Origin of the sequence: Qipengyuania nanhaisediminis (assembly GCF_900115585.1) — a bacterium.
GTDB classification, from domain to species: Bacteria; Pseudomonadota; Alphaproteobacteria; order Sphingomonadales; family Sphingomonadaceae; genus Qipengyuania; species Qipengyuania nanhaisediminis.
Window position 1 is genome coordinate 285687 of sequence record NZ_FOWZ01000003.1, and the last position, 54484, is coordinate 340170.

At 62.7% G+C, this 54484-nt stretch carries 61 protein-coding genes and 1 other RNA gene (2 of these 62 only partly in view); 27 read left to right on the forward strand and 35 right to left on the reverse strand.

Features of this window, described 5'->3' with window-relative positions:
* Positions 1 to 921: the 5' portion of a DNA replication/repair protein RecF gene (gene recF / locus BM173_RS10170; RefSeq protein WP_090481018.1), read on the reverse strand. Its footprint begins 156 nt before the window's first position; the window shows 921 of its 1077 coding nt (coding positions 1-921); its start codon is at positions 919 to 921; its stop codon lies beyond the left edge, outside the window.
* Between the two features lie 230 nt (positions 922 to 1151).
* Between recF and BM173_RS10175 the strand changes: the two genes are divergently transcribed.
* Genes BM173_RS10175 through BM173_RS10180 form a run of 3 tightly spaced genes read left to right on the forward strand, consistent with a single transcriptional unit; the run spans position 1152 to position 1639 of the window.
* Positions 1152 to 1271, forward strand: coding sequence for a recombination protein F (locus BM173_RS10175; RefSeq protein WP_090481021.1), 120 nt, complete (start codon positions 1152 to 1154; stop codon positions 1269 to 1271).
* A gap of 33 nt (positions 1272 to 1304) precedes the next feature.
* Positions 1305 to 1424: a recombination protein F gene (locus tag BM173_RS14685; protein ID WP_198507709.1), complete on the forward strand. Its 120-nt coding sequence runs from the start codon at positions 1305 to 1307 to the stop codon at positions 1422 to 1424.
* The gene (locus BM173_RS10180) at positions 1421 to 1639 is read left to right on the forward strand and encodes a PspC domain-containing protein (RefSeq protein WP_090481024.1); all 219 of its coding nucleotides are present in this window, start codon (positions 1421 to 1423) and stop codon (positions 1637 to 1639) included. The genes BM173_RS14685 and BM173_RS10180 overlap by 4 nt, the downstream gene beginning before the upstream one ends.
* Before the next feature lie 37 nt (positions 1640 to 1676).
* Here BM173_RS10180 and BM173_RS10185 read toward each other — a convergent pair whose 3' ends face one another.
* The 5 genes from BM173_RS10185 to BM173_RS10205 are packed head-to-tail and all read right to left on the reverse strand — an operon-like array spanning position 1677 to position 5156.
* Positions 1677 to 2459: an SDR family oxidoreductase gene (locus BM173_RS10185; protein WP_090481027.1), complete on the reverse strand. Its 783-nt coding sequence runs from the start codon at positions 2457 to 2459 to the stop codon at positions 1677 to 1679.
* A gap of 2 nt (positions 2460 to 2461) precedes the next feature.
* Positions 2462 to 3034, reverse strand: a complete 573-nt coding sequence (locus BM173_RS10190; protein ID WP_090481031.1) for an NUDIX hydrolase — start codon at positions 3032 to 3034, stop codon at positions 2462 to 2464.
* 9 nt (positions 3035 to 3043) lie between these two features.
* Entirely contained in the window at positions 3044 to 3721 is a 678-nt protein-coding gene (locus tag BM173_RS10195; RefSeq protein ID WP_177201868.1) for a TPM domain-containing protein, read from the reverse strand.
* Positions 3721 to 4545 carry a TPM domain-containing protein gene (locus BM173_RS10200; protein ID WP_090481037.1) on the reverse strand — a complete coding sequence of 275 codons (825 nt, stop codon included), beginning with the start codon at positions 4543 to 4545 and terminating at the stop codon, positions 3721 to 3723. The genes BM173_RS10195 and BM173_RS10200 overlap by 1 nt, the downstream gene beginning before the upstream one ends.
* Positions 4546 to 4553: 8 nt before the next feature.
* Positions 4554 to 5156, reverse strand: a complete 603-nt coding sequence (locus tag BM173_RS10205) for a LemA family protein (protein WP_090481040.1) — start codon at positions 5154 to 5156, stop codon at positions 4554 to 4556.
* A gap of 136 nt (positions 5157 to 5292) precedes the next feature.
* Between BM173_RS10205 and mscL the strand changes: the two genes are divergently transcribed.
* Together mscL and ssrA are read left to right on the forward strand one after the other, a co-directional pair.
* Complete coding sequence (gene mscL / locus BM173_RS10210) at positions 5293 to 5757, forward strand: large conductance mechanosensitive channel protein MscL (protein WP_090481042.1); 465 nt, start codon at positions 5293 to 5295, stop codon at positions 5755 to 5757.
* Between the two features lie 48 nt (positions 5758 to 5805).
* Positions 5806 to 6150, forward strand: a transfer-messenger RNA (tmRNA) gene (gene ssrA, locus BM173_RS10215).
* A 56-nt stretch (positions 6151 to 6206) separates the two neighbouring features.
* Here ssrA and BM173_RS10220 read toward each other — a convergent pair.
* The 4 genes from BM173_RS10220 to BM173_RS10235 all read right to left on the reverse strand — a co-directional run bounded on the left by BM173_RS10220 (position 6207) and on the right by BM173_RS10235 (position 10079).
* Positions 6207 to 6461 (reverse strand): hypothetical protein, encoded by a 255-nt coding sequence (locus BM173_RS10220; protein WP_090481045.1) that lies wholly within the window; start codon positions 6459 to 6461, stop codon positions 6207 to 6209.
* Between the two features lie 149 nt (positions 6462 to 6610).
* A complete protein-coding gene (locus BM173_RS10225) occupies positions 6611 to 7861 on the reverse strand; it encodes an N-succinylarginine dihydrolase (RefSeq protein WP_090481584.1) in 1251 nt (416 codons plus the stop codon).
* Positions 7858 to 8874, reverse strand: a complete 1017-nt coding sequence (locus BM173_RS10230) for an arginine N-succinyltransferase (RefSeq protein ID WP_090481048.1) — start codon at positions 8872 to 8874, stop codon at positions 7858 to 7860. The genes BM173_RS10225 and BM173_RS10230 overlap by 4 nt, the downstream gene beginning before the upstream one ends.
* A complete protein-coding gene (locus BM173_RS10235) occupies positions 8871 to 10079 on the reverse strand; it encodes a hydrolase (protein ID WP_090481051.1) in 1209 nt (402 codons plus the stop codon). The genes BM173_RS10230 and BM173_RS10235 overlap by 4 nt, the downstream gene beginning before the upstream one ends.
* Before the next feature lie 129 nt (positions 10080 to 10208).
* On the opposite strand from BM173_RS10235, the gene BM173_RS10240 reads away from it, so the two are divergent.
* Both BM173_RS10240 and BM173_RS10245 read left to right on the forward strand, forming a co-directional pair.
* A complete protein-coding gene (locus tag BM173_RS10240) occupies positions 10209 to 12314 on the forward strand; it encodes a malate synthase G (protein WP_090481054.1) in 2106 nt (701 codons plus the stop codon).
* Between the two features lie 60 nt (positions 12315 to 12374).
* Positions 12375 to 13154, forward strand: coding sequence for a DUF2189 domain-containing protein (locus BM173_RS10245; RefSeq protein ID WP_090481057.1), 780 nt, complete (start codon positions 12375 to 12377; stop codon positions 13152 to 13154).
* Here the strand turns inward: BM173_RS10245 and rsmA are convergent.
* The 4 genes from rsmA to BM173_RS10265 all read right to left on the reverse strand — a co-directional run bounded on the left by rsmA (position 13151) and on the right by BM173_RS10265 (position 18819).
* Positions 13151 to 13975 carry a 16S rRNA (adenine(1518)-N(6)/adenine(1519)-N(6))-dimethyltransferase RsmA gene (gene rsmA, locus BM173_RS10250; protein WP_090481587.1) on the reverse strand — a complete coding sequence of 275 codons (825 nt, stop codon included), beginning with the start codon at positions 13973 to 13975 and terminating at the stop codon, positions 13151 to 13153. The two genes, BM173_RS10245 and rsmA, sit on opposite strands and share 4 nt — an antisense overlap.
* Positions 13968 to 14981, reverse strand: a complete 1014-nt coding sequence (gene pdxA / locus BM173_RS10255) for a 4-hydroxythreonine-4-phosphate dehydrogenase PdxA (RefSeq protein WP_090481060.1) — start codon at positions 14979 to 14981, stop codon at positions 13968 to 13970. Before pdxA ends, rsmA begins: the two co-directional genes overlap by 8 nt.
* Positions 14978 to 16339 (reverse strand): peptidylprolyl isomerase, encoded by a 1362-nt coding sequence (locus tag BM173_RS10260; protein ID WP_425438810.1) that lies wholly within the window; start codon positions 16337 to 16339, stop codon positions 14978 to 14980. Before BM173_RS10260 ends, pdxA begins: the two co-directional genes overlap by 4 nt.
* A 134-nt stretch (positions 16340 to 16473) precedes the next feature.
* Positions 16474 to 18819 carry an LPS-assembly protein LptD gene (locus tag BM173_RS10265; protein ID WP_090481063.1) on the reverse strand — a complete coding sequence of 782 codons (2346 nt, stop codon included), beginning with the start codon at positions 18817 to 18819 and terminating at the stop codon, positions 16474 to 16476.
* 100 nt (positions 18820 to 18919) lie between these two features.
* On the opposite strand from BM173_RS10265, the gene BM173_RS10270 reads away from it, so the two are divergent.
* The 6 genes from BM173_RS10270 (at position 18920) to BM173_RS10295 (ending at position 22565) form a co-directional block, all read left to right on the forward strand.
* On the forward strand, positions 18920 to 20380 hold the full coding sequence (locus BM173_RS10270) for a leucyl aminopeptidase (protein WP_090481066.1): 1461 nt from the start codon (positions 18920 to 18922) through the stop codon (positions 20378 to 20380).
* 24 nt (positions 20381 to 20404) lie between these two features.
* A complete protein-coding gene (locus BM173_RS10275) occupies positions 20405 to 20551 on the forward strand; it encodes a DUF2256 domain-containing protein (RefSeq protein ID WP_090481069.1) in 147 nt (48 codons plus the stop codon).
* Positions 20548 to 20985 (forward strand): DNA polymerase III subunit chi, encoded by a 438-nt coding sequence (locus BM173_RS10280; RefSeq protein ID WP_090481072.1) that lies wholly within the window; start codon positions 20548 to 20550, stop codon positions 20983 to 20985. Before BM173_RS10275 ends, BM173_RS10280 begins: the two co-directional genes overlap by 4 nt.
* Before the next feature lie 61 nt (positions 20986 to 21046).
* Positions 21047 to 21541, forward strand: a complete 495-nt coding sequence (locus tag BM173_RS10285; protein ID WP_090481075.1) for a hypothetical protein — start codon at positions 21047 to 21049, stop codon at positions 21539 to 21541.
* 85 nt (positions 21542 to 21626) lie between these two features.
* The gene (ndk, locus tag BM173_RS10290) at positions 21627 to 22049 is read left to right on the forward strand and encodes a nucleoside-diphosphate kinase (protein WP_090481078.1); all 423 of its coding nucleotides are present in this window, start codon (positions 21627 to 21629) and stop codon (positions 22047 to 22049) included.
* 138 nt (positions 22050 to 22187) lie between these two features.
* Complete coding sequence (locus BM173_RS10295; protein WP_218152639.1) at positions 22188 to 22565, forward strand: nuclear transport factor 2 family protein; 378 nt, start codon at positions 22188 to 22190, stop codon at positions 22563 to 22565.
* On the opposite strand, the gene BM173_RS10300 is transcribed toward BM173_RS10295, so the two are convergent.
* The 3 genes from BM173_RS10300 to purM are packed head-to-tail and all read right to left on the reverse strand — an operon-like array spanning position 22562 to position 24817.
* On the reverse strand, positions 22562 to 22762 hold the full coding sequence (locus tag BM173_RS10300) for a hypothetical protein (RefSeq protein ID WP_090481084.1): 201 nt from the start codon (positions 22760 to 22762) through the stop codon (positions 22562 to 22564). The two genes, BM173_RS10295 and BM173_RS10300, sit on opposite strands and share 4 nt — an antisense overlap.
* Positions 22762 to 23727 (reverse strand): phosphoribosylglycinamide formyltransferase, encoded by a 966-nt coding sequence (gene purN / locus BM173_RS10305; protein ID WP_090481087.1) that lies wholly within the window; start codon positions 23725 to 23727, stop codon positions 22762 to 22764. Before purN ends, BM173_RS10300 begins: the two co-directional genes overlap by 1 nt.
* Positions 23720 to 24817: a phosphoribosylformylglycinamidine cyclo-ligase gene (gene purM, locus BM173_RS10310; RefSeq protein ID WP_090481594.1), complete on the reverse strand. Its 1098-nt coding sequence runs from the start codon at positions 24815 to 24817 to the stop codon at positions 23720 to 23722. Before purM ends, purN begins: the two co-directional genes overlap by 8 nt.
* Positions 24818 to 24949: 132 nt before the next feature.
* On the opposite strand from purM, the gene BM173_RS10315 reads away from it, so the two are divergent.
* From BM173_RS10315 to BM173_RS10330, 4 genes are read left to right on the forward strand one after another with little or no spacing between them, the layout of a single operon-like run.
* Entirely contained in the window at positions 24950 to 26158 is a 1209-nt protein-coding gene (locus tag BM173_RS10315; protein ID WP_245755852.1) for a heavy-metal-associated domain-containing protein, read from the forward strand.
* Positions 26159 to 26173: 15 nt separating this feature from the next.
* Entirely contained in the window at positions 26174 to 26791 is a 618-nt protein-coding gene (locus tag BM173_RS10320; RefSeq protein ID WP_090481090.1) for a P-loop NTPase family protein, read from the forward strand.
* 27 nt (positions 26792 to 26818) lie between these two features.
* Positions 26819 to 27508, forward strand: a complete 690-nt coding sequence (gene epsC / locus BM173_RS10325) for a serine O-acetyltransferase EpsC (protein WP_090481093.1) — start codon at positions 26819 to 26821, stop codon at positions 27506 to 27508.
* Positions 27508 to 27858 carry a DUF2794 domain-containing protein gene (locus tag BM173_RS10330; RefSeq protein ID WP_090481095.1) on the forward strand — a complete coding sequence of 117 codons (351 nt, stop codon included), beginning with the start codon at positions 27508 to 27510 and terminating at the stop codon, positions 27856 to 27858. The genes epsC and BM173_RS10330 overlap by 1 nt, the downstream gene beginning before the upstream one ends.
* Before the next feature lie 60 nt (positions 27859 to 27918).
* Here BM173_RS10330 and BM173_RS10335 read toward each other — a convergent pair whose 3' ends face one another.
* The 3 genes from BM173_RS10335 to BM173_RS10345 form a co-directional block, all read right to left on the reverse strand.
* Positions 27919 to 29061 (reverse strand): hypothetical protein, encoded by a 1143-nt coding sequence (locus BM173_RS10335; protein ID WP_090481097.1) that lies wholly within the window; start codon positions 29059 to 29061, stop codon positions 27919 to 27921.
* A 143-nt stretch (positions 29062 to 29204) separates the two neighbouring features.
* On the reverse strand, positions 29205 to 30134 hold the full coding sequence (locus BM173_RS10340; RefSeq protein WP_090481100.1) for an SDR family NAD(P)-dependent oxidoreductase: 930 nt from the start codon (positions 30132 to 30134) through the stop codon (positions 29205 to 29207).
* A 135-nt stretch (positions 30135 to 30269) separates the two neighbouring features.
* Positions 30270 to 30938 (reverse strand): HAD-IA family hydrolase, encoded by a 669-nt coding sequence (locus tag BM173_RS10345; protein ID WP_090481103.1) that lies wholly within the window; start codon positions 30936 to 30938, stop codon positions 30270 to 30272.
* A gap of 60 nt (positions 30939 to 30998) precedes the next feature.
* Between BM173_RS10345 and glmU the strand changes: the two genes are divergently transcribed.
* From glmU to BM173_RS10360, 3 genes are all read left to right on the forward strand, one after another.
* A complete protein-coding gene (glmU, locus tag BM173_RS10350; RefSeq protein WP_090481106.1) occupies positions 30999 to 32366 on the forward strand; it encodes a bifunctional UDP-N-acetylglucosamine diphosphorylase/glucosamine-1-phosphate N-acetyltransferase GlmU in 1368 nt (455 codons plus the stop codon).
* Positions 32363 to 32641 carry an HNH endonuclease gene (locus BM173_RS10355; RefSeq protein ID WP_090481109.1) on the forward strand — a complete coding sequence of 93 codons (279 nt, stop codon included), beginning with the start codon at positions 32363 to 32365 and terminating at the stop codon, positions 32639 to 32641. The genes glmU and BM173_RS10355 overlap by 4 nt, the downstream gene beginning before the upstream one ends.
* Positions 32642 to 32706: 65 nt before the next feature.
* Complete coding sequence (locus BM173_RS10360; RefSeq protein ID WP_090481600.1) at positions 32707 to 33339, forward strand: SOUL family heme-binding protein; 633 nt, start codon at positions 32707 to 32709, stop codon at positions 33337 to 33339.
* A 61-nt stretch (positions 33340 to 33400) separates the two neighbouring features.
* On the opposite strand, the gene BM173_RS10365 is transcribed toward BM173_RS10360, so the two are convergent.
* The 7 genes from BM173_RS10365 to BM173_RS10395 all read right to left on the reverse strand — a co-directional run bounded on the left by BM173_RS10365 (position 33401) and on the right by BM173_RS10395 (position 40808).
* Positions 33401 to 35536 carry a prolyl oligopeptidase family serine peptidase gene (locus tag BM173_RS10365; RefSeq protein WP_090481603.1) on the reverse strand — a complete coding sequence of 712 codons (2136 nt, stop codon included), beginning with the start codon at positions 35534 to 35536 and terminating at the stop codon, positions 33401 to 33403.
* A 150-nt stretch (positions 35537 to 35686) separates the two neighbouring features.
* Positions 35687 to 35944 (reverse strand): ATP synthase F1 subunit epsilon, encoded by a 258-nt coding sequence (locus BM173_RS10370; RefSeq protein WP_090481112.1) that lies wholly within the window; start codon positions 35942 to 35944, stop codon positions 35687 to 35689.
* A gap of 3 nt (positions 35945 to 35947) precedes the next feature.
* Complete coding sequence (gene atpD, locus BM173_RS10375; RefSeq protein ID WP_090481115.1) at positions 35948 to 37405, reverse strand: F0F1 ATP synthase subunit beta; 1458 nt, start codon at positions 37403 to 37405, stop codon at positions 35948 to 35950.
* Positions 37406 to 37424: 19 nt separating this feature from the next.
* Positions 37425 to 37787 carry a hypothetical protein gene (locus BM173_RS10380; protein WP_245755853.1) on the reverse strand — a complete coding sequence of 121 codons (363 nt, stop codon included), beginning with the start codon at positions 37785 to 37787 and terminating at the stop codon, positions 37425 to 37427.
* 14 nt (positions 37788 to 37801) lie between these two features.
* Positions 37802 to 38674 carry a F0F1 ATP synthase subunit gamma gene (locus BM173_RS10385; RefSeq protein ID WP_090481121.1) on the reverse strand — a complete coding sequence of 291 codons (873 nt, stop codon included), beginning with the start codon at positions 38672 to 38674 and terminating at the stop codon, positions 37802 to 37804.
* Between the two features lie 33 nt (positions 38675 to 38707).
* Positions 38708 to 40237: a F0F1 ATP synthase subunit alpha gene (gene atpA, locus BM173_RS10390; RefSeq protein WP_090481124.1), complete on the reverse strand. Its 1530-nt coding sequence runs from the start codon at positions 40235 to 40237 to the stop codon at positions 38708 to 38710.
* A gap of 16 nt (positions 40238 to 40253) precedes the next feature.
* Positions 40254 to 40808: a F0F1 ATP synthase subunit delta gene (locus BM173_RS10395; protein WP_090481127.1), complete on the reverse strand. Its 555-nt coding sequence runs from the start codon at positions 40806 to 40808 to the stop codon at positions 40254 to 40256.
* Positions 40809 to 41014: 206 nt separating this feature from the next.
* Here BM173_RS10395 and BM173_RS10400 point away from each other — a divergent pair, with 206 nt between their 5' ends.
* Positions 41015 to 41842, forward strand: a complete 828-nt coding sequence (locus BM173_RS10400) for a TauD/TfdA dioxygenase family protein (protein WP_090481130.1) — start codon at positions 41015 to 41017, stop codon at positions 41840 to 41842.
* Position 41843: 1 nt separating this feature from the next.
* Here the strand turns inward: BM173_RS10400 and BM173_RS10405 are convergent, their stop codons facing one another.
* Complete coding sequence (locus tag BM173_RS10405) at positions 41844 to 43412, reverse strand: S1 family peptidase (RefSeq protein WP_090481133.1); 1569 nt, start codon at positions 43410 to 43412, stop codon at positions 41844 to 41846.
* Positions 43413 to 43516: 104 nt separating this feature from the next.
* Here BM173_RS10405 and ada point away from each other — a divergent pair, with 104 nt between their 5' ends.
* Together ada and BM173_RS10415 are read left to right on the forward strand one after the other, a co-directional pair.
* Positions 43517 to 44545 (forward strand): bifunctional DNA-binding transcriptional regulator/O6-methylguanine-DNA methyltransferase Ada, encoded by a 1029-nt coding sequence (ada, locus tag BM173_RS10410; protein ID WP_090481136.1) that lies wholly within the window; start codon positions 43517 to 43519, stop codon positions 44543 to 44545.
* Between the two features lie 185 nt (positions 44546 to 44730).
* Positions 44731 to 45312 (forward strand): J domain-containing protein, encoded by a 582-nt coding sequence (locus tag BM173_RS10415; protein WP_090481141.1) that lies wholly within the window; start codon positions 44731 to 44733, stop codon positions 45310 to 45312.
* On the opposite strand, the gene BM173_RS10420 is transcribed toward BM173_RS10415, so the two are convergent.
* The 3 genes from BM173_RS10420 to BM173_RS10430 are packed head-to-tail and all read right to left on the reverse strand — an operon-like array spanning position 45309 to position 49707.
* Positions 45309 to 46877, reverse strand: a complete 1569-nt coding sequence (locus tag BM173_RS10420) for a cryptochrome/photolyase family protein (RefSeq protein ID WP_090481144.1) — start codon at positions 46875 to 46877, stop codon at positions 45309 to 45311. The two genes, BM173_RS10415 and BM173_RS10420, sit on opposite strands and share 4 nt — an antisense overlap.
* A 32-nt stretch (positions 46878 to 46909) precedes the next feature.
* Positions 46910 to 47530: an SOS response-associated peptidase gene (locus BM173_RS10425; RefSeq protein WP_090481147.1), complete on the reverse strand. Its 621-nt coding sequence runs from the start codon at positions 47528 to 47530 to the stop codon at positions 46910 to 46912.
* 11 nt (positions 47531 to 47541) lie between these two features.
* Complete coding sequence (locus BM173_RS10430) at positions 47542 to 49707, reverse strand: primosomal protein N' (RefSeq protein ID WP_090481150.1); 2166 nt, start codon at positions 49705 to 49707, stop codon at positions 47542 to 47544.
* 66 nt (positions 49708 to 49773) lie between these two features.
* Here BM173_RS10430 and BM173_RS10435 point away from each other — a divergent pair, with 66 nt between their 5' ends.
* Entirely contained in the window at positions 49774 to 50469 is a 696-nt protein-coding gene (locus tag BM173_RS10435) for a DUF4197 domain-containing protein (RefSeq protein WP_090481153.1), read from the forward strand.
* Between the two features lie 82 nt (positions 50470 to 50551).
* Complete coding sequence (locus BM173_RS10440) at positions 50552 to 50875, forward strand: ArsR/SmtB family transcription factor (RefSeq protein ID WP_090481156.1); 324 nt, start codon at positions 50552 to 50554, stop codon at positions 50873 to 50875.
* Here BM173_RS10440 and BM173_RS10445 read toward each other — a convergent pair.
* Positions 50850 to 52112, reverse strand: coding sequence for a Xaa-Pro dipeptidase (locus tag BM173_RS10445; protein ID WP_090481606.1), 1263 nt, complete (start codon positions 52110 to 52112; stop codon positions 50850 to 50852). The two genes, BM173_RS10440 and BM173_RS10445, sit on opposite strands and share 26 nt — an antisense overlap.
* Positions 52113 to 52264: 152 nt before the next feature.
* Positions 52265 to 52639 (reverse strand): VOC family protein, encoded by a 375-nt coding sequence (locus BM173_RS10450; RefSeq protein WP_090481159.1) that lies wholly within the window; start codon positions 52637 to 52639, stop codon positions 52265 to 52267.
* 115 nt (positions 52640 to 52754) lie between these two features.
* Between BM173_RS10450 and soxR the strand changes: the two genes are divergently transcribed.
* Both soxR and BM173_RS10460 read left to right on the forward strand, forming a co-directional pair.
* On the forward strand, positions 52755 to 53192 hold the full coding sequence (soxR, locus tag BM173_RS10455; RefSeq protein ID WP_090481161.1) for a redox-sensitive transcriptional activator SoxR: 438 nt from the start codon (positions 52755 to 52757) through the stop codon (positions 53190 to 53192).
* A gap of 70 nt (positions 53193 to 53262) precedes the next feature.
* Complete coding sequence (locus tag BM173_RS10460; RefSeq protein WP_218152640.1) at positions 53263 to 53673, forward strand: energy transducer TonB; 411 nt, start codon at positions 53263 to 53265, stop codon at positions 53671 to 53673.
* Between the two features lie 81 nt (positions 53674 to 53754).
* On the opposite strand, the gene BM173_RS10465 is transcribed toward BM173_RS10460, so the two are convergent.
* Both BM173_RS10465 and BM173_RS10470 read right to left on the reverse strand, forming a co-directional pair.
* On the reverse strand, positions 53755 to 54156 hold the full coding sequence (locus BM173_RS10465) for a hypothetical protein (RefSeq protein WP_090481166.1): 402 nt from the start codon (positions 54154 to 54156) through the stop codon (positions 53755 to 53757).
* A 19-nt stretch (positions 54157 to 54175) separates the two neighbouring features.
* A protein-coding gene (locus tag BM173_RS10470; RefSeq protein WP_090481169.1) for a SixA phosphatase family protein crosses the window boundary here: on the reverse strand, positions 54176 to 54484 show its 3' portion. Its footprint extends 219 nt past the window's final position; 309 of the gene's 528 nt are visible here — the last part of the coding sequence; the start codon falls outside the window, past its right edge — the gene reads right to left on this strand; its stop codon occupies positions 54176 to 54178.

Genomic DNA, 54484 nt, shown 5'->3' on the forward strand with positions numbered 1-54484 from the left:
GGCGGCGACTTCGTCCAGCAAAAGGATGCCGCTGCGCCCCTTGGCGGCCAGCCCTGCGTGGGCGAGCGTAATGGCGACCAGCATGGCCTTCTGTTCGCCGGTCGAACTTTGGGCGGCAGGTACGCGTTTGGCCGCGTGGATAACCTCCAGCTCGTCGCGATGCGGGCCGGTCAGCGTGCGCTGGGCTGCGCGGTCGCGCGCGCGGTTCTCGAACAGGGATTGCGACAAGGCGTCTGGATTATCGGCTCCGCCGGGTGAGTAGGTGAGGGCAGGGCGGGCGAACGGTTCGGCCGGCATATGCGCGATGCTGGCCATCAGCGTGTCGACCAGCGCTGCGCGGCCCGCGATAAGCCTGCCGCCATGTTCGACCATCTGCGCTTCAATCGCATCGAGCCACGAACTGTCCGGCGCGCGGTCGTCTGCCAGCAGCCGGTTGCGCTCTCGTAGCGCCGCTTCATAGCGCGAGGCATAGCTGGCGTGCGCAGGATCGAGGGCAAGGGCCATGCGGTCCATGAACCGCCTGCGGTCGGCGGCGGGGCCTGTAAACAGGCCGTCCATCGCAGGTGTCAGCCAGGTCAGGGCCAGCCACTCCCCCAAAGCCGACGCGGTGGCCTCGGCCCCGTTGATCCTGACCTTGCGGCGACCGGGATTGTCGCTTTCCGTATACGTGCCGAGCCGGACCCGCTCATCGTCCTGCGCGAGATCGGCACCGATAGCGAAGCCGGTCGGCGAGCCGTGGGCCACCATGTCGACCAGCGCCGCACGCCTCAGGCCGCGTCCGGGGGCAAGCAGGGAGAGCGCTTCCAGAACATTGGTTTTTCCCGCGCCATTCTCGCCCACGAGCAGGTTGAACCGCGCCGTTTCCTCAAGGTCGGTAGAGGCGTGATTGCGGAACTGGGTGAGGGAAATGCGCTCGAGCATGGGCCCGAAAGCGTTAGCGCGGGCACTCTCTCGCCGCCAGCAAATTACCCAAATCCAATAGTTGGTGAAATTTCCCAACCTTTCGGATTGATGAACGAAACCTGTCTGCCAGATTAAGCGGGCATCCGCAGAATTCTGCCGTTTTTCGAGTTTGGCACGCCTGTTGCAATCATTCTGGTGTCCCCCGGGTGGTCCGGCGGGAAGCAGAAATTACAAAGGGAGTATCACTCATGTCCGCTTTCGCACTCGACACCAACAAGGCTTTCGCAGCTGTCTTCGCACTTGGCCTTTCGGCACTCAGCATGGCTTTCGCAATCATCCCCGCTACGCCCGCCGGCCTCGTCGCCTGATCACCAGCCAACCCAATCAAAGGAAACCATCTTATGTTCGACAATGAAAACATCGGTAGCCGCGTCATGGCCGCTGCCGTATCGGTAATGATCTCGGCCGGCTTCTTCGCCACCGCCATTGCCTATGCCACCCCGACCGGAATGATCGCATGAGCGACCTGAAATTCCGCGACGACAATGCAGTGCGCCCCAGCCGCAGTTTCAAGCTGGACCGCACGAATGCAAAGATGATGGGTGTATGCGCCGGTATGGGCCGCTACTTCGGGATCGACACCACGCTGGTTCGCGTCGGCTTCGTCCTGGGAACGCTGCTCGGCTTCGGAAGCTTCATCCTGATCTACCTGGCGATCGGACTGATCGCAGACTGACAGAGGACGCGGGGGCAATACCGCGTCCTCTTATCCGTCACATGGCCGAGATACCGCCGTCGAGCTTGAGCTCCGCACCGGTCATGAAACGGCTCTCGTCACTGGCGAGATAAACCACCGCGTTGGCGATATCGTTCGGCTCGCCGACAAACCTGAGCGGAATCTGCCGGGCCAGCTTGTCCATCAGGACGTCCTTATCCAGCCCCGAATGCCGTGCCGTTCCGTCGAGGATCGGCGTATCGACGAAGGTCGGGTGGATGGAATTACAGCGGATCTGCATCTGCTTCTTCGCGCAATGCAGCGCGATCGACTTCGACAGCATCCACACCGCAGCCTTCGACGAGTTGTACGCAGGCATCGTGTCGCTGGCGATGAGCCCGGCGATCGAGGAAATGTTGATGATCGAGCCGGGCGCATGCTCGCGCATTAGCGGCAGGGCCTTCTGGCAGCCGTGGAAGATCGAATCGACATTGACGGAGAAGCACCGTTTCCAGTCGTCGAAATCGCAGGTCTCGATATTTCCGGCGACGCCGATACCCGCATTGTTCACCAGCACGTTCAGACCGCCGAGTTCGGCATCGGACGTCTCGACCACGCGTTCCCAGTCTTCGGGATTGGTCACGTCGTGCTGGACGCCATAGGCATGGCCTGCACCCATTTCCTCGACGATTTCTGCGGCGGTCGCTTCGGCGCCTTCACCGTTGATGTCGGTGCACAGTACCCGTGCGCCTTCTTCGGCAAGCCTTCTTGCATGGGCACGCCCAAGTCCTTGCGCCGCGCCGGTCACCAGCGCCAGCTTGCCTGCACACCGTTTCGCCATTCCTACTCTCCCGATATCATTGCATGCGATGCCATCAGCATCGCGATCCGTACATCCACACCGTGACCCATCGCGCGCCAGCGGGCAACGAATTCCGCCAATTGCGTGCGCGGGACGCGGTGGACGACAATGTCCTCGCTCTCCGTGCCGCCGCCGTCGCCGACCTTTTCGAGGCCATGGGCGCGCATGAGCGTGAAACTTTCACTGACCATTCCGGGCGAGGAATAGAATTCGCCGAGGTTTTCCATGCGAGCGGCGCGGTAGCCGGTTTCTTCCTCCAGCTCGCGCGCTGCGGCGTCTTCGGCGCTTTCGCCCGATTTGCCTTCATCGTCGCCGATGAGACCGGCTGGTATTTCCAGGCAAATCCGCCCCAACGGCACGCGGTATTGCGAGACGAGGATGACATGATCTTCCTCGTCTATGGCGATGATGGCAGCGGCCCTTATCCCGCGCGAACGGCTGGCATATTCCCAGCGGCCGCGGCGCTTGGCAGTGACGAAGCGTCCCTGCCACATGGTCTCTTCAGGCTTGTTGGCATCCGCATCGCGGCCCGGCACTTCGATAGGTTCGGCCATGCGGCCTCCCTAGACTTCGATGAGGCGGTCGGGCAACTCGTTAACATCGTCATCTGCGCGCGGGAAGTGCTGGGAAAGGACGGCGCCGACATCGCGCACGCCGGCTGCGAGGCCTTCGGCAATCCGGCCCTCTTTGATTTCTGCGAGCATGTCGGCCATCGCCTCGCCCCAGACTTCCGCGTCCACTTTCGCGGCAATCGGTTCGTCGGCGACGATCTCTGCGCGATGCTCGCGCATCGAGAGATACAGGAGCACGCCGGTGCGACCATGGGTGCGACGCTCGGCGCCGACCTTGAAGTGCTTGACCGCTTGCGCGTGGACCCTTGCAAATTTCACCGGTCCGGGGATCAAAGCAAAGCGGAGCGCATCCCATAGCTGGATGGCCCATGCGACGACGAAGGTGACGAGGCCCAGCGCGATAGTCAGGCTGGCAATCTCGCCGGTGGTCCATTCGTGCCGCCACCCACCGAACAGCGAATCCCACAAGTCCTGGAAGGGCACGGGGAAGAGGGCGAAAAGGCTCATCGCCGTAAAGGCCAGCGCAATTGCCCAGACCAGCGAGACGTCGGTATAGCCGTCGCTCCGGTCTGCGAGGACGGTCACGATCTCGCCCGCAGTGGTCTTTTCTGCCGAAGCGACCGCATCCGATACGATCTTGTGCTGCTCTGCGTTCAGATAGCTCGCCATTACCAACCCCCCGAAGCGCCGCCGCCGCCGAAGCTGCCGCCGCCGCCGGAAAATCCGCCGCCGCCGAAGCCTCCGCCGAACCCGCCGCCAGAGCCGCCGCCCCAGTCATCGCCGCCCGACAGCGCGCCGCGCGCGATGGCCGAGCCGACTTCCCACAGGATGATGTCGCGTGCGGTGTTACCCCACGGACCGCGCTTGTAGCGGCGCCTGCGCCCGCGACCGGTCAGCATGGGCAGGATGAAAAAGAAGAAGATGAAGCCGAACCAGATCAGGCCGCCGATGGGGAAGCCGCTATCGGCCTCGCGCGTCTGGCTCGCCTCTGCAGCGATCCGGCGCGCTTCGTCCTCGGGCAGGACCAGCTGGCTGATGATCGCATCGGCACCGGCATTGATACCGGCGGGATAATTGTCGTTCCGGAACTCGGGGAGAATGGCGTTCTGGATGATCACCGAGGACAGGGCATCCGTCAGTATTCCTTCAAGGCCATAGCCGACTTCGATGCGCACCTTGCGCTCGTTCGGAGCGACCAGAAGCAACGCGCCATCATTGCGTTCTGCATCGCCAATGCCCCATTCGCGGCCGAGCTGGTAGCCATAGTCGGCAATGTCGTAGCCTTGCAGATCGGGGATGGTCGCCACGACGAGCTGGCGCTGCGACTGGTCCTCCAGCGCGGCCAGCTTCTGCGCCAGTTCTTCCTCTTGTGCCGGAGTGAGAAGATCCGCCTGATCGACGACCTGTCCGGTCAACTCGGGAAACTGCTGCGCCAGGGCCGGGGACGCAAGCAGCGCCCCCGCCAAGGCGAGCAAGGCAAGCAGGTGGCGCATCAACGCGCTCAGTTCGACGTCATGTCGATGGTCGGAGCGACTTCAGCCCCTTCCGTCGCAGCCTCGTAAGGAACCAGCGGTTCTGCGCCGTGGATGATGTTTGCGCCGATCGTGTCGGGGAAGGTGCGGATCGTCGTATTATATTCGCGCACGGCTTCGTTGTAGTCGCGAATGGCGACGGCGATGCGGTTTTCCGTGCCTTCCAGCTGGCTCTGCAGCGCGAGGAAGTTCTGGTTCGACTGGATCTGCGGATAGGCTTCGAAGCTTGCGAGCAGGCGACCGAGGCCCTGACCCAGCTGGCTCTGAGCGGCCTGGAACTCGGCCATCTTTTCGGCATCGCCGAGATCGGCCGCGTCGATATTCACGCTGGTGGCGCGGGCGCGCGCATCGGTGACCTCGGTGAGGATCGTGCGCTCGTTCTCGGCAGCGCCCTGCGCCACTTCGACGAGGTTCGGGATCAGGTTTGCACGACGCTGGAACTGCGCCTCCACATCGGCCCACTTGGCCTTGGCGTTTTCCTCCGCTGCCGGAACCGAATTGATGCCGCAGGCCGAGAGAGCCATGGCGGCCGCGGCAGCGAAAGCGACGCGGAAGCTGGCGAAACGTGTCATCGAGAAACCCCTTTTTCGAATACTGTTTTATATAGATAGCACGCTTGTAGCTGCGTTCAAGGATTGCAGCGCTTGTGGACCTGCATCAATTTTGGCAGGAATCATCCATCCGGGTCGCAGTGGAGGGACAAAGTTCATGCTCAAGGATTTCAAGGAATTCATTGCCAAAGGCAATGTGATGGAACTCGCCGTCGCGGTGATCATAGGCGGGGCATTCGCCACCATCGTGAAGTCGCTGACCGACGAGATCATCATGCCGATCGTTGGCGCCATCTTCGGCGGCGCCGATTTCAGCCGGTATTTCTTTCTGCTCGACGTGCCCGAAGGCTATGACGGTCCGATGGACGATTACGCAGCCCTGCAGGAAGCGGGCGCCGCGATGATCGGATATGGCAGCTTCATCACGGCCATCATCAATTTCCTCATCTTGGCCTTCATCATCTTCCTGCTCGTTCGCTACGCCAAGAAGGTGATGGCCGAATTCGAGGAGAAGGAAGAAGAGGCGCCCGCAGGTCCGAGCGAGATCGACCTGCTCAAGGAAATCCGTGATGCGCTGAAAGGCGGCGCTCCCGGTGCCCCCAAAAACGGCCCGATGGGATAAGCGATTGCGGTGCATGAAGCTGGCGCTTTGTGCACCGCATTTGCCCGCTCACTTCACATTAAGGCTTTGATCGCTATATGAGGCCTGTCGGTTTCGGCCGGCTATGGCGATAAACTGCGCTGTGCAATAGGTACAACGGACCCGGGGGCAGTACCCGGCGGCTCCACCATAACCCGCGGTAAATGCGCGGTTTTTGACGGGGCCGAACTAGGATCGACGTGTGCTGAAAGACAGTGTTTTCGCCCGGGCTGAGTAACCCGTAAAACTGTTCACAACACACAAGTGCCAACGATAACGAAGCACTCGCTCTCGCAGCGTAACCTGACGGCCTAACGGCCTGATCTTACAAAGCTAAAGCGCGGTTGGACCCACCGGGCAACAGAAGCGGATTCCGGGGCTCCGGGGGTAGCTAGCAACAGAAACCCCCACCTTCATCGTAGAGTTGGAAACTAGTCCGAGGCTGGACCTTCAGCCTCTTCGGCCTTGCGCGCTTCGGTCTCGTAGCGGATCGCGTCGAGGATCTTCGCACCGCCCAAGAACACAGCGCCCGCGGTGGCTGCCATCAGCAGCCAGCCGCCGACGCCGGGGTATTCGACCGTGTAATGCGCGCCGCGCGTCATGGCGCCAAGTGCAAGGGCATAGATGATCAGGAACGCTTCGAAGCGTGTCTTGATCACGAAAAGCCGCTTGATCTTGGTCCACATAAGTGTGTGCGCTTCCTCGATTTGTTAACTTCCGGCTGCGTGATCAGGCGGGTTTCGTCGCCAGCCTGCGGCTTCCGGTGGTTAATGCAACGAAGAGTGTAGGCGCGGCGCGGAAGCCGAGTCCAGCGCGTTAACCGTGTTGGGCCGGTTTAAGCGAGAGTGTCCAAGGACAGGACAGATAGCAGCGCCTCGCGCGCTTCGATCACCGTCTTTGCCAGGGCATCGCTGCCGATATCGGCCGGATCGATCTGTTCCGGCCAGTTTTCCGCAACGACTGCCTCCACGCGTTCCAGCTTGGCTTCATCCAGCATGAAGCGCGGATCGACAGTTGCCGGATCGGCCACCACGCGCAGGCGCAGGCAGGCGGGGCCGCCGCCATTGGCCATCGATTGCTTCACATCCACCGGGATGACCTTGCGGATCGGTCCGTTGGTGGCGAGCATATGTTCGCACCATGACCAGACCGCGGCGCTTTCTTGGCATTCGGTCGGCACGACGAGAGCCATCTCGCCGGTCGGCAGGGTGAGAAGCTGCGCGTTGAACAGGTAGGTACGGATCGCCTCTTCGAGGCTGACGGCGCTTTCGGGCACTTCGACCACCTGCAGGGCGGGGAATGCCGCCGCGATCGCATCGTACGCGCCCTGCTTGTCGGCAAAGGCGCGTTCGTGGGTGAACAAGACGCGCTCGTTGGCAACGGAGACCACATCATTGTGGAACGCGCCTGCTGCAATCGCTTCCGGGTTCTGTTCGATGAGGACGCATTTGTCCGGGGCGAGGCCGTGGAGGCGTGCGACCGCGCGGCTGGCCTGTTCGTGCTGGCGAGCGGGGAACTTGCCGCCCTGCGTGCCATAGACGAAAACTTCCACACCACTGGCGCCGTGCCCTTCGCAAAAGCGCATGTGATTGGCCGCACCTTCATCGCCGAAGGTGGGCAGGATTGCGTCATGGACGGCGAAATGCTGGCTGTCGCCGAACGCTATGTCGAGCTGCGCCTTGGTATCGCGCCATTCTTGCGCGCGGTGGGCCATGGTCACGAGATTGGCTGGTGTCAGGTGGCACCGCCCGTCCGCAGTATCGGGAGCGGGGCTGACGGTCGCGGCATTGGCGGTCCACATCGAACTGGCGGACCATGCCGCCGCAATCAGCTGTCGCGGCGCATCGGCGCCAAGCGCAAGATCGCGGATCAGGACACGGTTGGGACGCGGCAAGGGCAGGAGGAATCCCTGCGCCAGGCCGAGTTCCATGTTGGAGCGCATCTTGCCAAGGCCCTGCAGCGCCGCCGCGCGCGGATAGCTGGTATCCCCGCCGTGGCTGGAACTTGCGATATTGCCGAGGCTGAGGCCGGCGTAATTGTGGCTCGGCCCGACGATACCGTCGAAATTGATCTCTACGAGGCTCATCGCGCGACGCTCCATACTTCGTCGCCCTTGCTCACGCCGAGCGTCTCTGCGGCAGTCGTATCGATTGCTATACAGCCATCGTCACCGAATGCCCGCACGCCGTAGCAGCTGCGGAAATCGTCGAACTTGCCGGTGGCGAGAAGGGCGCGTTCGCCTTCCTCCAGATCGGTCGCCGAAACGGCAGCTGGCTTCGCATTCGCAATGCTCTTCACCGTGTCGGTGCGGGCCGTCATCGTGGGGCCACCGTCGAAGATATCGACATAGCCTTCGGCCGCAAATCCTTCGTTCTCGAGCATGCGCATGGCCGCACGCCCGCTGGGGTGCGGCACGCCGATGACCTTCTTTGCCTCTTCGTCTAGCATGGCGATATAGACCGGGTGCTTGGGCATGAGATCGGCAATGAACTGGTTGCCATTGATGGCGTTGAAATAGTCCGCTTCCTGGAAGGTCATGCCGAAAAAGCGACCTGCGACACCGTCCCAGAAGGGCGATCCGCCGCGATCGTCGATCACGCCGCGCAGCTCGGCGAGGATACGGTCGGCAAAACGCGCGCGGTGCATAGCAACGAAGAGGTAGCGGCTGCGGGCCAGCAGGAGGCCGAGACCGCCAGCCCGTTCGCCCGGGTGCAGGAACAGGCCGCCGACTTCGCTAGAACCTTCGAGATCGGTCACGAGGCTGAGCATTTCTGCGCGCACCGTCCGGTCCAGTTCCTGGCTATGCTGCGTCAGCGTGGTCATCCGATAGCTGTAGAACGGCCATTGCTGGCCGACCTGTGTGAACAGCTGGCAGGTGCCGCGCACCTGGCCGGTTTCGGTGTTTTCCAGCACTAGGGTGAACTGGTCATCGCCTAGCTCGTCGTCGGTGCGCGAAAACGCGGCCTCGGCGCGCTCCAGCTTGCGGGTCAGCGCCGCCCTGTCTGCCGGCAAATTGGTAAAGCCGCCGCCCGTCAGCTTGGCCATCTCGTAAAGGTGTTCAAGGTCGCTGATATGGGCAGCGCGCAGGCGGAAAGTCACAAATGGTCTCCGGTGGAAAGCTTGGTCAGGACCAGCGCCGACAGCGCCGCGCGTTCCCGCAAGGATGGGACGATCATGAATTCGTCCGGTGAATGGATTGCCCCGCCGCGCACGCCCATGGTGTCGACCACGGGGACGCCGGTAGCGGCGATATTGTTGCCGTCGCAAACGCCCCCGGTGCTCTTCCAGCCGATCTCCTGGCCGAGTTCGGCGCCGCAGGATTTGACGAGGTCGAACAGGCGCTGGGCCTTTTCGTCGACCGGCTTGGGCGGGCGGGTCACGCCACCGTGCCGGTGGATGCCGACTTCGTGGTCGGTCTCGATCATGCGCAGGATCGCGTCGAGTTCGCCATTGAACCGGTTCATCGCATCGGTCGAGTTGGGACGGATGTTGAAGCGCAGGATGGCAAGGTCCGGCACGACATTATTGGCCGCACCGCCTTCGATCTTCGCCGGGTTGATGGTGATGTCGTCAGCCTCGAGCGCCTTGATGCGCAGTACCAGGTCGCTGGCAGCGACGATGGCATTGCGGCCATCGTGCGGATTGCGTCCGGCATGGGCGGACTTGCCGGTGATCGTGATCGAGTAATTGCCCGTCCCGCCGCGCGCATGGGCCAGCGTTCCATCGGGCAGGGCGCTCGGCTCGTAGGTCAGCGCGGCATACTTTCCGCGGGCCAGCTCCTCGATGAGGCCGCGGCTCGCGAGGCTGCCGGTTTCCTCGTCCGAATTGATCATCACGTCATAGCCGACGCGCTCGGAGCCTTCGATGGTCTCGAACAGCTTGAGCGTGTGGAGGATGATATTTAGCCCGCCTTTCATATCGGCGGTGCCGGGGCCGTTGATCGTGTTGTCGTCCAGCCAAACCGTCTCCTGGAAAGGATGGTCGACGGGGAAGACGGTGTCCATATGGCCCGTCATGACGAAACGCCGCCCGGCCTCGGGGCGAACCCGCAGGACCATGTGCCTGCCATGCGGTTTTTCGTATTCGCGCCCGTCCGCACTGATGGCGGTGACGGTTGCGGGTTCGACCAGCTCGACTTCACCGGGAAGGGCGCTGAAGGCATCGGCCAGCACGCCGGCCATTTTATCGAGACCGTCGATATTGGCCGTGCCCGTGTTGATGGCAGCCCAGTCCTGGACTTCACGCAGCATGGAATCTGCATCGATTGCGTCGAGAAGGGCTTGCGGGGCACTGTCCGGTTTCATTGGCAACTTCCTTAGTCGGGATGCGCCAAGTGTCCACCCCGCCGCTTGCAATCGTCAACCGCTGGCGGCATAGGTCGGATCGCTCCTCCCCGGGTACACATCGCCATTCGAATACCCCAAGGGAGTTCCATGACAGATTACGTGACGCGCGCAGGGATCGAAGTCGATCCGGCTCTGGCTGCCTTTATCGAAACCGAAGTCATCGCGCCGCTTGGCCGCGATACGGGTGAATTCTGGACAGGTTTCGCAGACCTGCTCGGCAAGTTTGCGCCCCGCAACCGCGCCCTCCTGCAAAAGCGCGAGGATCTTCAGGCGAAGATCGATGCGTGGCATACCGAGCGAGCAGGCCAGCCGCATGATGCGAGCGCCTATCGCGCCTTCCTCGAAGAGATCGGCTATCTCGTACCCGAGCCGGGCGGTTTCACCATCGGGACCGAGAATGTCGATCCCGAGATCGCGACGATGGCAGGGCCGCAGCTGGTGGTGCCGATCCTCAACGCGCGCTTCCTGCTCAATGCGGCCAATGCGCGCTGGGGCAGTCTCTACGATGCGTTCTACGGCACCGATGCGCTCGACGCCCCTGCGGCGCGGCCCGGTGGATATGACGAGGATCGCGGCGCGGCGGTGATCGCCGAGGCGAAAGCCTTCATGGACGAGGCCGTGCCACTGGCTGATGGCAAGAAGTGGTCCGAACTGTCCGACGTCAAAGATAACGGCATCCCGCTTGCCGACCCGTCGCAGTGCGTGGGCTGGAACGACAAGGCCTGCCTGTTCAAGCACAATGGCCTGCATATCGAGGTCGTGTTCGATGCCGACCATCCGATCGGTCGCACTGATCCTGCCAATATCGCCGACATCAATCTCGAAGCGGCACTCACCACGATCGCCGATTGCGAGGATTCGGTGGCGGCCGTCGATGCGGAAGACAAGCTGCTTGCCTATCGCAACTGGCTCGGCGTGATCCGCGGCGATCTGTCCGAAAGTTTCGAGAAGGGCGGAAAGACGGTCACGCGCGCACTGGAAGGCGACCGCACCTACACCGCGCAGGACGGCAGCGAGTTTGCCCTGCCTGGCCGCAGCCTGATGTTCGTGCGCAATGTCGGCCACCTGATGACCAATCCCGCCATGCGCTGGGACGGCGGAGAGATTCCCGAAGGCATAATGGATGCGGTCGTCACCTCGGCCGTCGGCGCGCACGACGTCGCCGGCCTCGGTAAAAACGGCAATTCGCGCAAGGGCAGCATCTACATCGTGAAGCCCAAGATGCACGGGCCCGAAGAGTGCGCCTTCACCAACGACCTGTTCGATGCGGTGGAAGACCTGCTCGGCCTGCCGCGCCACACGGTCAAAGTCGGGGTGATGGATGAGGAGCGCCGTACCTCGGCGAATCTTGCAGCCTGCATCCACGCGGTGCGGGACCGGATCGTCTTCATCAACACCGGCTTCCTCGACCGCACGGGCGACGAAATCCACACGTCGATGCGTGCAGGACCTATGATGCGCAAGGGCGAGATGAAGTCGTCCTCCTGGCTCAAGGCCTACGAGGCACGCAATGTCGGCATCGGTCTTGCGCATGGGCTTTCCGGCCGCGCGCAGATCGGCAAGGGCATGTGGGCGGCCCCCGACCTCATGGGCCAGATGATGATCGAAAAGATCGGTCACTTGCGCGCAGGTGCCAACACGGCCTGGGTCCCGAGCCCTACGGCGGCAACGCTCCACGCGATCCATTACCACCGCGAGGACGTGTTCGAAATCCAGAAGGGTCTCGGCGATGCGGCCAAGCTGGAAGAACTCCTGACCATCCCGCTTGCAGACGGCACGAACTGGTCCGAAGAGGAAATCCGCGAGGAACTGGACAACAATTGCCAGGGCCTCCTCGGCTATGTGGTGCGCTGGATCGATGCGGGCGTGGGCTGTTCCAAGGTGCCGGACATCAACGATGTCGGCCTGATGGAAGACCGTGCGACGCTGCGCATTTCCAGCCAGCATATCGCTAACTGGCTGCTTCACGGTGTCATTTCCGAAGACCAGGTGATGGACAGCCTGCACCGCATGGCCGCCAAGGTCGACGAGCAGAATGCTGGCGACCCGTTCTATGAACCGCTTCTAGAAAACCAGGACGGCGCGGCTTTCAGCGCCGCCAAGGACCTGATCTTCAAGGGCGTCGAACAGCCGAGCGGCTATACCGAACCGCTGCTCCATGCCTGGCGCTTGAGGAAAAAGGCGGGCGCTTGATGCCCGGCTGAAGCTGTAGCAAACTGCCTCCTACCGGACTGGTCGAGAGGAGGCGGTACGATGGACGCGGCAGGCGAAGTACAAATCGCGCCGGTGAGAGTGGCGAGCAATTTGTCACTGACCGATCTTGGCAAAGCCTTGAAAGCGGGCCTCGCCGATTTCCTCGCCTGCCCGATCTACGGCCTGTTCTTCGCCGCGATCTATGTCGCGGCAGGGCTGTTCCTCTATGTCGCGGCGGTCGAATGGGGCGAGGCGATGTGGTTCGTCCCCGCCGTGGCGGGTTTCCCGCTCGTCGCACCATTTACCGCCGTGGGCCTTTATGAAGTCAGCCGAAGGCGGGAGGCTGGGCTGCCGGTCAAATGGGGCGCAGTGCTCGGGGCGGTGAGGGGCAAGGGAGACGAACAGCTCATCATGATGGGCGGTATCGTCTTCGTCGCCTTCAGCTTCTGGATGATAATCGCCCACGGCATTTTTGCGATCTTCATGGCAGAATCCGGCGTCGGCGCTGAATCGGTCGAGGCGTTCCTGACCCCTGCGGGGCTGGCGATGCTGGCCGTGGGGACTGCGGTCGGCGCGATCATGGCGCTCGCCTTTTACGCGGTGACCGTCGTCAGCCTGCCGATGCTCGTCGATCGCGAGGTGGATTTCCTGACGGCGATCATCACCAGCCTGGCCGCATTCCGGTCCAACAAACTCATGCTGACCCTATGGGCGGCAATTATCGCCTTGTCGTTACTGGTCGCCCTGGTCCCGGCATTCCTGGGGCTGTTGGTAGCATTGCCGATCTTCGGGCACGCGACCTGGCACATCTATCGCAGGATCGTGCGCGACGCGGCTTAGGCCGAAAGTACCCGGGCAAGGGCCACGAAATCGCCGACAGATAGTGTCTCCGCGCGTCGCTGCGGGTCGATGCCGACCTGTTCCAGCGCCTCCACCGCACCAGGCACACCTTTCAGGCTCTGGCGCAGCATCTTGCGGCGTTGGCCGAAGGCGGCTTCGGTGAGGCGTTCCAGCACCCGGGCGCTGACGCCATCGGGCATGTCGCGCGGTTCGACGTGGACGATAGCGCTCATGACCTTGGGCGGCGGTGTGAATGCGCTGCGATGAACCTTCATCGCCATCTTCGCCTCGCTACGCCATTGGGCGAGTACGGCGAGGCGGCCATAAGCGGAATTGTCAGGAGTGGCTGCGATCCGCTGGGCGACCTCTTGCTGGAACATCAGCGTGAGGCTGGTCCACAGCGGCGGCCAGTTTTCCCCGCCCAGCCAACGCACGAACAGCGCGGTCCCGACATTATAGGGCAGGTTCGAAAGGACAGCGAAGGGCTCGCCGCCCATGATCTCGGCATGATCGAGTTTCAGCGCATCGCCCTGGATGACCTTGAGCTTGCCGGGAAAGGCCTCGCCAAGTTCGGCCAGTGCAGGCAGGCAGCGACTGTCCATTTCTATCGCGGTGACTTCGGCACCGGCGCGCAGCAAGGCGCGGGTGAGGCCGCCCGGGCCCGGTCCGACTTCGAGCACTTTCCTGCCCGCCAGATCTCCGGGGATGGCGGCGATCCGGTCGAGCAATTGTTCGTCGAACAGGAAGTTCTGGCCCAGCGCCTTGCTCGCGCTGAGGCCGTGACGGGCAATCACCTCTCGTAGTGGTGGCAAGTCAGCCATGGCGCGCGCGCCGCTGCGCCATTTCACCTGCCATGCGCAGCGCGGCGATCATCGCCCCGGGATCGGCGATGGCCTTGCCCGCAATATCGAAGGCCGTTCCGTGATCGGGGCTAGTTCGTACGATCGGCAAGCCCAGCGTTACATTGACGCCCTCGTCGAAATCGAGGGCCTTCAAAGGGATCAGGGCCTGGTCGTGATACATCGCCAGCGCGGCATCGAAGGTCGTGCGTGCGCGCGGCGTAAACAGGGCGTCCCCGGGGTGAGGGCCGCTTATATCATAGCCTTCGTCGCGCAATGCCTCGATCGCGGGCGCGATGATGCGCTGTTCCTCATCGCCGAAGCGGCCATCTTCGCCGGCATGGGGGTTCAGGCCGCAAACTGCGAGGCGCGGGCGTTCGAGGCCGAAATCGCGTTGCAGCGCCTGTGCGACGATACGCGCACGGTGGCAGATCAATTCGACACTCAACCTGCCGGGTACTTCGGCAAGGGCGCAATGAACGGTCAAGGGTACGGCGCGAAGGCTCGGGCCGGCCAGCATCATCACGGCATCGCGCTGGTCGAGCGAGCAGGCGGAAGCAAGGAACTCGGTCTGGCCGGGATGATCGAAGCCGACCTTTGCGAGTTCGGACTTCGCGATCGGGGCGGTGACGAGCGCTCCAGCCTCCCCCTCGAGCGCGAGTTGGGTCGCGCGTTCCAGGGAGTGCAGGGAAAGCCTGGCGCCATTTTCGGTCGGTTCACCCGGCCTGAACGGTTCGTCTTCCAGCCCGAGCACCGGAAGCGCTCGCCCGAATACCTGCGCTGCGTGCGAGGGATTGGTAATGCGCTCGACCGGAAGCGAGGTTCCGAGCGATTGTGCCGCCGACGCAACTATGCCTGCGCCGCCCACGACGAAGAAGGGGGCGAGCGCTTCAGCGTCGCGGCGCGCCCAGGCGGCGGCGATGATTTCCGGCCCGATCCCCGCAGGGTCGCCCAAGGATACGGCGAGGGGGAGCGGGGCGGGCGTCAATTATATTCGATATAGGCGTCGTTACGCAGGTCGCGCAGGTAGCGCTGTGCTGCGCGGTTGATCCGCTCGTCTTCGATCTGCTGCATGAGCTGGTCGAAGTTCGGGCCCGACTGGACTTCCGGATCGTCGCGGCCGCACAGCATCAGGACACGCACGCCATCTTGCAGGTCGCCAAACGGAGGCGTGGCTTCGCCGATGCCGAGGCCCAGCACGATCTGCTGAAGCTGTTCCGGCAGTGCGCGAGCGCGCAGTTGGTCGTTATCGACAACCGAGGCGCCGATGGAATCGGCGATCTGGTTCGCACTTCCGCAGCCGCGCATCGACTGGACGCCGGCGAGGAATTCCTGGAGGCGCGCTTCGTTGGCAGCCTGCGTGGCGTTCTGGTCGAAGGAGATCTGGATCTGCTTCAGGCTCAGGATTGCATCGCGCGGGTCGGCAGTAAGCACCTGGCGCTTTTCGATCAGGTACAGGATCGAGAAGCCGCCCGGAATTTCGATCGGGCCGACCAGCTGACCGGGCTGCATTTCCTGCGCAACCGCTTCGAGTTGTGCGTTCTTGAGCTGCGGCAGGCGGATCCAGCCGAGATCGCCGCCCACTGCTGCGGTCGATGCTTCGGAGAACTGGCGCGCATAGGCGACGAAGCTGCCACCCTGGCGGAGCTGTTCGACGATCTTGAGCGCGTTGGCTTCCACTGCGGCCGCGTTTTCGGGCGTCGCGGACAGGTAGATTTCGCCGAGGCGATACTCTTCGGTGCCCTTCGATGCCTCGAGCCGCTCCATCAGCTCGTTTACTTCTTCCGCGGACACATTCACGAAGAATGCCACCTTCTGGCGGAGCAGGCGCTGCCAGGCGAGTTCGCCGTGGATCTGGCGCTTGAGCGAAGCAGGCGAGGACCCGATCGACAACAGGTAGGTCTGCATGTCTTCAAGGCGGCGGTTGTTCTGCGCGGCGATCCGGGCATAGGTCTGGTCGACCTCTGCATTGGAAATCTGGATATCTTCGGCTTCGGCAGCCTGGATCTGCAGGGTCTCGTCGATCAGGTTGCGCAGCACCTGTTCACGAACGCGGCGCATTTCGTCCGACGCGAGGTCCGAATTGTTGGCTTCGACCAGCAGTGCGACACGTTGGTCGAGGTCGGTTCCGGTGATCACATGGCCGTTTACGACAGCGGTCGCACGGCGCACGTTCGGGTCCGGATTTGTGAGCATGGTGAGATTTTCGGGCAGGTCGAGGTTGTTCGCGGTCACCGAAGCCTGAGCACCGACGCTTGCCGGGGTGACGGCAAGGGCGAGTGTAGCGACGACAGCAGCGGCAGAACCGCACAGTTTGGAAAGCTTGGTTGCGTTCACGCGTAAAATTCCATTTGCGGCGCACTCTACGCGCCCGGATAGGTAACGGCTTTGCCAAAGCCCGGCTTAACCGTTGCTGATTGCGAGCGCGGATAGCGCGTTTATTTCGCCCTGCCAACCACATGGCAGGGGCTGTTCAACGCCTATCTGAAGCCGAGGTTCTTGAGGCTGAAATAGAGCTGGAAGGTATCGCCGCGTTCCGCATCGCCTGCCGACACGTAATCGCGCCGCCAGGTGAGGCCGAGTTCGAGGCAATCGTCCTGGTAAGCAACGCCAAGGCGGGTCCTGATCGGCTGGAAGCCGTCGCTCGACAAGCTCAGGTCTTCATCGCGATTTGTGAGGTTGAAGACGCCCGAACCGAAAACGGACCAGTAATTGGCGAAGGACAGGCGGGCAGCGGCGCGCAATTCCTCGCGATCCTGCAAATCCTCGACCGAGGTAATATTGCGATCGAGCCGCAGGTAGCCGACCTCCACATAGGTGGCGCTGGTCCCCACCGTGGCGTCGAATTCGTTACGGCGGACGGCCAGATTGTCCTTGTCGAGCCGGAAACGGTGCGTGAGCTTGACGAAGTCGCGGAACCGCAATTGGGTCCTGCCCACGATATCGCTGACCTTTTCGGACAGGCCGGTACCGTCGGGGAAGATGTCCCGGTCGGCATCGAGCCTGTAGGACTGGCCGAGCGTGGTTTTCACTTCCCACCCCGGTCGGCGGAGTTCCCAGTCGAAGCCGTAGGTAATGCGCGCCCCGTCTTCGATCCGGTCGTAACCGGGGAAACGGTTGAGTGCGAAAAGGTTGGAGTCCTCAAGATCGATTGCCCGCGCATCCTCGTTCGGGATGGCAAGGTTTCTGATCGGAGGGGTCACCACCAATTGCACACGCGGCGTGAATACCTGCGTGCCGCCTAGCAACTCGCCGACGAAGGGCCATTCGACATCGAGCGCGCCCAGCGCGACCCCGCGTGCCTGCCAGCCATTTTCCCCGCGGTACGACACGGTTTGGGTCAGGAGGTTGTTGTTGGAATGGTAGACATCCCCGCGAAGAAGGCCGGTCAGGGTCACCACCTGGCCAAGGCCGAGAATTTTCCGCAGGTCCCATTTCGCGCGGGCAAAGGCGCGCTGGGTATCCTGTCCTTCGTCGCGCATGATCGCGAGGGTGTTGGCCTGCAATTCGACCTTCCCTCCAAGCACGGGTTCGTCGAGGCGCAGGCGGTAATCCATGGCCGGCAGGGCAATCGGCACCTGGCCCTGGTCCTGGTTTAGCCGGAGGGTCTGGGTCGCCCACCCTGCCAGCGAGAAGTAGGAATTGCGGTCGATCCGCTCCAGGTCGACCATCGAGCGCAGGCGATCGTCGCGGCTGATGTCATAGCGGCGCAGGAACGTGCGGTCGCTTGCCAGCCTGACCGAGCTGGTAAGGCTCCATTCCGGGGTGAACTGGAACTTGCCGTTGGCGAACAGGTAGCCGCGCGGCTCGCTTTCGAAGGTATCGGTCCGGGTGGCGTCGGTGAAGCGGCGGCTATTCGTGGCGTAGCCGGTGATCTGGTAGGCGCCCTTGTCGGTCAGGTGGCGCCACTGCGCGGAAACCATCGGCGGCGCTTCGGTGAAGGCGTAAGCCGATACCGTCAGGTCCTTGTTGTCGGCGAGGCGGATGTAATAGCTTCCCGAAACCTCGACCCCGTTGCTTTCGGAAAAGCGCAGGTCCGGCACGAGGAATCCGCTGACTGCGCCGCCATCGGTCCGGATCGCGAGGCCGGGCAGGGGCAGTATGCGCGCTCCAAACAATTCCAGATATGCGCCCTGGAAGCGTACCCGCGAATCTTGCGGATCGTAGATCACGCGGTCGGCGGTGATCCGCCAGCTGGGGTCCTTGTCGCAGCCTTCGGGTGTGACCACTGCGCAGGCGCTATAGGCGGCCTCTTGCAGCGCGATGGTCCCGTCGGTTTCGCGCAAGCCCCGCCGCGCGGCAAGACGGCCGCCCTGGCGCAGCGCAAGTAAGAGGTTCTCCAGCGCGCCCGCCTCGAATTCGTCGGTCAGCTCGACTTGGTCCGAAAACAGCTGGTTGCCGTTTTCATCGACGAACCGGACGTTGCCGCTGGCAAGAATAACACCCGTCCGCCTGCTCCAGCTAACGCTGTCGGCCCGGACCGAGCGTTCGCCCGAGCGCAAGACGACATTGCCCTCGGCGGTGACGATATCGGCATCGGAATCGTAGCTGAGGATGTCGGAGGCGAAGGCGATCTGGCGTTCGCCAGCTTCGTTGAATTCCGCGGTCGGCGGCGGGTCGAGGTCGCTTTGCGCGACGATAACCGCGTCCGGCGGAGTAGGCAGGTCGGTCGGGCTTTCACCTTCGGGTTCTTCCACCGTCCCGGCGCCTGTAGCCGCCCCGTCCTGCGCGGCCAGCGGCGCAGCGGCAGCCAGGGCAAGCGCACCCGCTCCGGCCCCGAGGGCGTGCAAAAAGCTATTGCGCGAAGGCTGGGGCCACAAGAGCATGGCTTGCCTATCGCATCGCCCACGCCTAATCGCAATCGCCATCCTCGGCGGCCCCGCATCCAGCGTTCGGGCTGCGTCAGACAGTTTTCCGGGAGTTTCCATGCACATCCAATTCAGCAAGACCCAACCGCAGGCGGCGCGCCTCATTGCGCATGTCGCCGACAAGGGCAAGCTTCCTCAATCCTTCGATGCCGCCATGAAGGCAGGCGCAGAGGCAGCACGCTTCAAGGGCGGTGTCGGCCAGACCTTCGAAGGCTTCGTTGCAAGCGGCGATGGCGCTGCGCGCGTTGCCGTGGCGGGGGCGGGCGATGCATCCGACGATGCGCGCCTCGCGAACCTCGAAAAGGCGGGTGCTGCGCTGGCTGCAAAATACCAGTCCACCGGCAACGAGGAACTCGTCCTCGACGTGACCGAAAACCGCCTGTCCGCCGAAGAAGTGGGCCACGTCCTGCTCGGCATGCGCCTGCGCAACTGGCGCTACGACATCTACCGCACGAAGATGAAGGACGAGCAGAAGATCACGCTCAAGAAGGTCACCGTGGTCGGCGCGCCCGACGATGCCGACACCGCGTGGAACGAGCTGACGGCACTGGCCGAGGGCGTCGAGTTCACGCGTGAACTGGTCACCGAACCGGCCAACATCATTTACCCCGAGACGTTCGTCGAACGCTGCCAGAAGCGCTTCGAGGGCACAGGCGCGGAACTGATCGTCCTCGACGAAGCCGAGATGGAAAAGCTCGGCATGGGATCGCTACTCGGCGTCGGCCAGGGTTCGTCTCGCGACTCGCGCATCCTTGCGATCCGGTGGAACGGCGGAGAGGAAGGCGAACGCCCGATCGCCTTCGTCGGCAAGGGCGTGACCTTCGACACCGGCGGTATCTCGATCAAGCCGGGTCCGGGCATGGAAGACATGAAATGGGACATGGGCGGCGCAGGCGCGGTTGCGGGCGGCATGCTGGCGCTGGTGAAGCGCAAGGCCCCGGCCAACGTCGTGGGCGTCATGGGCCTCGTCGAGAATATGCCTGACGGTAATGCCCAGCGCCCGGGCGACGTGGTCACTTCCATGAGTGGACAGACCATCGAAATTCTCAACACCGATGCGGAAGGCCGCCTGGTCCTCGCCGATGCCCTTCACTGGACGCAGCAGGAGTTCGAGCCGACCCGTGTGATCGACTTTGCAACTCTTACCGGTGCGATCATCATTGCGCTTGGCAACGAGCACGCCGGCATGTTCGCGAATGACGACCAGCTGGCAAAGGACATCGATGCCGCCGGTGAAGCCACGGGCGATACGGTGTGGCGCATGCCGCTGGGCAAGGCTTATGACAAGCTGATCGACAGCCCGATCGCCGACATGAAGAATATCGGCGGGAAGGGCGCGGGCTCGATCACGGCGGCCCAGTTCCTCCAGCGCTTCATCGCGGACGATGTCGCCTGGGCGCATATCGACATCGCGGGCAAGGCCTGGTCGGACAAGCCCGGCCGGACCTGGGGCAAGGGCGCGACCGGTTACGGCGTTCGCCTGATCGACCGCATCGTGTCCGACACGGCCGAAGGGTAAGCGGGAGCTTTCGCCATTCCCAAGATGCGCAGGAAAGGGGATTTGCCCAGCAAGGTCTGCGAGACCTGCGGGCTGCCTTTTTCCTGGCGCAAGAAATGGGAACGCGACTGGGATAACGTGCGCTACTGTTCCGAGAAGTGCAGGCGCAACAAGGGTGGCGGGACCGCATGACGCGCGTTGATTTCTACCAGCTGAGCCGCGACCCGGTCGATGTGACCGTTGTCAAGCTGGCGGGCAAGGCGATGCAGGCCGGGATGCGGCTGGCGGTCGTTGCTGCCGATGAAGGACTTCGCGAACGCCTCGGCGAAGCGTTGTGGGCAGCTGGCGGATTTCTTGCCAACGGCGCTGCCGACGGTCCCCATGCGGCGCGCCAGCCGATCACCGTCTCCAATACCTGCAAGCCGGTGAACGAAGCGCAGATCCTGATCCTCGCCGATGGCACATGGCGCGAGGAAGCGACCGCACTGGAGCGGGTCATGCTGCTGTTCGGAGAAGAGGCGACCGACGCCGCGCGCAATCTGTGGCGCGAACTGGCGCCGCGGGAAGACATCGACAACCGCATCTTCAAGCAGACCCCTGAAGGCGGCTGGCGCGAAGGGCGCTAGACCGGCTGGAACCCTTCGCCGTTTCGCCCGTCGGTTGGGCATGGGGCGCACATTTCCACTCATGGCTTCTTGCCTGGCCCTGGCCGGGTGCGGCGATACGCAGGAACCTTCCGAAGCGGAGGTGGCGGCAGAGGATACCAAGCCGATCGGCAGCTATACCGTCGATCCCGAAACGGGCGAAGTGCGCGCGATGCACACCGATGGCGACGGCACCCGCACGACACTGGCGGCAGGCCGAACGGTCGACCCGGTGCTTCCGGCACCCTTCGTCCTGCCTCCCGGTGCGACAATCGAAAGCGTGACCCGCGTCGAACAGGGCGAGGGGCGGCTGGTGACGATCGTCTTCGCAAGCGAGCTCGACCGGGAAGCGCTCGCCGACTTCTACCGTGAACTCGCGGGCGAAACGGGCTTTTCCGTCACCTCCGACATACCGGGCGAAAGCGCCCTCGTGCTTGCGGGCGAAGATGTGGATGACGGCACTACCTTTGCGGCCACCATCCGCGCGTCAGATGGCGGCAGCGAAGCGGAACTGACCGTAAGCGCGGGAATCGGCTAAAGCTTGCTCGCGGGCGCGCGCGGCGCTAGGGGCGCGCGCGAGAACATTCTCCCCCACAAAAGACACTTCGCAAGGAACACATATCATGGCGGTTACCCGCACCTTTTCGATCATCAAGCCCGATGCCACGCGTCGCAACCTGACCGGCGCCGTCACCAAGGTGCTTGAAGAAGCCGGCCTTCGCGTCGTCGCTTCGAAGCGCATCCACATGACCCGCGAACAGGCCGAAGGCTTCTACGACGTCCACCGCGAACGTCCCTTCTTCGGCGAACTGGTCGAATTCATGATCTCCGGCCCGGTTGTGGTGCAGGTGCTCGAAGGCGAAGACGCCGTTAAGCGCAACCGCGACGTGATGGGCGCAACCAACCCGGCCGATGCTGACGAAGGCACCATCCGCAAGACCTATGCGGAATCGATCGAAGCCAACTCGGTCCACGGTTCTGACAGCGACGAAAACGCTGCCAAGGAGATCGCGTTCTTCTTCAACGACGACGAAATCGTTGGCTAAGCGACATATCATTTATTATAGAATATCGGGAAAAAGCCTGATTTTGTAACAGATTAGGTGACGGGCGCGATCTCTGTTAGGATCGCGCCCGTTATGTTTTCGGCGATTCTCCCTTCCACGCGAGAACGCCGCCGCCACATGCGTGCGGTGACAGCGATCGGCGACGCCATCAACCGGCGCGACTGGAATGCTGCGAAAGGCATGCTTTCACCGGACTTCTCCATGGCCGACCAGAGCGGAAACGAGGTCATCGGGCCGGATGAGTTCCTGAATTCCGTCCGGGAATTCTACGATGTTCTCGGCGATCCGAAGCTCGTCTTCGATTCGATCGATCCGAACCGCGAGGAAGTGCTCGTTCGTGGGCATCTGGAAGATACCACGTCGAATGTTCGCTCGGCTACGATGTGGAGGTTTCTGTTCGACGGTCCACTGATCAGTCGCATCGAGGTAACGCGGGCCAATAACGAAATGACCCTGCCGCGGTTTGCCGCAGCGCGCCGTGCAACGGCAGACTAGTCTTTACCGTCAGTCTTGCGGAACAGCCGCGCTGCCAGATGGCGCAACGCGTGTGCTGCCAGGAATACCCCTGCAACCACTATCACTGCCGTCAGCGGATCGACCTCTTCGTCAAAACCCGCATCGCCCCGGATTGCTATCCAGACGAGCCCTGCGACAGCGAGCGTGAAGAACAGATATGGCGTCAGGCGCTGCATCAGAACTTGTCCGCTGCATCCATCAGTTTCGTGGCCGATTTCGGCGCCACGGCCCGCCAGCTCCGCTCGAGCCATTCGGCGACGTGGTCCCAATCGCAATCGGGACGGTTCAGGATCAGCCCGACCCAGCCGCTCGCCCCGTAATAGGCCGGTTTGAAATAGGTGTCGGGCTGCGTTTCAACGAGGTTGAGCAATTCGTCCAGGCTGCCGGTCTTCACCAGCAGCGCGATATGTTCGGAACCGTGGTGCTGGTCGTTGAAATAGGCGAAATATTTGCCCGACTTCTCGCTCCCTGCGCGCCAGCCCGGTGAGCCGTGGCTTTCGCGCTCGTGGCTCTGGGGCAGGGCCAGCGCAAGGTCCCTGACCCGTTCCAGCAGGAAATCAGGGTCGCTTTCGCGCGCGACATAGCGTGCCAGGACCTGCGGATAGAGCTGGTGTTCGGCAAAGCGCACGCGTTCTGCAAGCGTGTCGGGAGTCTCGCCGTCACGGATCGCGACTGCAACTTGGCCCAGCACCTCACCTGCATCGAGCTCTTCGGTCACGAGATGGACGGACACGCCGCCATGACTGTCCCCCGCCTCTATCGCGCGGGCGTGGGTATCGAGACCGGTGTATTTCGGGAGCAGCGAAGGGTGGATATTCAGCATCCTGCCCCGCCACCGTCCGACGAACCCTTCGGTCAGGATGCGCATGTACCCGGCCAGCACGATATATTGTGCGCCCGCATCCCGGGCGGCTTTCTCCATGGCCGCGTCATGATCTGCGCGTGGCATGCCCTTGTGGGACAGGGCGTAGGTCGGAACACCTTCAGCCGCAGCGATGGAAAGCCCCTCCGCTTCCGGATCGTTCGCCGCGACGAGACACACCTCGTAAGGGCAATCGTCGATCAGGCTGGCGTAGAGCAACGCGGCCATATTGCTGCCGCGCCCGGATATGAAGATCGCGACCTTCGCCTTCTCAGCCAAGGTGGGCCGCCTCCCAGTCTGCCTTGGCGGACCATGTCCCGGCCGAACCGCGAACCGTGCAGCCCTTCTCGCCTTCCACGATACGGCCGACGGCGAGCACGGTTTCGCCCGCATCTTCGAGGCGTGTGCGCACGATCTCCGCATTGGCCGGATCGACTGCGAGGACCATGCCTATGCCGCAATTGAAGGTGCGCGCCATTTCGCCCGGCTCGATATTGCCCTGCGCCTGCAGGAAGGCCATCAGCCCCGGCTGGTCCCAGCCGTCGGCTTCGACCTCCGCATGGGCACCTTGCGGCAGGACGCGCGGGATATTTTCGAGCAATCCGCCCCCGGTGATGTGGGCCAGTGCATCGACCAGTCCATCGCGAACGACCGGCAGGAGGGATTTGACGTAAATCCGCGTCGGCTCGAGCAAGGTCTCGATCAGCAGCCGGTCCTGGTCGAACAGGGCGGGGCGGTCGAGCTTCCAGCCCTTGTCCTCCGCCAGCCGCCGGACAAGTGAGAAACCGTTGGAGTGGACGCCCGAACTGGCGAGGCCGAGCAGGATGTGCCCCGGAGCTACCCGTTTCCCGGTCAGCTGTTCGTCGCGTTCGACCGCGCCGACACAGAACCCTGCGAGGTCATAATCACCGCTCGCATACATGCCGGGCATCTCGGCGGTCTCACCCCCTATGAGGGCGCAACCTGCCTGTTTGCAGCCGTTGGCGATGCCGGCGATGACTCGCTCGGCAACGCCATTCTCCAGCTTGCCGGTGGCAAAATAGTCGAGGAAGAACAGTGGCTCCGCGCCCTGGACGATCAGATCGTTCACGCACATCGCGACAAGATCGATCCCGACAGTGTCATGCCGGTCGGTATCGATTGCCAGCTTGAGCTTGGTTCCGACGCCGTCATTGCCTGCGACTAGCAGGGGATCCTTGTACCCCGCCGCCTTGGGATCGAAAAATCCGCCGAAGCCGCCGATCTCGCCGTCGGCACCGGGGCGCATGGTGGCTTTCACCAGGGGGCCGATCGCCTTGACGAGGGCATTGCCCGCATCGATCGAAACACCCGCCTGTTCGTAGGTGTAGGACTGGTTGTCGCTGCTCATATATTGCCCCTCGCGCATTCCCGCTTGGATTTCCAGAAGCGATTGGGCAAAAGGCCCGCTGTTTTCCCCATGCGGCATCATTTTTCCCTTCCCCGCTCGAAGCGCCTCGCGATCATCGCAGCCGGCATAGCCATGACCGGCGGCGCCGGATGGCTCGCCTATGCGCAGGTGGGTGGGGAGCGCGGGATCGCGCCGATCGCCTCGTCCACCGACATCGAAGTGTCCGGCATCGAAGTCGACGTCAAAGCCGATTCCGGCCTCGAAGCGCGCGAAGAGGCATGGCGCGAGGCTCAGGTGAAAGCGTGGGAAAAGATCGACGGGCCCAGCCTGCCCGATTCGCAGATCGAGAGCATGGTTTCCGCCATCGTGATCGAGCGTGAGCGTTTAGGGCCGAAACGATATGTCGCGACGCTTGGCGTGGTGTTCGACCGGGCCCGTGCGGCCAGGTATCTCGGCGCTGAGGGTCGTTCACGCCGCAGCGCGCCGATGCTGTTGCTTCCCGTAACGATGTCGGGCGGCACCGCCCTGGTCTACGAACAGCGCAATCCCTGGCAGCGCGCCTGGGCGAGCTACCAGGCCGGGGCCAGCCAGATCAATTACGTCAGGCCCAGCGGAGCAGGCGGCGATTCGCTGCTGCTAACCTTTGGGCAGACCGGCAGGCGCAGCCGCGTATGGTGGCGCGATATCCTTGATGATTTCGGGGCGGCGGATGTCCTGATCCCGGTTGCGGAACTGCACTACACCTTCCCTGGCGGGCCGGTGGAAGGGCGCTTCACTGCGCGCCACGGACCCGACAGCCAGTTCCTCGAGTCATTCACGCTGACGGCGGAAAATCCCGAGCAATTGCCCGCTATGCTGGGACAGGCAGTTCAGCGTTTCGACGCAATCTTTACCGAGGCACTGGCTGACGGGACGCTTCGCCCGGATCCGACCCTCAATGTTCGCATGGGCGATCTCGATCCGGCGATCGCGCGCCTTGTCGAACTTGGCCGCAGGCTCAAGGCACAGGATGCCGCTGCAGCGGAACGAGCGGCAACGCCGACTGCCGAGAGCGATGGTACGATTACTGCCGCGCCGATCGATCGGCCTCCACCCGAAGGTTCGGTGGCACTCTACACGGTCCAGGTCGCCACGCCGGACGCGCCCTCGTTCGATGAAGCGATGGCCGGTATACGCGGCGGGCAGGGTGTGCGCGCTATCGGTGTGCGCAGCACTGCCATCGGCGGCACCACCGTACTCACGGTGAGCTATGCCGGATCGATCAATCAGCTTGCGGACGCACTACGCCAGCGCGGTTTCAATGTTCGCCGGGGAGACAACGCGCTGCTTATCAGCCGTTGAGCACCGGATTCGGCCATGTCGCAATCCCAGATCGCCCTTCCTCTGACGCAAGCCGCATCGGGCGAGCCGGAACGCATTGTCATCGGTTCGGGCAACCGGTCGGTTGCCGATGCCCTAGCTGCTTCGGATAGCTGGCCCTTCCGCACCGCTATTCTTGCCGGCCCGCCGCGCTCGGGCAAATCGCTGATCGCGAAATGGTTCGCTTCGCACACCGATGGCGGGGCCATCGACGATGCAGACACCCGCGAGGAAACCGAGATCTTCCACGCATGGAACCGGGCCCAGGAGGACGGCTACCCGCTGCTGATGACCGTGAGCGAGGGCGGTTGGGACATTTCCTTGCCCGATTTGCGCAGCCGGATGGGCGCCGCCCTGCAATTGGAGATCGGCCCGCCCGACGATGACATGGCGGCCGATCTGATGCTCAGCCACGCGGCGCAGCGCGGTCTTGCGCTCGGGGAAGGGGCGCCTGCATACCTGGTCCCGCGCATGGAACGCTCCTATGCCGCAATCGAGCGGATCGTTGCCGAGATCGACCGGCTCAGCCTTGAACGGATGGCTCCAGCCACCATGTCGATATGGCGCGACGCGCTCGAGGCTGTCGAAGGCCCTGAACAGGGCCGCTTGCTTTAAATTGCCCTTGGTGGGAGAATTACCCCGATGCTGGAACGGCTGATAGCCTACCTCGACAGCGTGAAAGCACGCGATCCTGCACCGCGCAGCCGGTGGGAAGTGCTGCTGTATCCGGGCGTGTGGGCGATGGGTTACCACCGGATCGCGCACTGGCTGTTCGAAGCGCAGCTGTTCTTCCTGGCGCGCCTCGTCAACCACTGGAGCCGGATGGTCACCGGCATCGATATCCATCCGGGTGCCAAGATCGGCCGCAATTTCTTCATCGACCACGGTTTTTCCGTGATCGGCGAAACGGCGGAGATCGGCGACAACGTCACCATGTACCAGTGCGTGACGCTGGGTGGCACCAATCCGACCAACGGGAAGGGCGGCAAACGCCATCCCACGATTGCAGACAACGTCATTATCGGGTCCGGCGCGCAGGTGATCGGGCCGATCACGGTCGGCAACCGGGCCCGTATCGGCGCGAATGCCGTGGTTACCGACGATGTGCCCGAAGGCGCAACGATGGTCGGTCTCAAGGCCCGCAGCACGCTGGTTCCGGCAGAGGACTGGATCAAGGAATTCATTCCCTACGGCACGCCATGCGACGATCCGTGCGAACCGAGCCGCGATTGCATCGAGAAACTCGAGGCCGAGCTCAAGTCGCTGAAGGATGAAATCGCGGCGCTCAGGGCGGAGCGGGAGCCGGATCAGCGTAGCGGGACCGACGATTGATGAACTTCGCCGGTGACAAGATCGTCGCCTTTCCTGGTCGCAAACCGTTGCAGGTCGGGTTTTCCCGCGAAGAACTGACCCGCATCCTCGATCTCTACGGACGGATGGTCGCGGCTGGCGAATGGCGGGACTATGCCATGGATTTCACGCGCGATGTCGCAGTTTTCGCGGCCTTTCGCCGCGCTGCAGAACGTCCGCAGGCACGGATCGAAAAGCGTCCCTCGCTGCGCGGCAAGCAGGGCATGTGGACCCTTTATGGCGAGCATGGGCAGGTGCTCAAACGCGGGCACGAATTGCCCGGCGTGATGGCTCCGATCGAACGCCGCCTCCTCAAGGCAATCGACGACTGAGCGTGCGAAAAAGGCCCGCACCGAAGTGCAGGCCTTTCCCCTTGTGAGCAGGTATGGACCTCAGGCCGTAGCGGGAAGCTTGGTCTTGAGGTCGGAAGGTAGCCCCTGAACCACCGCACGGCGGATCGGCGTCCACAATGCGCTGAGCGTCAGCAGGGCCGAACCGATCACCAGTGCGGTCAGCGCAAAGTTCAACTCCACCGCTCCGAACTCGCGGAACAGGAAGGTCAGCGCGATCAGCACATAGGCCAAGGCCGAGACGAGCAACGCGCGGCGGTCGATGGCGAGTGCCACGATCCCGAAGACGATATAGACCGCCAGAACCAGCACGGCGGCCAGCGCCCCGATGTTGTCGCCTTCGGTCACCCCGATGAGAGCGAAAACAGGATGGGCGATCATCGGCGCGGCGAGCAGATGCAGCCAGAAAGCGACGTCGCTGCGGCGGGTCTCGCGCTTGGGATCGCTGATATCCCAGCGCATCGCAAAGCCGAAGACGACCAGTCCTGCGACGAACACGAGAGAAAGCAGGACGTTCTCAATATTGGCCGTATCGGGGCCGATGATCGCGACGATAAGCGCTATCGCCGTGCCCGCGATCGCAGCAGTGCCTGCCGCGATGGTGATCGGGACCATGAAGCGTTTCCAGTGCATCCAGGCGAAGCCTGCGGTGATGAGCAGGGCGAGGCTGGCCCACAGGAATCCGATGGTTGAGCTGCGCTCCGTCCCGCTTTCCATGTAGGCCATGATGCCGCCAAGCTGCGAAAGGAACACGCCTCCGACGAAGGCCAGCAGCAGGATGATGCTGGGCAGGGCCATGCGCCGTTTGAGGGTGAAGAATTCGGCGAGCAACCAGGCTGTAACAGCAACGCCCAGTGCAGCGAAGCTTAAGCCCATGCCTCGCGCGACGGCCATGGCGCTACGATTATTCTCCCACCAATCGGGATCGCTGTTGATTTCGTTCCAGGACGGGGCAGGCCAGATCGCGCCGGCAATAGCCTGGCCGATGGCGCCCATGGCCACCAGCATGATGATCACCCCGATGGTCACGAATATATCGTTGAACCCGGTGATGAGGCGGAAATGTTCCGCGTCGGCTGGCACTGCATCACGCATCGAGGCGACGTGCGCGCGTAGAGCGTCGACGGCCTCCTGGCTGATGGCGCCCGAAGCCACAGCGGAATTCAGGTCTTCCTGATTGTACATGGTCTCTCCCCATTGAGTGACCACGGGTGATACGCTTGGTGTATTAATACGTCAATACGGTGGTCTTAAATCACTCTCCACAAACGAAAAACCCCGCCGCATCCTTGGGTGCGGCGGGGTTTTCGCTAGTTCGGGAAGGGGCTTTAGCCGCGAGCGCTGCTCGGGCCGGTTCCGGTCACCTTCTGCATGGCGGTCAGGATCGCACCCGACTGCTCGCTGCCCGACTGCGGGGCCTTGAGGTTCGAGAATTCGCTGATCTTGTCCCAGTTGGCGGCAAAACCTTCGACCGTACGCTCGCCATCGGGCAGCCAGACAGCGTCGTTCATGACGGTCCATGCCGAGTGGAAGCCGCCGGCACCCGCGCCGACGATGGCGTTGGTCGGTGCATCTTCGCTGACGAGGAAGAGGGCAGCCGGAACCACGTTCACCGGATCGAACAGCTTGAAGGCTTCTTCGGGGAAGAGGTCTTCGGTCATGCGAGTGCCCGCGACCGGCGACAGCGTGTTGACCTTGATGTTGTACTTCGCGCCTTCGAGGGCCAGCGTCTTGGTCAGGCCGGCAAGGCCCAGCTTGGCTGCGCCGTAATTGGCCTGGCCGAAGTTACCGAACAGGCCGGTCGACGACGCGGTCATCATGATGCGGCCGTAGGCCTGCTCACGCATGAGTTCCCAGCAAGCCTTGGTGACGAAAGCCGAACCGGTCAGGTGGACCTTGAGGACGAACTCGAAATCTTCCGGGCTCATCTTGGCGAAGGTCTTGTCGCGCAGGACGCCTGCATTGTTGAGCAGGATATGCACGCCGCCCCACTTCTGCTTGGCGTCGGCGACCATCTTTTCCATCTGGTCGTATTCGGTAACCGAGCCGCCGTTCGACATCGCCTCGCCGCCCATCTTCTCGATTTCCTCGACGACCTGGAGGGCCATGTCGGAGTGGCCGGTACCGTCGCGTGCACCGCCGAGATCGTTGACGACGACCTTCGCGCCGCGGCGCGCGAGTTCAAGCGCATATTCGCGGCCAAGCCCGCCGCCTGCGCCGGTTACGATGGCTACCTTGTCCTTGAAATCGATGCTCATGGGTGGGGGCTCCTGCTTTGTCGTTTACGTAAAGGTCAATTGTGCGCTGCGGCGTGGCATTTTTGCGTGCATCTTGCAACCGTATGCGCGGCGATCCGCCATGCCGTAGGGGCAGGGCGAAGACGAAGCGAGCGCCTACAGCGTTTCGAGGGCGGAAATGAGGCGATCGAGCGATTCGATAACGGTATCCGCGCCCAGTTCGTGTGGCGGCTTGTCGCAATAGCCGTACGCCGCAGCGATTACCGGAGCGTCCGCCGCCCGTGCAGCACGGACATCGTAGGAGCTGTCGCCAACGAAGGCCATCGGGCCGCCGCCGCACCGTTTGCGTGCCTCGATCACCGCATCCGGTTCGGGCTTTGCGCGGCCCTTGCCCATGGTATCGCCGCCGATGATCGTCTCGAACCGGTCGGCAAGGCCCAGGGTCGTGAGGATATCGCGCGCAAAGCCTTCGAACTTGTTGGTGACCACGGCCATCTTCACACCGCGCTCGGCCAGTGCGTCGAGCGTCTCGACTGCAGGGGGATAGGGCCGCGAATGCACCGCGTTGTTTTCCGCGTAATAGCCCAGCATCTGCTTGTAGAGGCGCCGGAACTCATCCTCGGGCAGACCGCCTTGCTGGTCCACCGCGCGGGCCAGCATGATCTTGGCCCCGCCACCGATGAGGTCGCTCGCATGGTCCGCAGGGACAGGGTCGAATCCGCCCAGTTTCAGGGCATGGTTCACCGCAGCGCCAAGATCGCGGTGCGTTTCGAGGAGCGTGCCGTCGAGGTCGAAGCCGACCGATTGAAAGGGAAATGCCGTCATGGCCTCAGGCGTTGCAGGATGGTTCTTCAATCCGCAAGCATTTGGTGGCATGGCCGCGTCATGAGCCAGACCAGACACTTCGCCGCCGTCATCCTTGCAGCAGGCAAGGGCACCCGCATGAAGAGCGAACTTCACAAGGTACTCCATCCGATTGCCGGGCGTTCGATGCTGCACCACCTGATGGCGAGCGTCGACAGCCTGTCGCCCGATCACAAGGTCGTGGTCGTCGGGGCGGGGCGCGAGCAGCTGGAACAGGCACTTGGCCACGATGCGCGCACCTGCCTGCAGGAACCGCAGCTCGGGACCGGACATGCCGTCCAGCAGGCGCAGGAACAGCTTGCTGGTTATTCCGGCGACGTGTTGATCATGTACGGCGACGTACCCTTCGTGCGCGCAGCCACGATGGGGGCGATGCTCGATCGGCTTAATGCGGACGATGCGCCGGCTGCCGTCGTGCTTGCGTTCGAGCCGGAAGATCCGCTCGCCTATGGCCGTGTCATTACCGATGATGACGGGCGTATTTCGAAGATGGTCGAATTCAAGGACGCCGACGAGAGCGAGCGCGCTTGCCACTTGTGCAATTCGGGCCTGATGGCCGCAAAGGCGGACGACCTGTGGGCGCTGCTCGACAGGGTCGGAAACGACAATGCGCAGGGCGAATACTACCTCCCCGACATCGTCAATATCGCCATCGGTGACGGGCGCGTGTGCGCAGCTGTCACGACTGATGATCCGAATGAAGTCGCCGGTATCAATTCGCGCAGCGAGCTCGCAGCGGCAGAAGCGCAATGGCAGCGCGAACAGCGCGAACACTGGATGGCCGAAGGCGCGACCCTGCGCGCGCCGGAAACCGTTTTCTTCAGCTACGACACCGAACTGGCCCCCGACGTGACGATCGAACCCAATGTCGTTTTCGGACCGGGCGTGAAGGTCGCGAGCGGGGCGACCATCCGTGCCTTCAGCCACCTCGAGGGGGCGAGCGTCGGTGAAGGTTGCGAAGTCGGCCCCTATGCCCGCCTTCGTCCTGGTGCGGTGATGGAAACCGGCAGCAAGGTCGGCAATTTCGTTGAAATGAAAAAGGCCGTGCTTGGCGAAGGTGCCAAGGCCAACCATCTCACCTATCTTGGCGACGCCACCGTTGGTGCGGGCGCGAACATCGGCGCAGGTACTATCACCTGCAATTACGATGGCTATTTCAAGCACCAGACGACGATCGGCGAGCGGGCCTTTATCGGATCGAACAGCGCGCTGATCGCGCCGGTCACTATCGGGGCGGACGCAATCGTCGCTGCGGGAAGCGCAGTCAGCCGCGACGTGGCGCCTGGCGAACTTCGCATGGTCCGCGCAGAGCAGATGGTGAAACCTGGCTGGGCGGATCGTTTTCACGACACCATGAAAAAGAAGAAGGCGGCGGCGAAGAAGGGCTGAACGCCTTGGATAATCGCTGCTGGCTGTGCGAACGCCCGCTGGGGCGTAAGGTCCAGCAGCATCACACAGTTCCCAAGGCGAAGAAGGGCCGCGCGACCGTGGCCGTGCATCCCATTTGTCACCGCGCCATCCACGCAAATTTCACCAATGCGCAGCTTGCGCGGATCGGGGAGGATCGCGCCGCCCTGCTCGAAGATGAGGCGTTGGCGAAGTTTGTGGACTGGGTTTCGGACAAGCCGCCCGATTTCCATGCTCCGACCCGACGCCCGAAGTAGGTCGTTTGGCGGAACAGGCTTCCATTCCCCGGCGTTGGGAAGGAAACGCAAGGGAGCATGGCTTCATGAAATTCTGGAAATACGCCGCTGCTGGCGCAGCAGTCCTGTCCATCGGTGCGGCGGGTGCTTACGCGCAATATCGCAACTCGGTCGACGAGCCGGATTACTCGCTCGTATCCGAAGACGGCGATATTCAGCTTCGCGAATATGCGCCGATGATTGTGGCGGAAGTGACGCATACCGGCGATCGCAGGCGCGCGCTCAACGCGGGCTTCCGGCGCCTTGCTGCCTATATTTTCGCGCAGGATCGCCCGGGTAAGGAGATCGCGATGACAAGCCCCGTTATGCAGGACCAGGGCGAAAAGATCGCCATGACCTCACCTGTATTGCAGGATGGTGGTGACACCAGCGGTAGCTGGCGTACGCGCTTCGTGATGCCTTCCGAATACACGATGGAAACGCTGCCCACCCCGCCCGACGACGTGACGCTGGTCGAAATGCCGCCGCGCAAGGTTGCCGCGATACGTTTTTCGGGGCGGGGGTCGAGCGATGACCTGGCCGCACGCGAGCAGGAATTACGCGCGTGGATCGCAGATCGCGATCTCACCATTGCCGGCCCTGCGGAATTCGCTTTCTACGATGCGCCCATGGTCCCGCCGCCGCTGAGGCGCAACGAGGTCATCATCCCCGTGGAATAGGCGCGGAAACGAAAAGGGGCGACCGAGAGGTCGCCCCTTTCTTCTTGGTCCGAACCGAATCTTATTCGCCGGCCTCGTTATCGTCCATCAGGCGCTGCATGAGATAGACCATCTGCAATGCCTGCAGCTTTGCACGCTGCTCGTTGTCGACCCCGCCCGAGTGCCCGCCGGTCATGTCCTCGTAATACCAGTAGTCCTGGCCAAGTCCCTTGAGCTTCGCCGCGCCCTTGCGCGCATGCGCCGGGTGGGTGCGGTCGTCGGCGGTCGAAGCCCAGAGGAAGGGGGCGGGGTAGTCCACCCCGTCGACGATCTTCTGGTAGGGCGAATAGCCCTCGATCCACTCGCGTTGCTCGGGAATGCGAGGATCGCCGTATTCGCCGATCCACGAAGCGCCTCGACCGATCAGGTGATAGCGCAGCATGTCGAACAACGGGATTGCGACGATTGCCGCATCGAAGAGGTCGGGGCGCTGCGTGAAGGCTGTGCCGACCAGCAGGCCGCCCTGCGAACCGCCCTGGATACCGAGCTGGCCGGGATTGGTGATCCCGCGCTTCACGGCATCTTCACCCACGGCGATGAAATCGTCCCAGGTGCGTTGCTTGTTCTCGCGGATAGCCATCTGGTGCCATCCGGGTCCGAACTCGCCACCACCGCGCAGATTGGCGAGGATGAAGGCGCCGCCTTTCTCAAGCCACATCTTGCCCGTGAGCGCCCGGTAGCTTGGCAATTGGGAAATCTGAAAGCCGCCATAGCCATAGAGCAGGGCGGGATTCTTCCCGTCCATCTCCATGCCCTTCGGCTTCACCAGGAAGTACGGGACCTTGGCGCCGTCCTTGCTGGTCGCTTCGAACTGCTCGACTTCCATACCGGTGGCATCGAAATACTCTGGCGAAGTCTTGAGCACCTGCGGGTCGCCGCTGCCGTTGGAGTACCAGAGCGTGCTCGGCGACAGGAAGTCGGTCGAGGTGAACATGATCTCGTCGGTTTCGGACGAGGTGGCCTGCACGCCGAGCGTCGCATTGTCGGGCAGGTTGACTTCGGTGGTGACCCATTCGCCATCCTCGAAGTCGATCTTGAGCACCTTGCCCACGACATTGTCGAGGATCGCCATGTAGGCGCTGTTGGCGGTGACACCGCCGCCCTGCTTGGTCTGGCGTTCTGCCGGGGCCCAGACGAGCGTCTTCTTCGCTCCGTTCGGGTCACGCTTGAACTCTTCCAGGTCGACCGCGACGAGTGCATCGGCAGGGAATACCTGTCCCTGCGTTTCCCAGTCGACATCGGTCGAGAAGGTCAGCTGGCCATCGATGATGCCGCCAATGCTGGCTTTCTTTGGCATATCGAGTTCGACCCACTCGCCCTCGTGCCAGATGTAGTTGATGCTTTCATGGAAGCTGATCGCACGGAAGGCGGTGCGACCGTGGACCACGCCCTTGTTGTCGCGGATCAGGCCGGCCCCGGCCCAGACGTCGCTTGCCTCGCCGCGGAAAATCTCTTCCGCCTCGCTCAGCGGCGTGCCGCGCTTCCAGAGACGCGTCGTGAAGGGGTATTCGCTTTCGGTGATGGTGCCGCCGCCGAAGTCGCGACCGACAAGCAGCGTGTCCTCGTCGAGCCACTGGACGCCGCCCTGGCTCTTTTCCTCGATGACAAAGCCGCCCTCGACGAACTGCTTGGTCGTCATGTCGAATTCGCGCAGGATGGTCGCATCCTCGCCCCCGTCGGACAGGGCAATCATGCACAGACGCTGGTCGGGCGGCAGGCAGGTGCTGCCCTTGTACACCCATTCCTTGCTTTCGACAGCAGCCAGGGCATCGACATCGAGAACGGTCTCCCATTCGGGATCGTCGGTCTTATAGCTTTCGAGCGTCGTGCGGCGCAGGACACCCTTGGGATTTTCCTTGTCCTGCCAGAAATTATAGAGGCCGTCCTTGCGGATCGAGACGTAAGGAATGCGGTCTTCCGCATCGAGAATGGCCAGTGCTTCGGCTGTCAGCTCGTCGAACCGCGGGTCCTGGGCCATGTGCGCCATGGTGCGGTTGTTTTCCGCGCGCACCCAGTCGAGTGCCTCGTCGCTACGGGCTTCTTCGAGCCAGATGTAAGGATCCTCGTCGGGTCCGGGCACGCCGTCCTGGGCTGTTGCTTGAGTGTTCATGCCGAATGCCATGGCGGCACCCATGGCGAGTGTCGATACGCGTTTCATGATTGTGCGTCCCTCTAGTTCTTCCATGCCAGTGTTGCGGGCAGAATTAAGGCGCGCAATGTCGTTCGCCGGTGTGGGGTGACTGTTCGTCGAACGAAAAAGGGCGACCCAGCGGGCCGCCCTTTCCTGTCTGCGATTGTCCCGAAGGGTTTACCCTTCGACGTGCTCCGCGAGGACCGTCAGACCCTCTTCGCCTACTTCGGCGAAACCGCCGCGGACTTCGATGGTCTCGGGAGCGGCGCCTTCGGTCTTGTAGACCTGGACTGCGCCGTCGCGGATCGTCGACATGAAAGGCGCATGGCCTTCCAGCACGCCGAATTCGCCTTCCGCGCCGGGGACGACCACCATGTGGACGTCCTCGCTACGGACCAGCTTGGCCGGCGTGACGAGTTCGAAGTGCAAAGCCATGGCTTAGTCTTCTTCCGCCATCTTCTTGGCCTTCTCGACCGCCTGGTCGATGCCGCCAACCATGTAGAAAGCGCTTTCCGGCAGGTGGTCGTATTCGCCGTCGACGACAGCCTTGAACGACTTCACCGTGTCTTCCAGCTGGACGAACACGCCCGGGATGTTGGTGAAGACTTCGGCGACGTGGAACGGCTGCGAGAGGAAGCGCTGGATCTTGCGGGCGCGTGCCACGGTCAGCTTATCTTCTTCCGACAGTTCGTCCATGCCGAGAATGGCGATGATGTCCTGCAGGCTCTTGTACTTCTGCAGCGTTTCCTGAACGCGGCGAGCCGTTTCGTAGTGCTCCTGGCCGACAACGCGCGGTTCGAGAACGCGGCTGGTCGAGTCCAGCGGGTCGACGGCCGGGTAGATGCCCAGTTCCGAGATGGCGCGCGACAGGGTGGTCGTTGCGTCCAAGTGGGCGAACGAGGTTGCCGGTGCCGGGTCGGTAAGGTCGTCGGCGGGAACGTAGATGGCCTGGACCGAGGTGATCGAGCCCTTGGTGGTCGACGTAATGCGTTCCTGCAGGTTACCCATGTCGGTGGCGAGCGTCGGCTGGTAGCCCACAGCCGAAGGAATACGGCCGAGCAGTGCCGACACTTCCGAACCCGCCTGCGTGAAGCGGAAGATGTTGTCGACGAAGAACAGAACGTCCTGGCCTTCGACGTCACGGAAGTATTCCGCCATGGTCAGGCCCGAGAGAGCGACGCGGGCACGTGCGCCCGGAGGTTCGTTCATCTGGCCGAAGACGAGGGCAACCTTCGAACCTTCCGAAGTGGCGTTGCCGTCTTCGTCCTTGGCGATAACGCCGGCGTCGAGGAATTCGTGATAAAGGTCGTTACCTTCGCGGGTACGCTCACCCACACCGGCGAAGACGGACACACCACCGTGGCCCTTCGCGATGTTGTTGATGAGTTCCTGGATCAGAACGGTCTTGCCGACGCCTGCGCCGCCGAACAGGCCGATCTTACCGCCCTTCGCGTAAGGTGCGAGAAGGTCGATGACCTTGATGCCGGTGACGAGGATGGCCGCTTCGGTCGACTGGTCGACGAACAGCGGGGCTTCCGCGTGGATCGGGCTGCTGCTGTCGGCACCGATCGGGCCGCGTTCGTCGATCGGCGCGCCGACGACGTTCATGATGCGGCCGAGCGTCTTCGGACCGACCGGGACCGAGATCTGCGCGCCGGTGTTCACGACCTCCTGTCCGCGGACGAGGCCGTCGGTGCCGTCCATTGCGATGGTACGCACGGTGTTTTCACCGAGGTGCTGCGCAACTTCGAGGACCAGCGTGTTGTCGCCGTTCTTCGTTTCAAGCGCGGTCAGGATCGGCGGCAGTTCACCTTCGAAGGCAACGTCGACGACAGCGCCGATGACCTGCGAGATAACGCCGTTGGGGCTCTGGTTAAGCTTGGGGGCAGTGGCCATGATAAGGTTTCCTACTGGCTCAGGAGGCTTTGTGGTGGGCGCCGTGTTCGGCACAAAGGGCGTCGGCGTCGCTCAGCATCCAGTCCGAACCGTCTTCGTTCGCAACCAGCGTGGCTTCGTGACGCATGTATTCGTCTTCGCCGAGACCGTATTCGCACAGTGCCTGGTCGGCACCCATTGCGCGGCGGCAAACGGCGTTGTTGACCGGTTCTGCACCTTCGCAGGTTTCTGCGAACTTGGCGCGGAAGTAGTCCTGGTCCGTGGCGGGCAGGCTCGCAACCGGTTCCGGTGCTGCGGTCTCGGTCGGGGTCGGCTCGCGCGCGGGCTCTTCACCGCAAGCGGCGAGGAGTGCGACGGGCAGGATGAGGGCGAGTTTCTTCACGTATCCGGTCCTTGTCAGAGCGCTTCCGCGCCTGCGATGATTTCGACGAGTTCGGTAGTAATCGCGGCCTGGCGGCTGCGGTTGTACTGGATCGTCAGCTTGTTGATGAGGTCGCCCGCATTGCGCGTCGCGTTATCCATGGCGGTCATCGACGCGCCCTGTTCCGACGCTTCGCGTTCGAGCAGGGCGCCGAACAGCTGCGTCTTCACGTAACGCGGGAGCAGGTCTTCGAGGATTTCCTCTTCGCCCGGCTCGTATTCCACGACTGCATCGCCGCCGGTGCCTTCGCCTTCGGGCGAGGGAACGGGGATCAGCTGGTCGACGGTCGGATCCTGCGCCAGCGCCGACTGGAAGATCGGGTAGACGAGGTGCGCCACGTCGAATTCGCCCTTCTCGAAGCGTTCGAGCAGGTCTTCGGCAATGGCATCGGCCTCTTCGAAGCCCGGCTGGCGGACGTCGGAGGTGTCGAAGTGCTTTTCGATCTTGTCGGCATAGTCGCGCTTGATCGGCGCGCGGCCTTTCTTGCCGATGAGATAGAAGGTCACGTCCTTGCCGTCTGCGATCAGTTCGCGCGCCTTGGCCTTGGCGGCCTTGACGATGTTGGCGTTGAGACCACCGCACAGGCCCTTGTCGGTGTTCACGACCACCAGCAGGTGGCGCTTGTCCGATCCGGTTCCGCGAAGCAGCAGGGGCGCGCTGTCGCCGCTTACCTTGCTGGCAAGCGATGCCATGACGCCCGACAGCCGCTCGGCGTAGGGGCGTGCGGCTTCGGCAGCGGCCTGCGCACGGCGCAATTTCGCCGCGGCGACCATCTGCTTGGCCTTGGTGATCTTCTGGGTCGATTTGACCGACCCGATCCGATCTTTGAGTTCCTTGAGGCTAGCCATTTCGGCTCCCTATCTCGTGTGCTCTCGGTTGGCTCAGGCGAACTGCTTGGCGAAGGTCTTCAGTGCGTCGACGACCTTGTCCTTGGTGCTGTCCTCGAACTTGCCGGTGTTGCGGATTTCCGCGAGCACATCGGCGTGTTCGGAGCGCATGTAGCTCAGCATCTGGGCTTCGTAGTCGGTGACGCGATCAACCGCGACATCGTCGAGGTAGCCGTTGGTGCCGGCAAAGATCGACACGGTCTGCTCTTCGAACGGCATCGGCGAGAACTGCGGCTGCTTGAGCAGTTCGGTCAGGCGCGCGCCGCGGTTCAGCAGCTTCTGAGTCGCGGCGTCGAGGTCCGAGCCGAACTGCGCGAAGGCAGCCATTTCACGATACTGTGCGAGGTCGAGCTTCATCGAGCCCGAAACCTTCTTCATCGCCTTGGTCTGGGCAGCACCGCCGACGCGGCTGACCGACAGGCCGACGTTAATCGCCGGACGGATGCCTTGGTAAAAGAGGTCGGTTTCGAGGAAGATCTGGCCGTCGGTGATCGAGATCACGTTGGTCGGAATGTAGGCCGAAACGTCGCCGGCCTGCGTTTCGATGATCGGCAGCGCGGTGAGCGAGCCCGAACCGTTTGCAGCGTTCATCTTTGCCGCACGCTCGAGCAGGCGGCTGTGCAGGTAGAAAACGTCACCCGGGTAAGCTTCGCGGCCCGGAGGACGACGCAGCAGGAGCGACATCTGGCGGTATGCGACGGCCTGCTTGGAAAGGTCGTCGTAAACGATGACGGCGTGCATGCCGTTGTCGCGGAAGAATTCGCCCATCGCACAGCCGGTGTAGGGTGCGAGGTACTGCAGCGGAGCGGGCTCAGAAGCGGTGGCGGCGACGACGATCGAATATTCCATCGCGCCGTTTTCTTCGAGCTGCTTGACGATCTGTGCGACGGTCGAGCGCTTCTGCCCGACGGCGACATAGACGCAGTAGAGCTTCTTGCCCTCGTCGTCGCCAGCGTTCAGTTCCTTCTGGTTGATGAAGGTGTCGATCGCGACGGCGGACTTACCGGTCTGACGGTCGCCGATGATCAGCTCGCGCTGGCCACGGCCGACCGGAACGAGGGCGTCGATGGCCTTGAGGCCCGACTGCACGGGTTCCGAAACCGATTCGCGCGGGATGATGCCCGGAGCTTTCACTTCGACGCGCTTGCGCTCGGTCGCTTCGATCGGGCCCTTGCCGTCGATCGGGTTGCCCAGAGCGTCGACCACGCGGCCCAGCAGGCCCTTGCCGACCGGAACGTCCACGATGGTGCCGGTGCGCTTGACGGTGTCGCCTTCGCCGATGTCGGTGTCGGCACCGAAGATAACGGCACCGACGTTGTCGGCTTCGAGGTTCAGAGCCATGCCCTGAACGCCGTTGGAGAATTCGATCATCTCGCCGGCCTGGACATTGTCGAGGCCGTGGATGCGGGCGATGCCGTCACCCACCGACAGCACGGAGCCAACTTCGCTGACTTCGGCTTCGGTGCCGAAATTGGCGATCTGGTCCTTGATGACCTTGGAGATTTCTGCGGCGCGGATATCCATGATTATCGTCCTTTGATCAGGCTTTCATCGCCTGGGCGAGGGAATTGAGGCGGGTGCGGATCGAACCGTCAATGCGCTTCGAACCGATGGTAACGACAAGGCCGCCCAGAAGATCGGGATCAACCTTGGAATTAATCTTTACAGTGCGACCTTCGCGCGCGGTCAGCTTCGTCTTGAGCTGGTCGAGCTGCGTGTCGGTCAGCGCGTGGGCGCTGGTGACTTCGGCGGTCACTTCGCCGCGCTGCGCGGCAGCGATGGCGCGGAAGGCACGGATGATGCCGGGAAGCTGGCCGAGGCGGCGGTTCGCGGCAAGCGTGCCGAGAAACTTCTGCGTCAGGTCCGAAAGGCCCATGATGGCGGAAACGCCCCACAGTGCCTTTTCTGCTTCGCCGCGGCTCACGCGCGGGTTGGTGGTCAGCGTCTTGAGCTCTGCCGATTCGGCAAGCCCCGCTTCCAGTTTGTCGAGGTCCGATTCGACCGCAGTCACGGTCCCGGCCTCGCTGGCCAGATCGAAAAGGGCCGAGGCATAACGCCCTGCCAGGCTAGCCTGAATACCGGCGGAAATATCCACGCGTCTCTCGTCCTCTAAGGGTCGGAAAAAAAGTCTGTCGTTCCAAGCCGGGGGTGAGCGAAAATGAGTCGCTCCGGCAAGGTTGGCGCGCGCCTAGCAAAGGGTCCCCGCGAAGGCAACCCGACTCCGCCCGTGAAAGATTCGACTTTTGGACAGGGAGGCGTAAATTCGTCCTCAATCAAAACCGATCGAGCGGGAGAGACGGGATGGAGACAGCAGCATTGTCGCCGCATTGCGGTGTCGAGGTTAAGGGCATTTCGCTCGCCGAGGCGCAAGGTAAGGCGCTCGATAGCATTCGCGACCTTATATATAGGAACGGCGTGGCCGTGTTCCGCGACCAGGAATTCAGTCCCGAAGACCATATCGCCTTTGCCAGGCGCTGGGGCGGGATCGACATCAACAATTATTTTCCGCTGACCGACGAGCATCCCGAGATCGCCGTCGTGCGCAAACGCAAGGACCAGACCACCAATATCGGTGGCGGCTGGCACACTGATCATTCCTACGACCAGATCCCGGCCATGGGATCGATTCTCGTGGCGCGTGAATTGCCGCCTTCTGGTGGCGACACGCTGTGGGCGCACATGGGAGCTGCCTATGACACGCTGCCTGAAGAGACCAAGAAGAGGATCGACGGGCTGAGCGCATTTCATACGGCGGACCATATCTACTCGCCCGAAGGCGCCTATGCGCAGACCGACCAGGGCGCGGAACTGCGCGGGCAAGACCTGAAAACAGGTGCAACGCACCCCGTCGTCATCCGTCACCCGCACACCGGACAGAAGCTCCTTTATGTAAACCCGGGCTTCACGATCAATTTCGTCGGCCAGAGCCGCGAGGAAAGCCTGCCCTTGCTGCAGGAGCTCTTCGCCCACGCGATGTCGCCCGGCCTGCAATGCAGGCTCCAATGGGAACCGGGCACGGTGGCGATCTGGGATAACCGGACGACCTGGCATTATGCCATGAACGACTATCAGGGTTACGCGCGCGAGATGCATCGCATCACCTTGTCGGGTGAAGCTCTCGCCGCCTGACCTAGTCCCGCATCTCGCACTGGTAGACCAGCCGCTCGTTCGGCTGCTGGGGGAGCTGGCTTAGCACTTCGCCCTGCAAATCTCCGAGAGACGTGGCCGCCCCGTCCACACCGCACTTGGGCGCGGTGTATTTCGCGCGGGCGCTGCGTGCCTCCCGCATTGCGCCGCGTTGGAGAAGGTAGCGTTCGGAGCGGAAGATCCGGCGGTCGGGATCGAAACTGTTCACCGAAACCGCGTCTTCCTGGTTTGGCACGAATACCCGTGACCAGTTTCCGGACGCATAGCCATATTGCGTGCGTTCGTTGACACAGCCGTCTGCGGTCCATTCAAACTCGATTTCGGGCGCTTCGGATGTGGTGATGCGGCTGCGTTCCGGGATCACGTTGCAGACGAGCGAAAGGTCTCCGCTTTCCTGCCCGGCTAGCGGAGCGCCGTCATCAGGCCCTTCGCCTTCCGCCATCATGGCCGCGACCCGCCGGTCCACTTCATCAAGGCCGGGGCGCGTGATGAAAGCAATAAAGGCCACTACGACGAGGAAACCGGCAATCGCGAAGGCGATGTTGGTCTTCTTTATGCGGAGCGCCGCATCCTCGTCATCCGCGCCGATCCTTTCGCGCTGGCTCCATGCCCAAAGCCCGAGCCCGAACGCGACCAGCATGAGAATGAATGCTAGTGCCATGCGGTCTTCGCGATCTTCGGCCACCGACAGCTGCGCGCGAAGCAAGGCGCGTTCGCGCTTGGCGCGGGTTTCTTCCGCGCGCTGGGCAAGGTTTTGCCGTGCTTCGGCCTGTTCGCGTTCGATCCGATCGCGCTCTGCCTCGTCGAGATCGGCGAGGCTGCGGCACGGCTGGTCGGAAAGGCGCGGAGTAATGTCGTTGGCCTTGAGGAAAGGCACCAGCTCGCGATTGGACACGGCGAAGAAGAATTCCGCATCTCCTCCTTCATTGTCCGCACCGAAGCTGTTGACCCCCACGACCCGTCCGCACGGATCGAGCAACGGGCCGCCCGAATTACCCCGCGCGATCGGTGCTGTGTGCAGGATAGTGTCGAACTGGCGGCTGGGCCGTTCGCCTGAAATGAAGCCGCGGCTCTTAACCGGTGGCTGGCTGCGGAAGAGATCGGTGAGGTCCAGCCCCTGTGCGCGGTCGACATTCATCGGATAGCCGACGCTGGTCACCTCTCCGGCGCCGGAAACGGGCTGGGCCGCAATGGCGAGCGGGGGAAGACGCAAATTCCCGGTCAGGCGAACCAGCGCCAGATCGTTGCGCGAACTGGCGGTAACCAACTGTCCGTAAACCGCTTCGCCGCCGCCATTGGGCACGACACCGATGCGCAAGTCCTCGTCACGCATCGCGTCGCGCACGACATGGGCGTTGGTGACGATGGCGTTCTGCGTGACGGCGAAACCGGTGCCGTGGCTGACGGGATAAAGCTCGTCGCCGTCATTGCCGATGATGACTACGCGCACGACCCCGCGTGACGCTGCGTCGATATCGGCCGGATCGGCATGGACCAGTTGCGGCAGCAAGAGCGCGCACATGGCGGCAAAGTATGTGAGAATGCGTCCCATCGTTGGGCCGCTTGTGCCGCCCAATTGCTTTGACCGCAAGCTGCGGGATGCGTGCTGTGCAAATCATCCGCAAAGAGGGCCGAGATGCGCTATGGAGTAGGACAATGATCGACCAGGGACAGGCATGGCAGGCGGTAAAGCGGCGTGACCGCGCGTTCGACGGGCGCTTCGTCACCGGTGTGATGAGCACCGGCATTTATTGCCGTCCGTCCTGTGCTGCTCGGCACCCCTTGCGCGAGAATGTGCGATTCTTCGCAGACGGGCAGAGTGCACGCGCCGCGGGTCTGCGACCGTGCAAGCGATGCCTTCCCGATGACGTCGGGCGCGACGAGGCTGCCGTCATGGCGGCAGTCGACGAGATCCGCCGGGCCGAGGATGCGCCGACCTTGGCCGTGTTGGCGCAAATAACCGGCTATTCGCCGACGCATTTCCAGAAGGTATTCAAGCGCGCTACTGGGCTGTCTCCTGCGGCCTATGCGCGGGCCTTGCGTGAAGAGCGCGCCCGTGAAGCCCTCAGTGCTGGCTACAGCGTCACCGGCGCGATTTACGAGGCCGGGTATTCCTCTCCCTCGCGATTCTATGACGATACGAAAGGCAAGCTCGGCATGACGGCAAGCGACTGGAAGGATGGCGGCAAGGGGCGCACGGTTCACTGGAGCGTGATCGATACCTCGCTCGGCTCGATGCTCGTCGCTGCCACTGAGCAGGGCGTGTGCTGCCTGTCGTTCAACGAAGACGAGGGTGATCTCGCGCGCCGCTTTCCCGAGGCCGAGCTGGTCGAAGCGGGTGAGGAATTTCGCGACCTGTTCCGGCAGGTAACCGCTGCAGTCGAGAACCCGGGGCAGGCAACCCTCGCTTCCATTCCGCTCGACGTGAAGGGCACGGCTTTCCAGCAACGGGTCTGGCAGGCCTTGCGCGAAATCCCGGCGGGGGAGACGCGCAGCTATGGCGAGCTTGCTGCCGCACTGGGCAATCCCAAGGCGTCGCGCGCGGTCGGCGGGGCCAATGGCGCGAACAACATCGCCGTGCTGATCCCGTGCCACAGGGTCATCGCGGCGGACGGTTCGCTCGGCGGATATGCTTACGGAACGCAAATCAAGGCGGAGCTGCTCGAGCGCGAAAAATCCAGATAAATTGCTGCGAACACGAAATAATTCGCTGCTAAGGCAAGTTTCCTTTGACAATGAAGCCTGTAGTAGGAAGACTATACACCAACGTCGCAACCCGCCGAAGCAATCGCGTGGGCCAATAATAACCGGCTTCTGGATCAATCCCGTGCGGTTGTGTCGACCGTACCGAGTATTAGCAGGTTTAGGCGATGGATAGCGGTCAGGAATTCGTCGATTTCTACGCCCTGTTGCAAGTCAGTCCGGCTTGCGACCGCAAGATGCTGGAAAAAGCGTACCGACACGCGGCGCAGATGTATCATCCCGATCACACCGATACGGCCGATATCGACAAGTTCCAGGAAGTGACTGCGGCATACCAGCTGCTGCGCGATCCGGAAAAGCGCGCCAAGTACGATCAGCGCTACAAGGAACTGAAGAAGGATAACCTGTACCAGTTTCCCGGCGGCGAAGACCTACAGATCGACGAGAAGTCCGCGCTGGACGATGCCGAGGCGCATGAAAAGGTGCTCTATCACCTCTACAAGCGCCGCCGCGAGCATGCGAAAGACCCGGGCATCATGGGGTATTACATCCAGAAGACCCTGGATTGCTCCGACGAGAATTTCGAGTTCCACACCTGGTACCTGAAGTCCAAGGGCTTCATCGAGATCACCCAGGAAGGAAAGCTGGCGATCACCATCGAGGGCGTCGACCATGTCATCTCGATGAGCCGCAAGGCCGAGGAAACCAAGCTGATCGCCCAGATGGACGAACAGGCACGCGAAGCCTAATTGCGCGCCCACGCACTGTCGGCAGGCGTCAGGCTGTCGAGAAACTCTTCTGCGCTGTCGAGATAGTCCTGTCTCTTCGCCTCATCCATGCGGTCCCAGGTCGAATAGATGCGCCCGATGCGGGCGTTCTTTTCCAGCCTGTCGCGATGGCGGTCCATGAAATGCCAGTAGAGCGGATTGAAGGGACATGCGCCTTCGCCGGTCTTCTTGCTCACCGAATAGCGGCAGTCACCGCAGTAATCGCTCATCTTGTTGATGTAGTTTCCGCTCGCAGCATAGGGCTTGCTCGCCAGCTTTCCGCCGTCGGCATAGAGGATCATCGCCGCCACATTGGGTAGTTCCACCCACTCATAGGCGTCGGCGTAGACCACTAGATACCAGTCCTGCACCTCGCGGGGGTTTATCCCTGCGAGCAGCGCGAAATTGCCGAGCACCATCAGCCGCTGGATGTGGTGGGCATGGGCGTTGTCGCGGGTGGAGCGAATGCTGTCGGCAAGGCACCGCATGTCGGTTTCGCCGGTCCAGTAAAATTCGGGCAGCCCGCGCTGCGCATTCAGCGCATTCGCTTTCTGCAGGTGCGGCATCTGGTGCCAGTAGAACCGCCGCACATATTCGCGCCAGCCGATGATTTGGCGAATAAACCCCTCGACCGAATTGATCGGTGCTCGGCCGTTTTTGTAGGCTTTCTCCGCTCGCTGGCAGAGCTCCAGCGGGTCGAGCAGACCGAGATTGATGCTGGTCGACAGCATCGAATGGAACAGGTCGTCCTGTCCGTGAACCATCGCGTCCTGGTAGGGGCCGAAGCATTCGATGCGTTCGGCGAAAAAGGCATCCGCCGCCTCTTCCGCTTCATCGCGCGTGACCGGCCATCCGAATTTTTCCAGACGTCCGAAGTGATCTCCGAAACGATCTTCGACCAGTTCGATCACTTCGCAGGTTATCGCATCGGGTTCGAAAAGCGGGCGCTCCGGCGCGTCGAGACCTTCCTTGGGCGGTTTGCGGTTCTCGCTATCGTAATTCCACTCCCCGCCTTCCGGCTTGTCGCCATCCATCAGCAGGCCCGTCTTGCGGCGCATCTCGCGGTAGAAATACTCCATCCGCATTTCCTTGCGGTCTTCCGCCCACTCGTCGAATTCGGACTGGGTGGAGATGAAGCGGTCGTCCGCTAGGATCTCGATCTCGCAGGGGAACTTGTCGGCCCATTGGTCGAAATCCTGCCTGAGGCGCCATTCGCCAGGCTCCACGACATGGATAGCGCGCGGAGAGTGTTCTTCTACGGCGCGGGCGACCTCGCCGGTGAAACTCCCGGCATTATCTTTCGCATCCAGCTTTACGTAATCGACAGTCCAGCCCGCATCGCGCAATTCCTCGGCGAAGTGACGCATGGCGGAGAAGATCAGGACGATCTTCTGCTTGTGATGCTTGACGTAAGTCGCCTCGTCCCAGACCTCCATCATCAGGATGACGGTGTCGTCCTTGGTCCGGCCGCGAAGGCTGGCGAGGTCACGGGTCAGCTGGTCGCCAAGGATTGGGACGAGGATGGGGCCGTCGCTAGTGTTTGCCATGCGCTCTAAATGCGCGAGCGCGCGACAGGTGCCTAAAGCATGGAGGACTGCGCCGGACGACCGGCCCACGGTACGTCGGTCCGGTCGATCGCGAGCAAGCCTTCGAACGGGCGACACAGCTCGAAGGCATCGTCGGGCGATCCGTCCATCCAGGTTTCGCGCTGATCCGGCGTCAGGATGACGGGCATGCGGTTGTGGATCTCGCTCATCTGGGGAGAGGCATCGGTCATCACCATCGAATAGCAATCGCCCCATTCCGCGCTGCCGCGCCAGATGCCCGCGACGGTAAAGACCTCAGCATCGGGCATGGTCATCCAGGTGCGAGTCATCGCGCCTTTCTTGGCCTGCGCTTCGGCAAAGCTTTCCAGCGGGATCAGGCAACGCCGTTCCACGAAGCTGCTTTTCCAGAAAGGACCGGAAAGCTTGTCCGTGCGTGCATTGTTGACCGGCTTTGGCTTGAGCGGCTGGCCCTTTGCGCCCTTGCGCTGGAGGGGGAAGCCCCAGGTCATGGTTTCGACCTTGCCGCCTGCGATCACGATGCCGGAATAGCCGGGATAGATCTCGCCGCCCGCATTGCTTCCGACTTCCGCCACCACGTCGAACAATTGCGCGACTTCGGTGGCGTTCTTGGTCATGCGATAGAGATTGCACATGGCAGCGCTACCTACACGAAACTGTAGGGATCGACATCCACCCCGACACGGACGCCCGGCGGATGATCGATGCTGGAGAGCCAGCGGCGGATGACATCCTGCAATTGCACGCTACGCCGCGCGTTCATGAGCAGGCGATAGCGATAACGACCCCGCAGCAGTGCCATGGGGGCAGGTGCGGGGCCAAGTATCATGAGATCTGGCACTTCGGGGCGCGCATCGCCGATCCGCCGGGCGGCTTCGCGTGCCTCCGCCTCGTCTTCGGAAGAAATGATGATCGACGCCCAGCGCCCGAAGGGCGGGGCGCCGGCCTCACGCCGCATTTCGGTTTCGGCTTCGTAGAAAGCGTGGCGGTCCCCGGCAGCCAGAGCGGCGATCACGCTCGCTTCGGGATGGCGGGTCTGGATCAATACTTCGCCGGGCTTTGAGCCGCGCCCGGCACGCCCTGCAACCTGTGCAACCTGCTGATAGGTCCGCTCGCCCGCACGCAAATCGCCTCCTTCGAGGCCGAGGTCGGCATCGACCACGCCTACGAGGGTGAGTTCGGGGAAGTGAAAGCCCTTGGTCACCAGCTGGGTACCCACGATCACGTCGATCGCTCCCGCTTCGACTTGCGCGATGAATTCCGCAGCGCGCCCCGGCGAATTGAGCGTATCCGACGTGGCGACGAAGACGCGTGCATCGGGCAGCCGCTCCGCCACCTCGTCGGCGATGCGTTCGACGCCCGGGCCGCAGGCGACGAGGCAATCGGGCTCACCGCATTCGGGGCAGGCGGCGGGACTTGGCGTCTCGTGCCCGCAATGGTGGCAGGCCAGGCGGCGCGTGAAGCGGTGTTCGACCAGCCAGGCGCTGCAATTGGGGCACTGGAACCGAAACCCGCAATTGCGGCACAGGGTCAGCGGTGCATAGCCGCGGCGGTTGAGGAAGAGGAGCGACTGTTCCTTGCGCTCCAGCCGCTCTGCGATGCCGTCGATCAGGCGTTGGGCCAGCCACATTCCATGCGGCGGCTTCTCTTCCGTAAGGTCGATCGTGTCGATTTCGGGCAATTCCGCCCCGCCGAACCGGCTGGGCAGGTCGAGCTTCGCATAAACGCCGCTCTCGGCCATTTGGAGGCTTTCTAACGCCGGGGTGGCACTGGCGAGGACAACCGGAATGCCTTCGAAATGCGCGCGCATGACGGCAACGTCGCGGGCGTTGTAGCGCACGCCGTCTTCCTGCTTGAAGCTGGTTTCATGCGCTTCGTCGACGACGATGAAGCCGAGATTGCGAAACGGCAGGAACAGGGCCGAACGAGCACCCACCACGACCTGTGCATCGCCGCTCGCGACATTGCGCCATGCACGGCGGCGCTGGGTGGACTTCAGCGAGGAGTGCCACAGGACGGGCGTGACCCCGAACCGCTCTTCGAAGCGGTGCAGGAAGTTTTCGGTCAGCGCGATTTCAGGCAGCAGGACCAGCACTTGGCGGCCCATCCGCAGCGCTTCGGCGACAGGTTCGAAATAGGTTTCGGTCTTGCCCGATCCGGTCACGCCGTCGAGCAGGTAAGGCGCGAATTTCTTTTGCCGTACGGCTTCGCTCAGCTTGTCTGCCGCGATCTTTTGGCTTTCGCTCAGGTCGACCTGCGCAAAATCGGGCCGCGCTTGTTCGAAAGGACGGTCGCAGTCGACCTCCACCGGCTCCAGCACGCCCTGGTTTACCAGGCCGCGAAGTACGCCCTCCGATACGCCAGCGATCCCGGCAAGTTCGCGGATAGTGGCCTGTTCGCCCTCGAGCGCTTCCATCGCCGCATGGCGTTGCGGGGTCATGCGCTCCGGCATGCCGCCGGTCAGGCGATATTCCGTGATGGTCGCCGGTCCCTTGAGCGCGCCGCCAGAAGAAAGCGCCATGCGCGCGACGCTGGACAGTGAGGCGACGTAATAGTCGGCCGTCCACTCGATCAAGCGCCTCAGCGGCGCAGACAAAGGCGGTACCGGCAGGATTGAGCGTAGCGGGCGCAGCTTTTCCGCCGGAACCTCGGTGCCGGGAAGCCGTTCGCTCTCCCAGACGATTCCGATGATCGTGCGCGGCCCAAGCGGACATTCGACCACATGGCCCGGACCGACTTCCATGCCTTCGGGCACCTTATAGTCGAGCGGGCCGAGGGCGGCATTGAGGACGAGGCAGCGCACGCGGTTCATCGGAGGGCTCATATGGGCGGCCTATGTCGCACACGACAAGGGTGGGACCTTCGAGGAGTAGAAATAATGAACGATATTCTCACGGCCACCACTCACAGGCGCAAGTTCCTGGGCGGATTGACGCTCGGCGGGGCGGCCTTGGCGCTTCCGGCCTGCACATCGCTTGGCGGCTTCGGTTTCGTCGATGCCATCCAGCGCCTCCTGTTCCTGTCGAGCGAGCGGGCCTTTGCCCGAATGCTCGACGATGGCGGTTTCTGGGACGAACAGGTGGCGCAGGTCGGGCTGGAAAACCTACTCGGTGCGCGCGGTGGAGTTCTGGGCAGTATCCTGACGTCCAACCTGTTCAAGGACCGCCTTTTCGATGCATTCGGCGACATCGCCTATGAAGGCGCGGAGCGCGCGGCCCCGATCGTGGCGGATACCGTGCGCGTGATCGGCATTTCCAACGCGGTTGCACTTGTGAACGGCGGGCCGACCGCGGCGACCAGCTTCCTGCGCGGCGAAATGGGCATGCGCCTCGTCGATGCGATGATCCCCGAACTGGGCGACGCGATGCGCCTTGCCGAAGATCCGCTCGTCGGACAGGCGCTCGGCGCCCTGACCGGCGTGAACGTTTCGCAGGTCGCGAGCAGGGTCGCGAACAGCATCGACGACACGATCTGGCGCGAAATGGGCTTCGAGGAAGCGGAAATCCGCCGCAATCCCCGCGCGACCAACGACCCCCTTATTATCGGCGTCTTCGGCGGCGCGAGCGCCCTCTGACGAATCCCGCTTGGGGAAAAACCGGCCCTGCGCGCGTCCGCAAACTTGAGCGACTCGCGCGCAGGTGCCTAGCCTTCGTCGCATGACGGATACCTTCGTCGCCTTATCGGATCCCACGCGCCGCCTCCTGCTCGACAGGTTGAGCGAGCAGGGCGGACTGACTCTATCGGAATTGAGCGAAGACCTTCCGATGACCCGGCAGGCGGTGGCCAAGCACCTTGCCGTGCTGGAAAGTGCCGAGCTGGTCGCGAGCGAGCGGGACGGGCGGTGCAAGCGCCACTACCTCAACCCGATGCCGCTGGCGAAGATGGCCAAGCGCTGGCTCGTCCGGTTCGAAGATGTGCCGCTGGGTTCCTTATCGGGCTTCCATGCGGCGCCCGCTATTCGACCAGCACACCACCCTTGATAACGGCATCGACGTCGGCGAGTTCGCCGACATCGGCCAGCGGATCGCCGCTAACGGCAATCATGTCGCCCCATGCGCCAGGCTTGATAACGCCGACTTCGCCTTCCTGACCCAGCGCCTCTGCAGCAGTGACCGTGGCCGCCCGGATCGCTTCGAGCGGGGTCATGCCGTATTCGACCATGACGCGGAACTGACCGCCGACCAGCTCGTGCGGCATGACGGCGGCATCGCTGGCGAAGACCATCTTCACGCCTGCTCCGTGCGCGCGGCGGAAATTGTCGCGCTGAGCCTGGCTGAGCGCGCGTTCCTTGGCGATGTTCTCTTCCAGCACGCCGTTCGCGGCGCCCTGTGAGAGGGTGTATTCGGTGTTGAAGATATCCATCGAGAAGAACGTGCCATGCTCCTTGGCGAGACGGATGGCTTCATCGTCGGCATAGCTGGCGTGCTCGATAGTATCGAAGCCCGCCCGGATAGCGGCCTTGATCCCGGGTGCGCCGTGTGCATGGGCCGCGGCCTTCAAACCCCAGAAATGCGCCTCGTCTGCAATTGCGGTGAGCTCTTCCAGCGTCAGCTGCTGGATGCCGGGCGCGGTGTTGCGGCTGAAGACGCCGCCCGTGGCGCAGGCCTTGATCACTTCCGCACCATATTTGCGCTGTTCGCGCACGCGCTTGCGCAATTCGTCGGGGCTGTCGCCCACGGCGGGGCTCTTCGCGTCGAAGCTGGGTGGCAGGAAAGTCTCGTCGCAATGCCCGCCCGTCGCGCCGAGGGAATGGTTGGCGACGACAATGCGCGGACCGATGATCCAGCCTTCCTCGATCGCCTGGTCGATACCGATCACGTTGTAATCGTCGTCGCCGACATTGCGCACGGTGGTGAAGCCGATCTCCAGCATGGTGCGGGCATTGGCGACGCCGACTGCGGTCCAGAACCGATCGGTGAATTGCAGCCCGGAATAGCCGCCGTATTCGGGACGGCCATCGAGGTGGACGTGCATGTCGATGAGGCCGGGCAGCAGCGTGTGGCCGGCCAGATCGATATGCTTCGCACCATCGGGAAGCGTGACGCCGGATTGCACACTGGCCACCTTGCCATCGACCACGGTCACGACCGGATCGGCGAGATAGCGTCCGGTCTCCACATCGAGCATCCGGTCTGCCGTCACTACCACTGTTTCCGCAAGCGCGGGCGTGGCGGCGAGGGACACGATTGCGGCTGCAGCCAGCAGGACAGGCTTCATTGTCAGATTCCCCTTGTCGCGGCGCTCCCCGGCCGCCTGCTTTTCATACAGGAAGCGGGCGGGGAGGGAAGTGCGGCTTTTCGACCGGTTTCCCGGCGGCTTGCCGTGGCTTCCTGCGACCCGATTGGAAGAGCGGACGGCGCGGGACGATCTCATTCATAGCTGACCACCTCGAACTCGATCCCGTCCCAGTCGAAGAAGTAGAAGGTGCGCGGGCCGGGTTCGTATTTCCCGTGGCTAAAGGGTTCGAGACCGTGCTTCACGACGACGGCTTCCGCCGCATCGAGATCGTCGACCATGAAGGCGATGTGATTGAGCGGCTGGCCCTTGCGATAATCGCCGGCAACAGCCTCGCTGGTGTAGAGGGAAACGTAATTGTCTTCACCGCCGACATGGATCGTGCGACCGTTCCCCATGGAAGGTCCGCTCCAGCGTTCGTGCCAGCCGAGCAGGTCCTTGAGCAAGGCGGCACTGCGATCGGGATCGGTGACGGAAATATTGGCGTGTTCGAGACGTCTTTTTGGCATCGCTAAACTCCTTGTGTTCGATGCGGGACCGGCTTGGTCCGCAAATGCGATGCACACTCATTGCAACCTCAAGCTAAGTTGAGGTCAAGCTTCGTTTTCGCTATCGCTGTGATCGATGAAAGCGAACGACCTCCTTCCCATCGGCGAACTGGCCCGCCGGACCGGCCTCTCCGTTTCGGCAATCCGTTTTTACGAAGAGTGCGGGCTGGTCGAAGCGCTGCGCACAAGCGGAAACCAGCGCCGCTTCCTGCGCGGCGATATCCGGCGGTTGAGCTTCATCCTGATCGCCCAGCGATTGGGCCTGTCACTGGCGGAGATCGAGGAGGCGCTCGCAGGCTTGCCGCAAGGACGCACGCCCAACGCCGCCGATTGGAAGCGCATCAGCGGCTCGATCCGCAAACGCATCGAAGACCAGATCGCCTCGCTCGAAAAGATGCGCGATAGCCTCGACGGCTGCATCGGCTGCGGCTGTTTGAGCTTGAAGAAATGCGCGCTCTACAATGCTGACGATAAATGGGGCGAGAGCGGCACGGGCCCGCGCGTGCTGCGATAAGATTTGCTTGTCGGCCGTGTGCAAACGCGCGAAACGTCCAGCTATGAGATTACGCCCCTTCGCCTCCGGGATGATGAGCATCCTTGTTGCTATGGGCCTCGCCACGCCAGCCGCTGCGCAAATTGAGCAAGGCGATAGTCTCGGCACTGAAATCGCCATGGGAATTTGGCGCGACAACCTCCGGGAATGGAGTCTCGCTGTCGCCCGCAAAGCCCAAAACGCCTATGCTCGCGATCTGGTGCCCATGGGTGTCGAGGGCCGGGTTGTCGTCCAGTTCCGCATCGAAACCGACGGCGCGGTGAGCGATTGTAAAATTATCCGAACCAGCGGTTCGACCGATTTGGATGCGCTTGTCTGCATTGCAATCGCGAAGACGGGTCCTGCCCCCATACATCTGAACGCGGACGGGGTTGCCGAGCCCAAAACGGCGCAATTGCCGGTTCGCTTTGTGCTCAGCGATATTGCGCACCGGCCCGAGTAATCCCCCGCGATCTGCTGGAGATAGGGCATCTCGCGCCGGCTTTCCTACACTACGGAGTTTTCCGGCTGGTGCGGTACTTTTTCAAAGATCGGGATAGACCGCGCAAAGCTCGTCGAAACCTTCCGATTGCAGGTTGGCCCGCATGGTGCCGCTCGGTTCTTCCCACACGGTATCCGGATCATTGCGCGCTGCGCAGAGGGCGTAGCGCACTTCCGGATAATCGCTGAAGGCTTCAGGTTTCGGAAGTCCCCTAACTTCCAGGCTTCGATTGCTGGAATCGGAACGCATCACGCCAAGCAAATCGGCCTCCGGCCCTTCCACGATAAAGCTTCCATCGGCGGTCTCGGTGACTTCGGTTTCGACGTCGAGCTGGAAAGCGAACCAGATACTCACGATCAGGGTGAGGATGCCAAGAATTGCGATCCCCTTGATAAATCGCTCGATCCGGCGGGTTTCCTTCTGGGGGATTTCATTGTCGGTCATGTCGTTGATCCCGAACGCTCTAATATTCCGGGCCGAGATCGGCATCGAGATCGCGGGGGCGGGCGAAGTGGACCAGCTTGCCGCAGCCCTCTGACAGGTCCGACCAGTCGTCTATGTCGAGTTCAAATACGGCGAAGGCGGCGGTGGGGAATTTCACCTTGGCTTCGTCGAAAAGGTCGTTCTCGTTCTTGGGCGCGACCAGTTCGAAGACCATATCGCCGAAGCCCGGATTGTGCCCGGCCAGCAGCAGCGTATCGGCATCGCCGCCCATTTCGCTCGCCACTTCGCAGATCGTTTCGGTGGAGGCGAGGTAGAGGCGGCGGTCCCA

Coding starts and splice junctions, on each gene's coding strand:
- BM173_RS10270 (WP_090481066.1), top strand. CDS start 18,920: ATGCACATCCAATTCAGCAAGACCCAACCGCAGGCGGCGCGCCTCATT.
- BM173_RS10240 (WP_090481054.1), top strand. CDS start 10,209: ATGACAGATTACGTGACGCGCGCAGGGATCGAAGTCGATCCGGCTCTG.
- BM173_RS10275 (WP_090481069.1), top strand. CDS start 20,405: ATGCGCAGGAAAGGGGATTTGCCCAGCAAGGTCTGCGAGACCTGCGGG.
- BM173_RS10420 (WP_090481144.1), bottom strand. CDS start 46,877: ATGGCAAACACTAGCGACGGCCCCATCCTCGTCCCAATCCTTGGCGAC.
- BM173_RS10385 (WP_090481121.1), bottom strand. CDS start 38,674: ATGGCTAGCCTCAAGGAACTCAAAGATCGGATCGGGTCGGTCAAATCG.
- BM173_RS10345 (WP_090481103.1), bottom strand. CDS start 30,938: ATGACGGCATTTCCCTTTCAATCGGTCGGCTTCGACCTCGACGGCACG.
- BM173_RS10400 (WP_090481130.1), top strand. CDS start 41,015: ATGGAGACAGCAGCATTGTCGCCGCATTGCGGTGTCGAGGTTAAGGGC.
- BM173_RS10285 (WP_090481075.1), top strand. CDS start 21,047: ATGGCTTCTTGCCTGGCCCTGGCCGGGTGCGGCGATACGCAGGAACCT.
- BM173_RS10335 (WP_090481097.1), bottom strand. CDS start 29,061: ATGTACAATCAGGAAGACCTGAATTCCGCTGTGGCTTCGGGCGCCATC.
- BM173_RS10415 (WP_090481141.1), top strand. CDS start 44,731: ATGGATAGCGGTCAGGAATTCGTCGATTTCTACGCCCTGTTGCAAGTC.
- BM173_RS10370 (WP_090481112.1), bottom strand. CDS start 35,944: ATGGCTTTGCACTTCGAACTCGTCACGCCGGCCAAGCTGGTCCGTAGC.
- BM173_RS10320 (WP_090481090.1), top strand. CDS start 26,174: ATGTCGCAATCCCAGATCGCCCTTCCTCTGACGCAAGCCGCATCGGGC.
- BM173_RS10450 (WP_090481159.1), bottom strand. CDS start 52,639: ATGCCAAAAAGACGTCTCGAACACGCCAATATTTCCGTCACCGATCCC.
- BM173_RS10460 (WP_218152640.1), top strand. CDS start 53,263: ATGATGAGCATCCTTGTTGCTATGGGCCTCGCCACGCCAGCCGCTGCG.
- BM173_RS10465 (WP_090481166.1), bottom strand. CDS start 54,156: ATGACCGACAATGAAATCCCCCAGAAGGAAACCCGCCGGATCGAGCGA.
- BM173_RS10185 (WP_090481027.1), bottom strand. CDS start 2,459: ATGGCGAAACGGTGTGCAGGCAAGCTGGCGCTGGTGACCGGCGCGGCG.
- BM173_RS10360 (WP_090481600.1), top strand. CDS start 32,707: ATGAAATTCTGGAAATACGCCGCTGCTGGCGCAGCAGTCCTGTCCATC.
- BM173_RS10235 (WP_090481051.1), bottom strand. CDS start 10,079: ATGAAACCGGACAGTGCCCCGCAAGCCCTTCTCGACGCAATCGATGCA.
- BM173_RS10425 (WP_090481147.1), bottom strand. CDS start 47,530: ATGTGCAATCTCTATCGCATGACCAAGAACGCCACCGAAGTCGCGCAA.
- BM173_RS10445 (WP_090481606.1), bottom strand. CDS start 52,112: ATGAAGCCTGTCCTGCTGGCTGCAGCCGCAATCGTGTCCCTCGCCGCC.
- BM173_RS10190 (WP_090481031.1), bottom strand. CDS start 3,034: ATGGCCGAACCTATCGAAGTGCCGGGCCGCGATGCGGATGCCAACAAG.
- purM (WP_090481594.1), bottom strand. CDS start 24,817: ATGAGCAGCGACAACCAGTCCTACACCTACGAACAGGCGGGTGTTTCG.
- BM173_RS10300 (WP_090481084.1), bottom strand. CDS start 22,762: ATGCAGCGCCTGACGCCATATCTGTTCTTCACGCTCGCTGTCGCAGGG.
- ndk (WP_090481078.1), top strand. CDS start 21,627: ATGGCGGTTACCCGCACCTTTTCGATCATCAAGCCCGATGCCACGCGT.
- mscL (WP_090481042.1), top strand. CDS start 5,293: ATGCTCAAGGATTTCAAGGAATTCATTGCCAAAGGCAATGTGATGGAA.
- BM173_RS10220 (WP_090481045.1), bottom strand. CDS start 6,461: ATGTGGACCAAGATCAAGCGGCTTTTCGTGATCAAGACACGCTTCGAA.
- glmU (WP_090481106.1), top strand. CDS start 30,999: ATGAGCCAGACCAGACACTTCGCCGCCGTCATCCTTGCAGCAGGCAAG.
- BM173_RS10180 (WP_090481024.1), top strand. CDS start 1,421: ATGAGCGACCTGAAATTCCGCGACGACAATGCAGTGCGCCCCAGCCGC.
- BM173_RS10435 (WP_090481153.1), top strand. CDS start 49,774: ATGAACGATATTCTCACGGCCACCACTCACAGGCGCAAGTTCCTGGGC.
- BM173_RS10265 (WP_090481063.1), bottom strand. CDS start 18,819: ATGCTCTTGTGGCCCCAGCCTTCGCGCAATAGCTTTTTGCACGCCCTC.
- BM173_RS10195 (WP_177201868.1), bottom strand. CDS start 3,721: ATGGCGAGCTATCTGAACGCAGAGCAGCACAAGATCGTATCGGATGCG.
- atpD (WP_090481115.1), bottom strand. CDS start 37,405: ATGGCCACTGCCCCCAAGCTTAACCAGAGCCCCAACGGCGTTATCTCG.
- BM173_RS10205 (WP_090481040.1), bottom strand. CDS start 5,156: ATGACACGTTTCGCCAGCTTCCGCGTCGCTTTCGCTGCCGCGGCCGCC.
- BM173_RS10245 (WP_090481057.1), top strand. CDS start 12,375: ATGGACGCGGCAGGCGAAGTACAAATCGCGCCGGTGAGAGTGGCGAGC.
- BM173_RS10225 (WP_090481584.1), bottom strand. CDS start 7,861: ATGAGCCTCGTAGAGATCAATTTCGACGGTATCGTCGGGCCGAGCCAC.
- BM173_RS10280 (WP_090481072.1), top strand. CDS start 20,548: ATGACGCGCGTTGATTTCTACCAGCTGAGCCGCGACCCGGTCGATGTG.
- BM173_RS10200 (WP_090481037.1), bottom strand. CDS start 4,545: ATGCGCCACCTGCTTGCCTTGCTCGCCTTGGCGGGGGCGCTGCTTGCG.
- soxR (WP_090481161.1), top strand. CDS start 52,755: ATGAAAGCGAACGACCTCCTTCCCATCGGCGAACTGGCCCGCCGGACC.
- epsC (WP_090481093.1), top strand. CDS start 26,819: ATGCTGGAACGGCTGATAGCCTACCTCGACAGCGTGAAAGCACGCGAT.
- BM173_RS10330 (WP_090481095.1), top strand. CDS start 27,508: ATGAACTTCGCCGGTGACAAGATCGTCGCCTTTCCTGGTCGCAAACCG.
- BM173_RS10315 (WP_245755852.1), top strand. CDS start 24,950: ATGACCGGCGGCGCCGGATGGCTCGCCTATGCGCAGGTGGGTGGGGAG.
- rsmA (WP_090481587.1), bottom strand. CDS start 13,975: ATGGCTGACTTGCCACCACTACGAGAGGTGATTGCCCGTCACGGCCTC.
- atpA (WP_090481124.1), bottom strand. CDS start 40,237: ATGGATATCCGCGCCGCAGAAATCTCCAAGGTCATCAAGGACCAGATC.
- BM173_RS10405 (WP_090481133.1), bottom strand. CDS start 43,412: ATGGGACGCATTCTCACATACTTTGCCGCCATGTGCGCGCTCTTGCTG.
- BM173_RS14685 (WP_198507709.1), top strand. CDS start 1,305: ATGTTCGACAATGAAAACATCGGTAGCCGCGTCATGGCCGCTGCCGTA.
- ada (WP_090481136.1), top strand. CDS start 43,517: ATGATCGACCAGGGACAGGCATGGCAGGCGGTAAAGCGGCGTGACCGC.
- BM173_RS10295 (WP_218152639.1), top strand. CDS start 22,188: ATGCGTGCGGTGACAGCGATCGGCGACGCCATCAACCGGCGCGACTGG.
- BM173_RS10340 (WP_090481100.1), bottom strand. CDS start 30,134: ATGAGCATCGATTTCAAGGACAAGGTAGCCATCGTAACCGGCGCAGGC.
- BM173_RS10430 (WP_090481150.1), bottom strand. CDS start 49,707: ATGAACCGCGTGCGCTGCCTCGTCCTCAATGCCGCCCTCGGCCCGCTC.
- BM173_RS10440 (WP_090481156.1), top strand. CDS start 50,552: ATGACGGATACCTTCGTCGCCTTATCGGATCCCACGCGCCGCCTCCTG.
- BM173_RS10365 (WP_090481603.1), bottom strand. CDS start 35,536: ATGAAACGCGTATCGACACTCGCCATGGGTGCCGCCATGGCATTCGGC.
- BM173_RS10175 (WP_090481021.1), top strand. CDS start 1,152: ATGTCCGCTTTCGCACTCGACACCAACAAGGCTTTCGCAGCTGTCTTC.